The sequence below is a fragment of the Variovorax sp. 01N425 genome, assembly GCF_056399465.1.
The window spans coordinates 1-56,803 of record NZ_JBFTRJ010000018.1 but is presented as its reverse complement, the minus strand read 5'-3'; the positions used below and the strand labels follow the sequence as shown (position 1 = coordinate 56,803).

Here is a 56,803-nt window from a genome sequence, read left to right as displayed (position 1 = left end):
TACGAGGCGCGCGCGGTCTCGGCCAGCGAGTTCGCGGCCTGGAAGTCGAGCTCGGACGACACGCCGTTGTCGAAGCGCATCTTGGTCAGGCGCACCGACTCTTCGCGCGTCACCAAGGTCTGGCGCGTGAGCTCGAGCAGCTCGTCGTCGGCAATCAGCGTGAGCCAGCCGGTGGCCACCGCCGCGATCAGGCTCACTTGCGCGGCCTTGCGCGATTCCTCGGTGGCCAGGTACTGGGCCAGCGCCTGGTCCTTCAGCGCGCGGATGCGACCGAAGAAGTCGATCTCCCAGGCCGTCACGCCCAGGTTCACGCTGTACTGCGACGACACGCTGCCCGCGCTGGGGTCGAAGGCCTGGTAGGGATTGGGGCTCGAGCGCGAACCGCTGCCCGTGAGGCCCAGCGCCGGGAACAGCGCCGCGCGCTCGATCTGGAACTGCGCGCGCGCCTGCTCGATGTTGAGCACCGACACGCGCAGGTCGCGGTTGTTTTCCAGCGCGGTGCGGATCAGCCCGTTCAGCCGCGAATCGGTGAAGAACTCTTCCCAGGGCACCGCGGCCGCAGCCTGGCCGGCCGGCTGCGCCGGGTCGCCCGGGAAGGTGGTGGGCACCGGCGCCGCCGGACGTTCGTAGGTCGGAATCAGCGAGCAGCCGGCCAGCAGCATTGCCGCGGCCAAGGCTGTGGGAATCAGTTTCTTAGTCATGTGCTTTTTCTTCCGTGATGCCGGCTGCTTCCGCGTGCCGCTTGTCGGCTTCATGCTGGCGCGCGCTGCCCTTGAACAGGCTGCGCACCACCACGAAGAACACCGGCACGAAGATCACGGCCAGCGCCGTGCCCGTCACCATGCCGCCGAGCACGCCCGTGCCAATGGCGCGCTGGCTGGCCGAGCCGGCCCCCGAGGCAAGCACCAGCGGCACCACGCCCAGGCCGAAGGCCAGCGAGGTCATGATGATCGGGCGGAACCGCAGGTGCGCCGCGGCCAATGCCGATTCGACGATGCCCTTGCCCTGCGCCTGCAGGTCCTTCGCAAACTCGATGATCAGGATCGCGTTCTTCGCCGACAGGCCGATGATGGTGATCAGCCCCACCTGGAAGTACACGTCGTTCGAGTAGGCGCGCAGCATGGTCGCCAGCAGCACCCCCAGCACGCCCAGCGGCACCACCAGGATCACCGACAGCGGAATCGACCAGCTCTCGTACAGCGCGGCCAGGCACAGGAACACCGCCAGAATCGCAAAGCCGTACAGCACGATGGCCTGCGAGCCCGCGAGCTTTTCTTCGCGCGACTGGCCCGTCCATTCAAAGCCAAAGCCCTGCGGCAGCTGCCCGGCGAGCTTTTCCATCTCGGCCATGGCGGCGCCCGTGCTGTAGCCCTGCGCGGCGTCGCCGCTGATGCGGATGGCCGGGTAGCCGTTGTAGCGCACCGTCTGCGTCGCGCCCTTGACCCACTTGGTGGTCGCAAATGCCGACAGCGGCACCGGCTGGCCCTTGGTGTTGCTGGCGTTCAGGCGCAGCAGGTCGTCGGGCTGCATGCGCGCCGGCGCATCGGCCTGCACCACCACGCGCTGCAGGCGGCCGCGGTTCGGAAAGTCGTTGATGTAGCTCGAACCCAGGCCCGTCGACAGCGTGGCGTTGATCGCATCGAAGGTCACGCCCAGCGCGTTGGCCTTGTCGCGGTCGATGTCGATCTGCAGCTGCGGCGCGTCTTCCAGGCCGTCGGGGCGCACCTGCGACAGGATCTTGCTCTGCCCGGCCATGCCCAGCAGCTGGTTGCGCGCGTTGATCAGCGCCTCGTGGCCCGCGCCCGAGCGGTCCTGCAGCCGGAAGCTGAAGCCGCTCGCATTGCCCAGTTCAGGAATGGGCGGCGGGCTCAGCGGGTAGATGAACGCATCGCGGATGCCCGAGAGCGCACCAAAGGCACGGCCCGCCAGCGCGCTGGCCGAATGGGCCGGGTCCTTGCGCTCTTCCCAGTCCTTCAGCGTCACGAAGGCAAGGCCCGCGTTCTGCCCCTGGCCCGAGAAGCTGAAGCCCATCACGCCCACGATGCTCTGCACTTCGGGCTGCTTCAGGATGAAGCCTTCGACCTGCTGCATGACCGACAGCGCACGCTCCTGCGTGGCACCCGGGGGCAGCTGCACGTTCACGATGATGTTGCCCTGGTCTTCCGCCGGCAGGAACGAGCTCGGCAGCCGCAGGTAGGTGAACACCACCGCGCCGATGATCGCCACGTAGATGACCAGGTAGCGCGCGGCGCGCCGCAGGATGCGCGCGACCACGCTTTCATAGCCCTTGGCCGTGCGCGTGAAGCCGCGATTGAACCAGCCGAAGAAGCCGGTCTTCTCGTGGTGGTGGCCCGCTTCCACCGGCTTGAGCAGCGTGGCGCACAAGGCCGGCGTGAGCGACAGCGCCATGAAGGCCGAGAAGGCGATCGAGGTCACCATCACCGCCGAGAACTGGCGGTAGATGTTGCCCGTGGAGCCCGCAAAGAACGCTAGCGGCACGAACACCGAGATCAGCACCACCGTCACGCCGATGATGGCGCCCGAGATCTGCTTCATGGCCTTGCGCGTGGCTTCGAGCGGCGACAGCCCCTCCTCGCTCATGATGCGCTCGACGTTCTCCACCACCACGATGGCGTCGTCCACCACGATGCCGATCACCAGCACCATGCCGAACATGGTCAGCACGTTGATCGAGAAGCCCATGGCCAGCAGCATGGCAAAGGTGCCCAGCAATGCAATTGGCACCACGATGGTCGGGATGATCGTGTAGCGCCAGTTCTGCAGGAACAGGAACATCACGATGAACACCAGCGCAATGGCTTCCAGCAGCGTCTTGACCACTTCGGTGATGGAAATCTGCACGAAGCGCGAGCTGTCGTACGGAATGTTCCACTTCACGCCCTGCGGGAAAAAGCGTTCCAGCTCCGCCATCTTGGCGCGGATCGCCTTGGCCGACTGCAGCGCGTTGCCGTTGGGCGTGGGCTGCACGCCAATGCCCACCGCGGGCACGCCGTTCAGGCGCGCCGAGGTGGCATACGACTGGCCGCCCAGCTCCACGCGCGCCACGTCCTTCAGCCGCACGGTCGAGCCGTCGGTGTTGGCGCGCAGCACGATGTCCTTGAACTGATCGACGTTGGCCAGCTGGCCGTTCACCACCACCGTGGCCGCAATGGCCTGGCCCGGGATGTTGGGCAGGTCGCCGATGGTGCCCGAGGACACCTGCGCGTTCTGCGCGCGGATCGCGTTGTTCACGTCCGTGGCCGACAGGTTGTAGCCCTGCAGCTTGTTCGGATCGATCCAGATGCGCATCGCGTTCTCGGAGCCGAACAGCTGGGCCTGGCCCACGCCGACCACGCGCTGCAGTTCCGGCACCACGTTGCGCGCGGCATAGTCGCCGAGCGCCACCGGGTCGAAGTTCGGGTTGTCCGAAGACAGCATCACGAACATCAGGAAGTTGTTGCGCGACTTGTCCACGCGCACACCCTGCTGCGTGACCGCGGCCGGCAGGCGCGGCGTGGCGCGGGAGAGCCGGTTCTGCACGTCCACCTGCGCGAGGTCGGGGTTGGTGCCGGCCTCGAAGCTGATGGTGATGGTGCCCGTGCCGTCGGCCTGGGCCACCGATTCCATGTAGATCAGGCCCGGCGAGCCGTTCATCTCGCGCTCGATCACGGACAGCACGCTGTCCTCCAGCGTCTGGGCCGAGGCGCCGGGGTAGGCAACGTTGATCACGATGGCCGGCGGAGCCACCGGCGGGTACTGCGAGATCGGCAGCTGGGTAATGGCGACACTGCCGCCCACCAGGATGAACAGCGCGATCACCCAGGCGAAGATCGGTCGGTCGATAAAGAATTTGGCCATGCGGGCGCGCTCCTGATTACTTCTTCTCGGCCGGTGCGGCCGCGGGGGCGGCACCAGGAGCGGGTGCCGCGGGCGCCGGCGCCGCACTCGGGTCCGGCTTCTTCCATGGCACCGCCTTCACCGGCGTGCCGGGCGGCATCATCTGCAGCTTCTGGAAGCCGTCGACCATCACCTGCTCGCCGGCCTTCAGGCCATCGAGCACCACCCACTGGTTGTCCTTGGCGGCGCTGATCTTCACCGTGCGCTGGCTGATCTTGCCGTCCGCGCTCACCACCGACACCGTGTCGCCCTGCTGCGTGCGCGTGACCGCCTGCTGGGGAATCGTGATTGCGTTGGTGGCCTGCGCCTGCTCCAGCCGCACGCGCACATACAGGCCGGGCAGCAGCTCGCCCTTCGGGTTGGGCACCTCGGCGCGCAGCGTGACCTGGCCGGTGGTCGAATCCACCGTCAGGTCGGAGAACAGCAGCTTGCCGGGCAGGGCGTAGTCGGTGCCGTCTTCCAGCACCACGTTCACGCTGGCCGCCTCTTCGCCGCTCGCGCGCTTGTACTGGCCGGCGGCCAGTGCGCGGCGCAGCTTCAGCACGTCGGACGCCGACTGCGTAAAGTTCACGTACATCGGGTTGATCTGCTGCACCACGGCCAGCTCGGTGGCGTCGCCCTGGCCCACCAGTGCGCCTTCGGTCACCAGCGCGCGGCCGATGCGGCCGGCAATGGGCGAGGTCACGTCGGCATAGCCCAGGTTGATCTTGGCCGTCTGCACCGCGGCGCGGCCCGCGGCCACGTCGGCCTCGGCCGTCTTTTGCGAGGCCACGGCCGTCGCGTATTCCTGCTTGCTCACCGCGTTGGCCTCGACCAGCGGCTTGTAGCGGTCGGCCAATGCCTTGGCCTGCACGGCATTGGCCTCAGCGCGGGCCAGCGTGGCCTGCGCGTTTTGCGCGGCGGCCACCAGCGGTGCCGGGTCGATGCGGAACAGCAGCTGGCCGGCCTTCACGTCGCTGCCTTCGCGGAACTCGCGCTTCAGCAGGATGCCCGAGGCGCGGGCGCGAACCTGTGCCACGCGCGAGGCCTCGAGCCGGCCCGGCAGCTCGGTCACCAGGCCCACGTCGGTTGGCGCGGCAACCACCACGCCCACCTCAGGGGCAGGGCGGGCACCGCCGCCGCCGGCACCGCCACCCGGGCCGGCCGGCGCATCGCCCTTGGAACAGGCCGCGAGCGCCAACACCACAGCAGCGGCCACGATCGCGAGGCGCGGCGAGAACGACGATTGACGCGAAACATGCAGGAGAGGCATGCGAATCCTTTGAAGCAAAGACGGGAGATGGCGCGTTCGCGAAGCGAACAGAAAGCCAGCATAAACAGCCGGGCCATCGGGGAAGCCCGCTAGTTTACATACATTCATGGATGTATAGTGACAACATCGAATGGCCCTACGCATACGGAAGGGCTTGGCTTTACAAATTGGGAGACTTGGTGGCACGTCGTACGAAGGAAGAGGCACTGGCCACGCGGAATCGCTTGCTCGATGCCGCGGAGCTGCTGTTTCAGGCGCAAGGCGTCTCGCAGACCTCGCTGCAGCAGATTGCGCAGCAGGCCGGGGCCACGCGCGGCGCCATCTATTGGCACTTCAAGGACAAGGCCGCCCTCTTCAACGCGATGATGGAGCGCGTCATCCTCCCGCTGGAGGCCGGCCCCCGCGCCGCTGCCGCGGCCGCGGGCCCCGACGACGACCCGCTGGCCGAAATAGAAGAGGGCATGGTGCACGCCCTCACCCTCATGACCACCGACCCCCAGGTGCGCCGCGTGTTCGACGTGGCCACCCACAAGGTCGAATACACCCACGACATGGCCTCGGTGCAGCAGCGCCACCTGGACGCCCGCAACGCCTGCGTGGGCGATTTCGAAAAAGCCCTGCGCCTGGCCGCGCGGCGAGACCGCATCAAGCTGCCCGTGCCCGGCCCCGCCGCCGCCCAGGGCCTGCACGCGCTGATCAGCGGGCTCATCCAGAACTGGCTGCTCGACCCCACCGCCTTCGACCTGGTGCCCACCGGCCGGCGCACCTTCCGCGTCTACCTGGCCGGCCTGGGCTTTGTGCGGAACTCCCCGGCGGGCATCGGAAACGAAGCAGGTGAAGAAGAAATCGCCGCCTGATGGGCGATAATGCGAGGCTCCGGTTCTGCCGGAGCCCAGATTCCTCGCTGTATTTCAACGGATAGAATTCGGCCCTCCGAAGGCTGAGATCCAGGTTCGATTCCTGGCGGCGGGACCAGATACCAAGCCGGACACTTTCAAAGGTGTCCGGCTTTTTTGTTTTCTTGTCTGTGGAGTGCTGTTCTGTCGCCCGATTGGTACCAGGGACGTATGCCTGAGTCCGTTGGCAACTTGAGGGGAACTGCCGGGGGTATGAAATCGACTGGGTGGGGGACAAGCAGTTCGGCGGCCCACCCCAGTTTTGGCGGAGCGCCGGATGCTGGTCGCCAAGACGCGCCTCGAGTTCGCCACTCAGAGATGCAACGATGGCCAAGGAATCGGACAAGCGGGCTGGGCAATGCTTGCTAAAGTCAGCCACGAATTTAATTCCACTCACAGTTTCAGACTGGGTGCGGTCCTTCGAGGCAACTGAGATCTGGAACCGCTTTGGGGTAGCTTTTGCGGTCCTTCCGATGCTTCAAGCGCAACATCTGGTGGCTTTCGGATGAATCGCTGGAGAAGAAGTTGAGGAACAAACTAAATATCGACACCGTAGGAAAGCTAATCGGACCGGTTTGGTTGCCGTTGGCTGGGCTCTATACATACTGCATGTTCATTCACCCGTGGTTAGGGTGGCAAGGCAGTTGGGAGTACGTCCAGAACGTCTGGGATCGGTGGCAGACCTTCAACGCAGCGGCGCTCGCCTTCGCTGCCAGCGTGATTGCCTTGCAGGTCGCCCGCTACCAAGCTGAGAAACAGCGAGGGCGCGATTTCAGAGCGGCCAAGGCCTTTCTACCTACGGCCTTCAGTGAACTGAGCACCTACTTTAAGGGCTGCGCACAAACGCTTCACGAAGCGTGGTCCTTGCAAGGCCAATCCCAACACATCAAAGCACCCGCGGCGCCCATCCTTTACAAGGACGCTTTCAAGGAGTGCATCAGACACGCCACGCCGCAGATCGGCGACTATCTCGCGAACGTGCTCGCAGACCTTCAGGTCCACGAAGCGCGCATTGGAGAGCTCCACAAGGGCGAATACGGCAAGGACACTCTGCTCTACTATCTGCGTAGTCTGGGCTACCTTCAGGTTCGGCTGAACAAGCAATTCGACTTCGCGAGAAGCGAGAAAGAGTTCGACAACACGCCGCTTGAATGGGGCGATTTCAAGAACGCATATTCAATCTTCGGAATTGGATCGACCAGTATTGGGAACTTCCATGACGACTTAGGAAATTCCCTAGAGAGCGTGACGAAGAAGTTGATCGAAAAGATGGATAAACAGGCCCAATGAGTTGTCTATCTACGCACTCAAGAACACTCGTAAACCCAGGACCACGAACAGTAGGAGGGGTATGAAGATTCAATGCATTGAGCGCGACATTCGCCAGATGTTGGAGTCAGGGGGCTACTTGATTCCTCGCTTCCAGCTAGCCTTCTCGTGGGGCGCCTTCGATGTCGTCTGAGCCATCAAATAGGCGGTTGCTGGAGATTTTGTGAGCCTGAACCCTGATCAAATCGAAGCGGCCTCAGTTGGTAGCGTCTTTGCGCGCGAAGTGGCAAGAATAGAGCAGGAGCGGGCTTCTTGGCGCGAAGCTTTTGTCCATAGTGTCAATGCCGTGCAGCAGTTCAAAGAGCTTACGCAGGTAGGTTCTGCCTACTCGCAGATCGCCATGGAGCTCACTGAATCTCGTTCAACCGCGGCCCTGATTGGACAGCGGTACAAGGATCTCTTGGCGGTTACATCACCCGCAGTTGAGGCCGTCAAGGCTTGGCAAGAGTCCCAACGCGATCAGCAAGAGCACATCCGAAAGATGCTCGAACCTCTGGCCGATATCCGTAAAAGCTTCGTGCGGGATGAAGCCATGGGGCGGCTCGCCAAGGAGGCCGCCTTGGGCACCACGATCCGCGATCAGTTCAAGGACGTGCTCTCTGGCCTTTCAGGTGTTGGGTCAGTGGCCAAGATGTGGGCTCAACAGATGGAAGAAACGCGGGCTCAGACCCGCAGCGCCTTTGAGGGTGTGCGGCTTGGTAGTGCCATAGGCCCATATTTCAAAGACTTCGAGCAGATCAACAAGCAGTGGAGGGTGCCCCCTGAGCTACTGGACGTCGTGGGCTCGCTCCAAGCGCTTCGAGGTCAGCTCGGCAAGGTGGCCTTACCCACCATCGATTGGAGCTCTGCTGCGGCCCTGGCAAAGCTTATGGGAAAAGGGGGCCTAGAAGAACAACTGGCCCACCTTGGCATCAAGCCAGATGGCTCCTTGCAGGAGCAACGCGAGGCGCCGGAAAAGGGGCTGTTGAGCCGCAAGCAGTCTGATGCTGTGGCCCTGGTGGGTTTGTTGCTGGCGATCATTGGCATTTGGATGACGATCCAAATTTTCTTCTATCAAGAGAACGCCGGAGGAGCACAGCAGGCCAAGCACGACGAGCAAGCAGCTAAGCAACTGCGCCAACTCGAAAGCCTCAATCGCCTTGTTGAGAAAGCCCTGGAGCAAGCTGCCAAAGCGCAGGAGGAGCGTTTTGTCGTGCGCGAGCGCACGGCCACCGTTCGCTCAGAACCTGAGCACGGGTCGGCCGTAGAGGGGAAGCTCATGCCCAATGAAGTGGTGCGAGCCATCGACCGCAAAGGCCGCTGGGTAGAGGTCGAGTATTACCACTGGCTGCACGAGGAGTACCGCACAGGGTGGGTCTTGAAACACTACTTGGAGCGGGTGCCTGCCAACTATTCCGAGGCCAAGCCGTAGGGCCAATTGGGACCGAGGGCCACCGCGACTACACGAGGCTCACAGCCGCCAGCCACGCCGCACGATGACCGACCACCAGGGTAAGTCGCGTCGATCGACCGCTCCCGCTGCGTAGCCGTCCTTCAGGTATGCCCGCTCCGGACTGGGGCAGCCACTCAGTTTTGATCGCCAATGACCGCGGGCTCAGAAAGCAGCCGGTCGAGATCTCTCGCCATCTGCGACCCAACGGCTCAGGCTTTTGCAACATAATGTTGCCTTGCGTTACATCACTGGCATTGGAGATGTTCTCAACGCGACAGAGCGGCCGAGCAAAGGGGGCTTCTGTTTCCAGTTGATGGTCACGACGACATCCATGCCTCTTCCAGCGCTTTAGAGGGAACTAGTAATGGTGGTTGAGCTAGAACCTGGTGTCAAAGGGAAGCTGCTCGTCCGACGGGAACTGCAACCCCTGCTATCTAATTTTATTGATGCCTCCAACTGCACAGTCGGCTCCTGACGAGACCGTGGTGGCCGTGATTGAAGCCGTCGCTTCACCCCACGTCGCCAAGCCGGCCTATCTCCAGTACCTCAAGCAGGCGGACGCGTTGACGCTAGGGGCCGCCGTCGAATGCGAAGTTTGGGAACTCGATGTTCCTGCCGATGCAGCATGTCTAAGTGAATGGGCCAACAGATTTCGCCAGACCTACTGCCCTGACAGCGAACTCGACATCCTGCGCGAAGGCACAGGCAAGTCACGAGCCGAGTACCTGTTGGAGCTGGTTTTCCCGGACAAAAGCGCGCCGCCTGGGCCAGCCGTCCGCTCAGGCGATTTTGCGGAGTTGCTGGTCTCGGACTACGTCGAGTTCGTTCTCGGCTACTGGGTCCCGCGCGGCAAGTACGCAGAGAAGGGGAGTCGGGACGAGTCCGTCAAGGGGGTGGACATCGTCGGTTTTCGGTGTCCTGACCCAGGGCAGCCGAAGCCAACCGACGAGATGTTGGCCTTTGAGGCAAAGGCTCAACTCGGCGGCGGCAAGTACAAGGACCGACTGCAGGTCGCGGTCAATGATTCGGGCAAAGACTATCTGCGAGCCGGCCAGACGCTGGCTGCGATGAAACGGCGTATGCACGTCGCCGGCGAGCATGCTCCGATGTTGGTTGTCCAGCGATTTCAGGACGCTGTCGACCGACCCTACCGGCTTCTCTCAGGCGCAGCCGCCATCCTTTCCGACGCGGCGTTCGATACAGACGGCATCAAGGGAACCACCATCGCCGGACACAACAACGCTGGCAACCTGAAGCTGATTGCCATCAAGGGCAAGGACCTGATGACGCTTGCTCACGCCCTGTACCAGCGAGCAGCCGATGAAGCCTGAATTCAACAGCCGTCGGTACTTCGGCATCACTCGCTCTAAAGGGAAGATGTATGAATTGGGACTGCCTGAAGAGTCCCACATCGCCTTACCGGAGGGGGTCGAACCCGCCGCATTGTTCCCGTTGTCCATCGGGACGCTGGTGGATGCTTCGGCAGCGCTGAATGACGCCGCCGATGTTGAGGGTGGATTGGCCGAAGCCCTGCGGGACGACATCGGCTTTGCAGCGAGTTTCTTCGATGCATACCTGGGCTCCCGGTTCAACACCGATGTGTCGCGGGAAGTCACGCTGCTCGCATCTGCCAGCTATTTCTTGGGCCAGCGTCCTGGAAGCAGCCTCGTGCTTGCCCGGCGACTCCGGCCAGAAGGTGTCAATGCCATTGAGCACTTGACGGTCTGGGCATTACAAGCTGACTGGCGTCATCCTCCCGATCTGGCTGCGCACTGGTTGAATGGGCTGCTCTACGAGCTCTCCTTTCACTTGATGGGCCACTTCAATGACGGCATCCCGCCCGAGCAAGTCGTCGAGTTGCTGAGCGAACTTCGTCGCTTGACCTACGCCAGCGGCACATCACGAGAAGTCGTTCTCGTTGAAGTCGCGTCCGCCGTAGTCAAGCTGCGCCTGGCGAGTTCGGCTTGGACTCTTTTGCCCGGCTTTAGCGGCTTGGACAGTGCAGCTTGGACTGAGGCAATCCGTCGTCCCGGCTTCCCCAAGGAACTCTGGCCATCCCAGAAGCTGCTCGGTAAGGCCGAGCTTTTCGCCGGGAGGTCGGGTGTTGTCCAAATGCCCACGAGCGCGGGCAAGACTCGGTCCATCGAACTCATTCTCCGCAGCGCATTCCTGGCTGACCGGACGCGAGTCGCGGTTCTCGTCGCGCCGTTCCGCGCCTTGTGTCATGAGATTGCCACTTCTCTGCGCCACGCGTTCAAGGGCGAAGACGTCAAGGTCAACGAACTTTCCGATGCCCTTCAACTGGACTTCGTTGACCAGTTGGCCGAGCTGTTCGGCCAGGCGACTCCCACTACGCGCCACCTGATGGTGTTGACGCCGGAGAAACTACTGTATGTGCTTAGGCAGGTACCGAGCTTGGTTGCGCACATCGGGATGGTGGTCTATGACGAGGGACACCAGTTCGACACCGGACCACGCGGCATTACTTATGAATTGCTGCTAACGGAAATCAAAGGGCTGCTTCCAGCTTCGGCGCAGACGGTGCTTATCTCTGCTGTCATCAAGAACGCCGTGGCGGTCGGCACGTGGCTCATCGGCACTGAACCAAACGTCGTCGATGGTACGGGACTGTTGTCGACGGCGCGGTCGGTCGCGTTTGCGACATGGAGCGAGCGACTCGGGCAATTGCTGTTCTTTGAGTCAGACAGCTATGCGCGCCCGGACTACTTCGTACCGAGGAGTATCGAAGCTCAAGAACTCCAACTGCGCGGGAGGGAGCGGAAGGCCCGACTATTTCCGCAGAAGGGCGACGATGCTTGGAAAGACGTTTCGCTTTACCTCGGGATTCGCTTGGCCCCGAGTGGTGCCGTGGCCGTGTTCTGCGGCAGGAAAGACACTGCAAGTGGTCTAGCAGAACGCGCGGTTGAGGTATATGAGCGAGGATTCAGCCTACCGCCCCCTGCCGCAGCATCTGACGCCAATGAAATTCAATGCTTGACCCATCTGGCCACACAGCACTTTGGCGCAGACTCCATGGTGACGAAGGCGGCGGCGCTCGGCGTTTTTGTCCACCACGGAACGACGCCACAAGGATTACGGCTGGCCATTGAGCATGCGATGCAAGGCGAGCTCATCAAGCTTGTGATTTGCACTTCGACCCTAGCTCAAGGCGTCAATCTGCCGATTCGATATCTCATCGTCTCCGGGGTAAATCAAGGCGCTGAGCGCATTAAGACGCGGGACTTCCAGAACTTGATTGGCCGCGCCGGTCGCGCGGGCATGCACACCGAGGGCCTTGTCATTTTTGCTGACCCTAAGGTCATTGATAACAATCAAAGGGAGCGGTGGCGTCTGCAGGCGGCGGTTGGCCTATTGAAGCCAGAGAATTCCGAGGAAACATCGAGCTCGCTCCTCGAGCTGCTGGAGCCAATTTTGTCACCTGTTGGCAGGAACACTCTGCCGGTCCCCACAGCTGACGTGCTGCGGGCCTACTTCAAACGCGGCAACGAGTTGCAGGGTTGGGCCACTGAGATGGCCGATGCCTACCAGCAACTTGGATTCGAACAACGGTCGCTGACCAAGGAGATTCTGAGAAAGCAGAAGCTGCTGTCCGCCCTCGAAAGCTACTTGATGGCCAACCGCGGCGTCGAGAACTTCGAGAACATGTTGTCCAACGTACGCAACCTAGCGGCCTCGACGCTGGCCTATTCCCTGTCCGACGAAGCCACGAAGGCGTCACTTGTGCAGCTTTTTGAGTTGTCGGCAACGCACATTGAGCAGATGGCCCCCGGACCCGCTCGACAGGCGGCGTACGCAAAGACACTGTTGGGCGCATTCGATGCGAGAGAGGTCGAAACCTGGGCTCAAGAACGTGCAGATGCACTGCGGTCTCTCGCGACACCTGCTGCATGGCTGCAAGCAGTGTGGCCGCTTTTCAATGCTGTGGTCGACGACAAGTTACTGACGGGTATGGAGCCCGCTGGCATGTCGATGCAACTCGCACAGGGATGGATGCTCGGGGCTTCATATCGAGAGCTGATTGCAATGGCGATGGATGCCGGGGCTTCTAAGCCGTGGGGAGAGGCTGACCGACGTAAGCTCAACGAGGCTGACGTACTTCAGTTCTTGGAGGGCTGTCTCGGCTTTGACTGCCCGCTGGTCGTTGCCGCCGTTGGCCAGTTCCTTTTCGGAATGACTGGGCTCAATGGTGAGGAGGCTGGCACGCTAAATGAGTTCCAGAAGTCTCTAACGTACGGCTTGCCGAGCAAACTTGCAGTGTCGACTTATGAGTCTGGTTTGGCTGACCGTCACATCGCGCAAGACGTCGCGACTGAAACTTGGTTGGCTGGATACGAAGGGTTCCATTTCCGCGCCGCTCTGCCCGAGTACCGCGAGGTGGTCGCCGGTGTACTGGCTGCCTATCCGTCTTACTTTGGCGCGGTGCTCGATAGTCTTTGATTCATAGGGCTACTGAATCCAAAACAACCGCTGCAATGGCCGGTCAGTTCACTGAGTCGCAGATCCGAGGAAATCGCGCGCGACAAGCGCGCCTCAGAAATCTCCTGGCCGAACGTCGGACTCGTGGGCGCAGCTTCTGGCAGCGCTTCTATAACAAGGTCAAATCACTTTTCTTGAAGAGCTAGGCGTAGTTGCGTCGGCCGGGAGCCGGATGCTCGCCGATCGCTCAGAAACAAGTAAAGCGACACCGCTTGAATCAAGAGAGCGACTCAACAAGGTCTCGATGTAGGTGCTTGTGCGCTCAGTTGGGACACCTGGGCTGAGGTGTCGATCGACGGTGCGCCTGCGCAGTAGATTGCGCCGTATGCAATAACGCCCCTGGGCGACGCCATGTATTTCGCTTGAGAGTTCGACTGAAGATGTAAGTGCGGATCTGGGACTGGATGGCTTGAAGGCCTTTGAACGGCCGCTTTGGTCTGCTGAGTGACGACGGTCTGCTGAGCTCTATTGGCGCCTTCCGCTGCATAACGGTCGGTTGCTAGAGAAGATTGATCGACAAACGAAAGAACCCATGTCTAACTTGCCAGACACCAATGACTTGATGCAACGCATCTTCGACCATGTCGAAAATGGCGCTGTGGATAAGGCTGTCCGTGCGGCGCTGCGCTTGTCTCGGCGTATTGGCGATCACATGGGCACGGCCATGTTCCTGCGGGAACTCTACGCAAATTCCACCGAGTTTGCGCAGGTGATCTACGACGACACGAGTCACTTGAAGGACGAGGCCCGAAAGTATCTGCGTGAACAGTCACTAGAGCGTTGGCTGAGGATGCGTACGATGCCAGATCTACCCTTTGTAATGAATTCTGGATCGGGTGACGACAAGCGCAACGTGTTCGTCGTTTCGGCTGCCGATCTGGACGCAGACATTGAGCAGTGCGAGAGGTCGATTGCTGACATGACCATTCCGCCCAGCATGGGTGAGTTCGATACGGCTGCATTCACGGATCGATTTCTCAGTAGTAAGGGGCTGCTGAGGCAAAGAATTCGAACTCTCCAGACGACGAAGACGATAGTTCTCGACCATTGTCAGAATTTCGCAATCAAGGTTGAGCGCCAACTAGCCGCACAGGTCAAGACGATGAGTTTTTTGGCTGAAGCGCAAAACCAAGTTCAGAACTACTTCAAGGCCAGATCGGCAGACGTTTACGACAAGCTCTTGAAGGCCAATCAATTGTTGGATTCCACGTCCAATGAAGATCAGGCCTTGTTGCTCACTGAAGTTCGACGTGCAATCAAGGCCGTCGCTGATCATTTCTATGCCCCAAGGCCTGGAATCCATCGTTGCCAAGATGGCGTTGAGAGGAAGCTCGGCGAAGAGCAGTACGCCAATCGACTCTATGAGTTCGTACATTCCGAGTTCAAGCGTTCGACCTCTACCGAATTGCTGCGAGTCGAGACGAAGCATTTGCTGGCATTCGCCGAGAGATTGAATGATCTCGCATCAAAGGGCGTACACGCTGATGTTACGGCCTCGGAGGCGAAGCAAGGCCTGCTTGGCCTTTACATGTTTCTTTTCAACTTGTGCCAACGTCTTGAAGTGAAAGACGACGGCAGCAACAACGCATAGACGGACCCCGTTGTCCACAGGCTGATGACGACTGGCGTCTTGTGGCCCCTCACTCTTGAGGCGGCTCTGCGACGCTAACGCGGGTGTCGCCTCATATCGATGTCTGTGCGTAAAACTCAGCCTGAAGCCGAAGCTCCTATCTGCACAGATGATGGCTTCACGGCCGACTGTGCCATCGAGCGATCGACTGGCGATGATCGCTATCGCTGCATACGAGTCACTGCCCCACCGTGGCCTCGGCGGAGCGATGTACCGAAACTTCTTCCAGGCAACCGCCGGACTGCTCTCGGGGATCGGATCGGGGACTGCTAGTTCTGCCTCCCTATTAATTTGTCCAAAGTCTTTCCTGCCTTGACCCCGCAGGCCGAACACCACCGAGCAAACAGCAGCACGTGGACGAAGTTCTCGCCACGCTCAAGCTTGGAGACGTAGGACTGACCCACGCCCAGGACTTCGGCCATCTGCACCTGCGTTAGTCCGGCCTTCACCCGAACGCTGCGCATCAGGTTGCGCAGCGCCTCGTATTCGGCGTGATAGAGGGAAACGGACATGCGCGGAGTCGATAGAGGGGCCGAACCAGTCGGCAGATTCAAGGTAAGTTGGCTGGACGCGTACAGGAGGTCAGCTCCTGCGTGAGGATTTGCGCGCAGGCTTTATCGACTTGTTTAGAACTGCCTGGTTCCTTCTTCGCAGCAAACCGCCCTCCGATGTTGGCGCGTTTGTAGCAACGATTCCCTCGAAAAGCACAGGCAATGTCGTGCTCAAGCTGTAGCACAGCGTCGCCAAAGTCATCAAAGAGGGATTGATGTAGCCCCCTTCGAGCTTGGATATCCGCGACCGTTCGACTTCTGCGTCGTAGGCCAGGGCCACCTGGGTCTTGCCTGCGGCAAGTCGGAGCTTCTTGAGGTTTTTCCCTAGCGCCAGGGTTACCGCGTTCGGCAGTGTCCCGATCGCTGGTTCTGGGGGAGGAGGCGCTTTTCGACTGGCATTTCTCATTGCCGTCGAGGGTCAAGAAGTGCGCACCTCAGGGAAACGTCTTAAAGGACATATGCGAAAAAACGTGTTCTACATACGATCCGGCAAGCAACGGCGAAGACCGGAGCAAAAAAATCAGACAGGGACGGATAGAAATGAAAAACGAGATGTTTCTCGTGGGCGCAGCCTTTGTGCTGTCAGCTCGCAATGGGGGCGGCGGAGTCGATGGGGTGGGGGAGGGCATCGGCCTTCCTGTCACCGGGCTTTCCGCCACGCCTGCGGAGGCTGGACCCACACCAGTGGCTCCGAGTCCGCCAGCCACTGAACCTACCGCCATCGCCAACAATTCGCCGACCTGCTGAGGCCCGTTGCCATGAAACGGACTGAAGGCAGGCTCAAGCGGCGCTCTTGCTTCTCTCCAGATACGCCGTTCGACAGGGCTTTCATGGAATGCAAGACCTTGGCGCAGTTGGCGGACTGGTATGACCGCCGCATGGCGTCTGGTCGCCGAATGTCAGGTGATGAGTTCGGTTTTCTTGTCGAGCACGTCTCGGGCCTCAGGGCCACGGAGAAGATGGCGCGCAGCGAACGCGCCGTGGAGAAGCAGGCCGACGAATTCGCCGAATTTTTCTATGGCCAGGACCATTGCGACTTCGGTGAAATTCGCGCCAGGCAGATCGTGCTTGAAGAGGCTCAGTTCGACGAGGTCCCGCGTCACACGGTGTGGACGCTCGGCTCCAGGCTTTGGTGTCTGCGGGTGCCGAAGGAAAGTACCGCAACCGCATCGAGCCATGCGCTGAAGCTCATGGAGCTTGGCGGAAAACTAATCCGCGGCAGCCTGGGAAATGCCGAGCACGCGGAGCCGCTCATCTCCGCATTCGTGCAAGGCGTGGCCCTGGGGCTCTACCGGCTGGCGAAGATCGACATCTCCACCACGTTGGAGGGCGTGGGTTTCTGGCGACGCTGCGAGTTGGCCAGCATCCACCAGGTAGGCGTTGACCGCGGGCAGCGGATTCGTGCGCAGGGTGATCGGAGCCTGAGCGGGTAGCTTGAAACTCGAAGGCCGTGCTGAGCGGAATCGCTGAGTTAACCCTTTCCTTGCGACATGAATCCCGATCGTGCTCGCGCTGGCGTAACTCCGAGGACTTGGCGGAACACCAGTGTGAAGTGCGATTGGTTTGAAAGTCCTACTTTTTGCGCGATCTGCGCCAGTGAATCCGGTCCTTTCAAAAGTTCAAGAGCGCGCTCACACCGCTTCTTTTGCAGATACTGGTACGGCGACAGGCCGACTGTCGTCTTGAACAGTCGAGAGAACTGCGAACTGCTGAGGGTCAGCAGCGAGGCGAGATCCCCGATGCCGACGTCCCGCCCCAGATTTGCGTCCACGTACGCGACTACTTCAGAAAGGTCCCTCTGCGACAGCTTGCCCAACGTGCGAAAAGAGGCTGAGTCACCGTAACGGCTTCCTAAATATCCTATTAGCGCCAACGACAAGCCTTGAGCAAACAAGCGACCCGAGCTGCAGTCCCGTCTCAATTCTTCATGCATCGTCATGATGAGAGCCGACAGTGTCTCGTCCTCGGTTGGCATCTGCGTTCGAAGAGAAAGCGTTTCGTTCTCCGCGTACATCAACTCTGAGAGCGTGTCGGGGGGAATTTGTATGGCGATGAACTCTGCCGAGCCCTGCCATTCGCAGCGGCTCACCTCGAAGCCGGACTGACTGATTGCAAGCGTCCCCGGCCGAAACGGCAGTCGGATCGTAGACCTACCAACACGAGCATCGTTGTGTCCATGGCCGGCAACACAAAGTGCGATCGACGGAAACGCTGAATGCACCGGGCCGATTTCACCTCGACCGGTCAAAGAACGAATTTCGATCGGCACACCTTGCCAGACCGAGCAGGCTGATTCAAGTGATGTCTCGCCTTCAACGGTTGCGGGGCGTCCGTCTGGACGCAGGATCTGAAGTGCACGGGCCATCGAGACTCCTTCGCCGGCAATGAAATGCAATTAAGCCTCAACTTGCACGCAGTTTAATGCCGGCACCTTGCAATAGCCGGACAGCGCTTGACCGCCGGTCAAGGGAAACTCCCAAAGAAAAACGCGCGCATCACGATATTCAGTGCGCGAAATGCGATAGACCGCGATCCGTCCCGTCGGCAGACTTCCATCTCGGCACACAGGCAGTTTAGTGCATGCCTTGTGAGCGAAGACATACCCAACAGGAGACTACGATGAGACTAAATCGAAATGCACAGGGGCCACACGATCGTGCACCGCACCATTCGCTGAGGTCGAAAGCGGCCCTGCTGATCGCGTTGGTCACCGCCATGGTTGCCGGGTGCGGCGGTGGCGGTGGCGGTGGCTTCAATTGGCCGGCAAGTCCAGGCAACCCGCCGCCAGTCGCAGCGACTCCTCCGGCACCCGTCGCTTTGACTTGCGACGACAGCATCCAGGCCGGATTCAAGCCAGACGCCAGCACTTCAGTGCTCTTGGTCAAGGCCTTCAAGAAGGGGGAACCTTTGATGCTTGGCGGGACGGCCACTCCCACTACGGAGGTCGCTGCCAACGACGTTTGCCTTGTCAAATTGCTGGTAGGACCGGGGAACCCGGGGCCAGTCGGTGCGCCGTCTACCTCTGCCGGCATTGGCATAGAGGTGTGGCTGCCAGCCAAAACCGCCTGGAACAGCCGGGTTCATGCGGTCGGTGGTGGCGGTTGGGCCGGGGGCAGCGCGGGTTCGATCAGCACCATTGACAGCCTCCAGGCAGCCGGGATCGCAGGCACGGAGGGAGCGGTCTCCTCATCCACTGACACGGGGCATGGGAGCACTTTCCTGGACGGCTCCTTCGGCATGAACCCAGACGGCACAATCAACAAGACGCTCTGGACGGACTTCGCTTCTCGGGGCATCCACGAGCAGGCCGTGAAGACCAAGGCTCTGGCGACGGCGTACTACGGCATCGCCCCGAAGTACTCCTATTGGGAGGGTGGCTCGACGGGCGGCCGGCAGGGCTTGAACCTCGCCCAGAACAATCCAGACGATTTCGACGGGATCATCGCAAACGCCCCCGCAATCAACTGGTCTCGTTTCCTCACCGCGGAGATGTGGCCGCAGATCGTCTATCAGCGGGACCTCGGTGGGGTTCCGTTGACCACTGCGCAACTGGACCTGGCCTCGAATGCTGCCATTAGCGCCTGTGATGTAGTCGGCGGTCAGCACCTTGGCTACATACTGGACCCGAGCGCGTGCAACTATGACCCCACAAGCGACCCGAAGGTGCTTTGTTCCGCTTCAGGTGGGACGAACTCGACCCCGGCTTGTTTGACGACGGTTCAGGCGACGGCAGTCAACAAGATCTGGTATGGGATGACCGCTGACGGTAGTGTTGCGTCGCCTCTCGCAGATAACGGTTGGACAGGAGCGTCGTCACCCGTGCTGCTCGGTTCGGGGACCCACCGCTGGTACGGCTTGACGCGAGGCACGTCGCTCTACTTGGCAGCACAGGCCGGCTTGGTCAATGGGCTTGCGAGCCCGGTGGCACCCTTTCAGGTAGCGGATGATCAGATCGCCCTTGAGCTGCAAGACCCTGGGTTCGCGGACGCCGGCTTCGTAAATGCCACGGGCAATGGCCAGTCCCTCTGGAAGTCATTGACCTACGCTCAAGTCAACAATGCCTTTGATCGGGGTATTGCTCTGCAGTCGTCGTTCGGCAACATCGACACCAACAATCCGGACCTCACTGCCTTCAAGGCAAAGGGCGGCAAGATGTTGGCGTGGCACGGCCTCAACGACGAGTTGATCTTTCCTCAAGGGACGATCAACTACTACAACACGGTTGCGAACAAGATGGGCGGCCTGCCGAATGTGCAGGACTTCTACAAGTTGTACCTTGTACCGGGCATGGGTCACGGCACGCCAAACGGAACGTCGAACCCTGCCGCAGTGGTGCCCGTGGTTGGACCCACACAGTTCTATGACCTCCTGACGGCATGGGTCGAGAAGGGAGCGGCACCCGATGCGATCACCCTGGCGCATTCTTCCGGGGCGACCCGCCCAGTTTGCGTCTACCCAAAGAAGGTCACGTACACGAGTGGAGACCTCAAAGTGGCAGCGAGCTATACATGCTCTTGACCAGGTAGCGCACTCTCCGGCCCGAACACTGCACCTCGCCATCCTCGGCCTGCACGGCCAGTGTCAGGTCGCGGTGGTGATGAAGGCTCTGCTCCGGTTCCTGCGGGGTGTAGATGTAGAACGGGCGCTTGATGATGTCCGAGGACGAGATTCACGTCGTTCTTGTGGAGAACGCTGCTCGCCTTTATCACTTCACTTCCGATCGGGCGGGCTGCGGCCATCGAAAGAGGGCTCAAGGACTTCGAGTGATTGAGTGCGGGGGGCTGCCTGGCGTCGCCATCCGCCGCACTCCGCGGTGGCCGAAAACTACTCCCGCAGCGTGAAAACAATCGACATGTAGCTCACCGGCCTTTCGCGGATCAATTCCACGCCATGCAGCGCCCTGGCCTCGAACAGCAAGGAGTCGCCGGGCTTGAGTTCCATGGTGCGGCTGCCGTACCTGTACTTCACGCGTCCTGAGACGATGTGGATGAACTTGATGCCCGGGTGCTGAAAGGTCGAATAGGGCTGCGCGTCCTCGGACAGCATGATGAGGTAGGGCTCGACGAACGCGTTGCCCGACAGCAGGTGTCCGAGCAATTCGTAGCGATAGCCGGCCACTGCCCCCCCCCCTTTCCACGATCACGCCTTTGCCGGCCGGCACAAAGGAGCAGTCCGTCCGGTCCACCTGATCGCCGAAGAAGCGCGACAGCGGCACGTCCAGGCCCACCGCGATGCGGTCGAGAACTTCGATCGACGGAGAAACCAGGCCGCTTTCGATGCGGGACAGCATGGACCGGGAGACGCCCGCGGTACTCGCCAGCGCACCGGCCGAGAGGTCCGCGGCCAGGCGCAGCGCGCGAATCTGCTGGCCGACCTTGGCCGAGGTCGCGCTCCGCTTCGGCGAAGACTTCGTGCTTGCCAGTGGTGCAAGGCGCACGACCGGCTTGCGGGCCGTCGGAAACGGAGATGCAGGTTGCCTCTTGCTCATGGTGCGCGCACCCTCCTGAAACGCATCGAGTCCACCCGTTCTGCAAACAGCGAAAGCCGGAAGCCGGCAGTTAGCCAGACGCCCCGCTCATCAGCCGAAATATCGCGGTCGCGGGGCTGGACGAGCATGCCACGAGGCCGCCGCCCGAGACTCTCTGGCGGCCGTAGACGATCCATGCGTCGTCGACACTTCCGATGCGTTCGCTGATGCAGAACCGGTCCGGATGATCATCGGCCAACGACGCATAGGTCAGGCCCGCGTCGTAGCGGCCCTCCAGCAGGCCCAGTTCGACCGCGGCAACCGTCTCCGTTGGAATGATCTCCTGCCATTTCGACAGGTCCGCGTAGCGCAGGGTCGGTTGCATCACGGCGATGGAGCGGGACTGCGGCTTGGCGCGGTTGTGGACGATTGCGAGATCGCGGCTCGGCGAGATGAAGGTGTCGACCACGTACAAGCCGTCGAAGTACCGCGCCACCGTGTCGGCCGTCGAAGGATGGACGGCGCACTGAACGAGGAAGTCGGCGCCTCCATCGAGGACGCTGGCAGCGCCCGCGGAAAAGTCGGAGTGCAGGCTGATCGTGGCGCAATCGTTGAGGCCGTGAAAGGCAAGGTAGCGCTCCACGACAAATTGATGGTTGCTCCCCGCAGGGCCGAGCGTGGCGAACCTGATCATCGTGCTGCCGCGCTTCCGATGATCTGGTCTTCGAGCCTGCAGGTCTCCGCGATGATGAGGTCGTACAGCGCCTTCAGGAACGAAGCGCTCACACCGTGGCTGGCTGCGAATTCGGCGGCTCGGCGCTGCACCACGCCGATGCGATGCGGCTGCATCATCGGCACGCCATGCTGCTTCTTGTGGTGCCCAATGCGTTCGCAGCACTGGAGCCGGGCGTGGATCGTTTGGAGAAGGCGAGCGTCGATGGCATCCAGATCGCAGCGCAGGGCTTCGAGGACCTCGTCCGCATGAGACGTCGAGGTCGGCTGAACTGATGTGCTGTTGGTGTTCATGGCACTCTATTCGTGGCGGATGCCTTGGGCGGCGATGATGCGGCTCAACTGGCCGTAGTCTGCCTTGACTCGGCGCGCCAATCCATCGGCATCGACGCCGACACCGTTGTAGCCGAGCTGCGCGAGCTGGCGGCGCACTTCCTCCGAGCGCGCGATGGTGCTGATCAGCGACGACAGCTTCGCGATGATCTCAGGGTCCATCGAAGCCGGAGCCGCCACGGCAGTCCAGATCTCCAGTTCGAAGCCGGGAAGTCCCGCCTCCGCAAGACTCGGGTACTCGGGCGCCAACGGGCTTCGCGTCGCGGAGGTCACCCCAATCGGCTTGAGCTTGCCTGCCGCAATCTGAGAATCTGAGGCGCGGCGGCGCCCAGCTGCACCATCGAAAGCTGTATCTCGCCAGCAATCATTGCCGCGACCACGCGCTGGTAGGAAGGGTAGGGGACATGCACGGGGCTGATGTTCGCCTTGCTCTTGAGCAGTTCCATCGCAAGGTGTCCGACAGTGCCGACGCCGGGAGACCCGTAGCTCCACTTCGTGCCTGCGGCACGGGCCGCCTGCAGAAACTCAAGGATGTTGCCGCCAGGTGCCCCGGCAGGCGCTGCGAGCAGCAGCGGGGCGGTGCAGACCAAATTCACGGGTTTCAGATCCTTGAGAGGATCGTAGTGGGTCGCCGGATTCAGCAACTTGGCGATGGTCATGTTGCCGTTGATCATGACTCCCAGCGTGTGGTTGTCGACCGCTTGCGCGACGAGCGTCGCAGCGATGTTGCCGCTCGCGCCGGGGCGGTTGTCGACGATCACGGGCTGACCGAGCGCCCTGGACATCGGCTCGGCAAGCGCACGCGCGACGAGATCGGGCGACGAGCCGGCAGGGAAGCCGACGAGCAGTCGTACGGGCTGGGATGGCCATGCACTTGCGAGTGGCCTGGCGGCGGTTTGTGCTGTTGCTGCGGCCGCTGTGAATACGAGCGAGGCCGTCATCAGCCAAAGAAAGCGCCTGCATCGGTGGGGCGAGAACATGAGGGCCATTGCGTGCTGCTCCGGGGTGGTGGGGGTGGTGAATCATTCAGTGATACCCCTTCCACTTCAACGCTTGCATGGCGCGCAAAAAGCACCCGTCAATCCTGAGGCGCTCATATTGAACTGCCACGAGGCTCCGCGCCTCGTCGGAGGAAGGGCGAAGGTTTTCTGACGTGCAAATGCGACTTGGGACTGGCTGATACGATGGACGTAGTGCCGATCCCAGGCTACCCAGACCAGCCCGCCTACCCCTTGCCCGACTTGCGCCGCATGGGCCTTGAACGCCCAGGCCCCTCATCCACGATGAGCTGCGACGCCTCCACGTCCTTCCACAGCTGGTCGCGCCGCGCCAGCACCTGCGGCACCGCTTCGTGCCGCAGCTGGGCCACGGCCGACACCAGCGCATTGCAGACAAAGAACGCCGCGGTGTAGGAGTCGAACGGCGATGCGTTCGACGTGCGCACTTGCACCCGGTGGTGCGCCAGCGCGGCGAGCGGCGCGGTGGCGCTGTCGGTGATGGCCAGCACCTGTGCGCCCGCTTCGCGAAAGCGCTGCGCCACGTTCACCGGGCCGCTGGAATAGCGGCGGATGCTGAAGGCGAGCAGGGCGTCTTCGGGCTGGATCCACAGCAGCTGGTCGGTGGCGGTGACCGCCCCCGCGCCCAGTTCGTGCACGCCGGGGCGGCACATGTTGAGGTGCAGGGCTAGCCAGGCGGCCACGGGCGCGCTGTTGATCTGCGCCAGCACGAAGAGGCGGCCCTTGCCCTTGGCGATGCGCGTGGCCATGGCCTCGAACGCTGCCATGTCCAGGCCGTCGCGCGTGGCGGTGATGTTGTGCTGGTCGTGCAGCAGGGTGTCGTCCACGCACTGCTGCAGGCTGCGCCGGGTGCCGATGGTCACGGGGGCGCGCTGCCCGGCGGTCTGCAGCAGTGCGGTCACTTCCCCGCGCGCTTCGCGCTGCGCCTCGGCATAGCTCGCGTAGCCCAGCTTGGCGAACAGCCGCACCACGGTGGAGGCGCTGGTGCCGTTGTGCGCGGCCAGGGCGGTGGCGGATTCGAGCAAGGCGTGCGGATAGTCGCGCCCCAGGGCCTCGGCCAGGGCGCGTTCGCTGGCCGTGAGCTCGCCGCCCTGGCGGGCCAGGCGCTCGGTGAGCAGGCCGGCCGGTTTTTTCTCTTGCAACGATGATTTCATTGATGCCTTTTTTATGAATGAAGCATTGCAAACAATGCCAGCGCGTGCAACACTTCGGCCCAAATTTCACCCGCCGCCGCGGGGTTCATTGAAGGACGAAGATGCAGGATACCCTTGAAGAGAGCCGTTCGCAGCTGCGCGCGCGCATCCTGGACTGGCTGGCCGGCCAGGCGCAGGCGATGCAAGATCTGTTGCAGAAAGTGGTCGACATCGACAGCGGTAGCCGCAACGAAGCGGGCGTGACCGCCGTGGCCACGGCGCTGCGAGAGCACCTCGAAGCCGCCGGCGTGGCGGTGCAGTTCGAGCCGGTGCCGGGCTATGGCGTGCTGCTGCATGCCCAGGTGCCCGGGACCGCCGAGGGCGCGCCCATCCTGCTCATGGGGCACATGGACACGGTGTACCCGGCGGGCACCGCGGCGCGCCGGCCCTTCCGCGTGGAAGACGGGCGCGCCTACGGCCCCGGCGTGGCCGACATGAAGTCAGGCCTGGTGATGAACGTGTTCGTGGCCGAGGCCTTTGCGCGCTGCGGCGGGCTGAAGGCACCGCTGCAGCTGTTCTTCTCGTGCGACGAAGAAATCGGCTCGGCCGCCACGCGCGACCGCATCATGGCCAAGGCGCGCGGCGCGCGCGCGGTGCTCAATGCCGAACCGGGCCGTGTCAGCGGCAACCTCGTGACCAGCCGCAAGGGCTCGATGGTGGTGGAGTTCGAGGTCGAGGGCGTGGCCGCGCATGCGGGCATCAACCACGCGGCCGGCGCCAGCGCGATCGAGGCACTGGCCCGCAAGACGCTCGCGCTGCATGCGCTGACCGACCCGGCCACGGGCGTGACCGCCAACGTGGGCGTGGTGCATGGCGGCATCGTGCCCAACATGGTGGCGCCGCATGCCAAGGCCGAGCTGGACATGCGCTTCACCTCGGACACCGATCCGGACCAACTGCTTGCCAAGGTGCGCGCCATCGTCGAGGAAGAGTCCGTGCCGCGCACCAAGGGCCGCGTGACCGGATCGCGCCGCACCATGCCCATGAAGCCCACGCCCGACGAACTGCTGGCGCTCTACCAGCGCGGCGCCAAGGCGCTGGGCTTCGAGGTGCAGGGAGAGTTCACGGGCGGCGCGGCCGACAGCGGCCTGACCGCCTCGGTGGGCGCGCCCACGCTATGCGGCACCGGCCCGGTGGGCGGGCATGCCCACACAGAGCGCGAGTACTGCGAGCTTTCCACCTTCGTGCCGCGCGCCCAGGCCGTGGCGCTGGCCATCCTCGACCACCCCTGATCTTTTGCCTTCGAGAGCAGATTCCATGCACCCCACACAACCCACTCGCCGCCACATCCTCAACGCCGGCCTGGGGCTCGGCCTTGCGGGCCTGGCTCCGTTGGCGGCGCACGCTGCCGAAGACAAGTACCCCTCGCGCCCCATCACGCTGGTGGTGCCGTTCCCTCCGGGCGGGTCGGTGGACATCATGGCGCGCCAGTATTCGGAGCCGCTGTCGAGCGTGCTGGGCGTGCCGATCGTGGTGGAGAACCGCGCCGGCGCGGGCGGCTCGGTGGCCTCGCAGATGGTGGCGCGCGCCAAGCCCGACGGCTACACGCTGGTGGTGTCGTCGCAGAGCAGCCATCTGGCCAACCCGCTCACGCAGCCCAAGGTGGGCTACGACCCCGTCAAGGATTTCGAGAACATCGCCATCCTGGGCCGCCAGCCCAATGCGCTGGTGGTGCATTCGAGCCTGCCCATCAAGAGCTTCAAGGAGTTCATCGACTACGCGAAGAAGAACCCCGGCAAGCTCAACTACGGCAGCGGCGGCGTGGGCAGCATGGGCCAGCTCAACGTGGAGATGCTCAAGGCCGCCACGGGCGTGTTCACCACGCACATTCCCTACCGCGGCGGCTCGCCGCTGATCACGGCGGTGCTGTCCAACGAGGTGCAGTTCATCCTCGACAACCTGGTCATCATGCTGCCGCACGTGCAGGCCGGCAAGGTGCGCGCCCTGGCCGTGGCGGCCGACCAGCGCCTGCCGCAGCTGCCCGACGTGCCCACCATGGCCGAGGTGGGCTACCCGCAGCTCAACCTCACTTCGTGGACCGGCCTTGCTGCCCCCGGCGGCACGCCGGACGCCATCGTGCAGACGCTGTACAAGGCCGTGCGCCAGGCGGCCGCGTCGCCGGCCATGCAGGCCAGCCTCAAGGAGCGCGGCGTGATCGCGCCCGAGGAAATGACGCCCGCCGCCTTCGAGAAGATGATGTCCGAGCGCCTCGTGAAGTTTGGCGAGGTGGTGCGCAAGGCGGGGATCACGGCCGAGTAGCCCGCGAGCCGGGGGCGCAGCGCTACGCGTCGAGCGCTCCCGCATGCGCCCCGCGCCACCTGAAGCAGGCCTCGCGCACCTCGTCGACCAGCGCTGCCAGCGGCTCCGGCGCGGTGCTCCCCTCGGCGTGCTGGATCACGAATCGCGCGGGCGGCAGCGGCGGCAGGAAGCTGCCCGGCGGAATGGAGCGCAACAAGGGCGGCATGCCCGAGGGCGTCAGAACGGTGATTGCCAGGCCGGCCGCCGCGGCGGCCACCAGCGTGCCCGAGCTTTGCGCGGTCAGCACGATCTGCCAGTTGGTCGTTCCATGCCCGGCCAGCGAGGCGAGTGCGGCTTCGCGGAACGGGCAGGGCTCCGACAAAAACGCGAGCGGGGCGGGCGCATCGGGGTCGAGCAGCGCCCTTGCTGAAAAGGCCCAGACCAGCGGCTCTATCCAGAGCGTTTCGGTGTCGCTGCCGGCGTCGCAGACCGTGCCGACCATCAGGTCGAGCGAGTGCTGCCGCACCTGCTTGGCCAGCATCGTGCTGATGCCGCAGCTGATTTCCACATGCACGTCGGGCCTGCGCTGGCGAAAGCCCGCGAGCGCGCCGAACAGCCATTCGCTGGGAAAGCCCTCCGAGCATCCGAGGCGCAGCGTGGCCGGCGCGTGGCGCGGCGCCGCAAGCCGCGAGACCGCCTGCTGCTGCAGCTTGAGGATGCTTCTCGCATAGCTCAGCAGCACGCTGCCCTGGGCCGTGAGCTGCAGCGAACGGGTGGTGCGGTCGAAGACGCGGCAGCCCAGCTGCTCTTCGAGCCGCCGGATCTGCGCGCTCACGGCTGATTGCGTCAGGTGCATGGCGTCGGCCGCGCGCGTCACGCTGCCGTGGTCGGCCACCGAGACAAAGGCGCGCAGCTGTTGGGAGTCGAGCATGGGTTTCAGTGAAATTCGTTCTGAATGGCTGCAAATTATGTTGCTTGTGTGCTGGGTCCGTGCTGCCTAGCCTCGGCGTTCCGAACCACTCACCCTTGCACGCCATGAAAGAACTGCTCTACATCGAGACCTCGCCCAGGAAGACGCGCTCCGCCAGCATCGAGGTGGCCGGCGCCTTCATCGACGAAGTGACGCGCATCCACCCGGCCTGCCATGTCACCACCCTGAACCCCTGGACCATGCAACTGCCCGAGCTGTCGCAGGACATGCTCGACGCCAAGTACGCCGGCATCAACGGCGTGCCGCTGAGCGACGCCCAGCAAGTGGCCTGGGACGAGGTCCGGCGCATTGCCGTGCCTTTCCACGCCGCGGACCACATCGTGCTGGCGATGCCGCTGTGGAACTTTGGCATTCCCTACAAGCTGAAGCACCTGATCGACGTGGTGTCGCACAAGGACGTGCTGTTCCGCTTCGACGCCTCGGGCCTGTCGGGCATGCTGCAGACCCGGCGCGCGACGGTGGTGTGCGCAAGGGGCCTGGACTACCCGCTGGGCAAGGACGGCTCCGCACATGCGCTCGACTTCCAGCTGCCCTACATCGAGACCTGGCTGCGCTTCATCGGCGTGCGCGAGGTGCGCTCCGTGGTGGTCGAGAAAACGCTGATGGGGCCGGAGGTCGATGCCGGCGCCAGGGCCGAGGCCAGGCGCCGCGCGGTGGAGCTTGCCGAGGGGCTCTGAGGGCCCAAGGGCGCGGCGGTTGCAGGGGCATGCGGAGCCTGACACCATGGCTCCATGACCACCTATCAACTCCACTACTGGCCCACCATCCAGGGCCGCGGGGAATTCGTGCGGCTCGCGCTCGAGGCGGCCGGTGCGGACTATGTCGACGTGGCGCGCCTGCCTGAATCGAAGGGCGGCGGCGGGTCCGCATTGGGCGACCGGCTCGACGACCCCGACATCGTCCGCCCTTCGTTCGCGCCGCCGTTCCTGATCGACGGCGACATCGTCGTCGGGCAGACCGCGGCCATCCTGCTGTACCTGGGACCGCGGCTCGGCCTTTCGGGCGTCGGCGAATCCGACGGCCTCTGGACGCACCAGCTGCAGCTCACCATTGCCGACGTGGTGGCCGAGGCGCACGACACGCACCACCCGATCTCCACCGGCGCCTACTACGAGGACCAGCGCGACGCGGCGGTGCAGCGCGCGCGGGCCTTCCGCGAAGAGCGGATACCCAAGTACCTGAACTGGTTCGAGCGCGTGCTGCAGCGCAACCCCGCGGGGCCGTCGCACCTCGTGGGCGATGTGCTGACCTATGCCGACCTGTCGCTGTTCCAGCTGGTGGACGGCCTGCGCTATGCCTTCCCGAAAGCCGCGGCCAGGGCGCTGGCCGCCACGCCCGCGGTCGAGAAGCTGCACGACAACGTCCGGCGCCGCCAGCGCGTGCACGACTACCTGCAAAGCCCGCGCCGCATCGCGTTCAACGAGGATGGGATCTTCAGGCGGTATGCGGAGCTGGATGGTTGAGGCTATTCGGCGTCCGCTGCACCCGCGTCGTTGCGAATCCGCAGCGCCGCGTCATACAGCGCATTGCGCGGCGCCCCGCTGATCTCGGCCGCAAGCCGCACCGCGGTCTTCACGGGCAGCTCGGCCAGCAGCAGGCGCAGCACGCGTTCGCCTTCGGCACCATCGTCGGTGGCCGCGGCCACCGGGTGCAGCACCAGCGCGAATTCGCCGCGCGTGCGGTCGCGGCCGGCTGCGAACCAGCCCGGCAGCTCGGTGGCGGCGACGGTCGCGATCTCCTCGAACTGCTTGGTGAGCTCGCGGCCGACGGTGATGCGGCGCTCGCCCAGCGTCGCCAGCGCGCGGGCCACGGCCTCGATGCGGTGCGGCGCTTCCAGCAGCACCACCGCGCGCCGCTCCTGCGCGAGCGCCTGCACGGCCGCGTCGCGCTCGCCGGCCTTGGTCGGCAGGAAGCCCGCGAACACGAAGGCGCTGCTCTCGTCGCCGGCTGCCACGAGCCCGGCGGCGCCGACCAGCGTGGTGACGCTGCTCGCGCCCGGCAGCGGCAGCACGCGCTGCCCGGCGCCGCGCACGGCCGCGACCAGCCGCGCGCCCGGGTCGCTCACGCCGGGCGTGCCGGCGTCGCTCACGTAGGCGATGCGCTCGCCCTGCGCGAGCCGCGCGACCACGGCCTGCGCGGCCTCGGCCTCGTTGTGCTGGTGCACGGCCAGGAGCTGGGCATTCGGCCGGTCGATGCCGTAGGCGCGCAGCAGGCTCTGCGTGTGGCGCGTGTCCTCGCAGGCAACGGCATCGACCAGCTGCAGCACATGCAGCGCGCGCAGCGTGATGTCGGCCAGGTTGCCGATGGGCGTGGCCACCACGTAGAGCGTGCCCTGCGGATAATGCTGTGCACCCGAGGCATCGCGCGCGGCCGAAAGGGCGGCGCCGAAGGAAGCGGGTGCTAGTGAAGCCAAGGGGTTTCTCCGTAGGAACAAAAAAGAAGCGGGCAGGGAGCCAGCATGAAGACCATCACGACCAAGCATCGCGGCGATGCGGCGGAAGACGCCGCGCTCGACCATCTCCAATGCGCCGGCCTGGCGCTGGTAGCGCGCAATTATCGAACGCCCGGGCGCGGCGGCGGCGAGATCGACCTGATCATGCGCGATCCGCGCGACGCCACGCTGGTGTTCGTGGAGGTGCGCCAGCGCAGCAGCGGCACGCACGGCGGCGCCGGCGGCAGCATCACGGGGCTCAAGCAGCGGCGCATCGTGTTTGCGGCGCGGCACTACCTGAACGGGCTGCGCACGCTGCCGCCCTGCCGCTTCGACGTGGTGCTGGTCGAGGAGCGCATCACCTGGCTGCAGGGCGCGTTCGACGCGGGCGGGAACTGAAAGCGCGCCGCGGGCTCCACCCACACATTCATCCTCCCATCCATCGCAAACGTCTTGTTTCAACGCCCCCCGGTATCATCGCGCCCCATGCTCGAGCAACGGATTCAGCAACACTTCATCGACAGCGCCGACCTCAAGTACCAGGCCGGCCCCATCCTCAGCAAACCCATTTCGCAGGCCATGCAGGCGATCCTGGCCTGCGTGACCAGTGGCGGCAAGGTGCTGGCCTGCGGCGCGGGCGTCTCGGGCCTGCTGGCGGCGCAGTTCGCGGCGCAGTTCGTCGGCCGCTTCGAGCGCGAGCGCCCCGAGCTCGGCGCCATCGCGCTGCCCGGCGATCCCACCGATCCGTCGGCCGACAGCGCCGCTGCCGTCGACGCCGACCGTTTCGCCCGCCAGGTGCGCGCGCTCGGCCAGGCCGGCGACGTGCTGCTGGCGCTGAGCGCGAGCGGCCAGTCGGCGGCCGTGCTGGCCGCGGTGCTGGCTGCGCACGAGCGCGACATGACGGTGGTGGCGCTGCTGGGCAATGCCAGCGCGGGCCAGCCGGCCTCGCCCGGCGCGGGCAGCAGCGGAACCGGTGGCGCCATCGGCCGCGCGCTGCGCGAAACGGACGTCCAGATCGGCGTGTCGCACGAACGTGCGGCGCGTATCCACGAAATCCACCTGCTCGCACTGCATTGCCTGTGCGACGGCGTGGATGCCCAGCTACTCGGAGAACAGGAAGCTTCCACATGACGACAACGACACCGTTCCAGCGCTTCGCCATTGCACTTGCCTCGGGAACCGTCCTGGTTGCCGGGCTTTCGGCCTGCGTGCCGCTCGTGGTCGGAGGGGCCGCGGCGGTGGGCGTGGGCATGGTGGCCACCGACCGCCGCAGCTCCGGCGCCCAGCTCGACGACCAGGGCATCGAGCTGCGCGCGGCGGCCCGCGTGCGCGAGATCGCCAACGACAACATGTACGTGAGCGTCACCAGCTTCAACCGCCAGGTGCTGCTGACCGGCGCCGTGGGCAGCGACGCCGACCGCCGCCGCGTCGAGGACCTGGTGCAGCGCGTGGACAACGTGCGCTCGGTGGTCAACGAGCTCACCGTCGGCCCGCCCAGCACCTTCCAGGACCGCTCGAACGACCTGTTCATCAGCGGCAAGGTCAAGGCCTCGCTGCTCGACGCCAAGGACATCTTCGCCAATTCGTTCAAGGTGGTGACCGAGCGCGGCGTGGTCTACCTGATGGGCATTGCGACGCGCCGCGAAACCGACCGCGCGACCGAAATCGCACGCGGCATCTCGGGCGTGCAGAAGGTGGTGCGCGTGGTCGAGGTGGTGAGCGAAGCCGAACTGGCCAGCCAGGCGCAGCAGGCGCAGCGGGGCGGCACCGGATCGCCTGCACCGGCACCGTCTTCGGCGCCCGGAGCTTCTTCGTCATCGCGCGTGCCGCTGCCGCCGATGGAGCCGCTGCCGCCGGCCCAGCCCGGCGGCGCCACGGCCACGCCGGTGCGCTGATCCCGCAAAAAACAAAGCCCGCTTCGCGCGGGCTTTGTTTTTTTTTACTTGAGCCGGATGATCAGGCTCGACGTGTCCCAGCGCCGCCCGCCGGCCTGCTGCACGTCGGCATAGAACTGGTCGACCAGCGCCGTCACGGGCACGCGCGCGCCGTTGCGCTTGGCCTCGTCGAGCACCAGGCCCAGGTCCTTGCGCATCCAGTCGACCGCAAAGCCGTAGTCGAACTTGCCGTCGATCATGGTCTTGCCGCGGTTGTCCATCTGCCAGCTCTGGGCGGCGCCCTTGCCGATCACCTCGAGCACCAGCTTCATGTCCAAGCCCGCGCGCTGGCCGAAGGCAATGGCTTCGGACAGGCCCTGCACCAGGCCCGCGATGGCGATCTGGTTCACCATCTTGGCGAGCTGGCCGGCGCCGCTCGCGCCCAGCAGCGTGACGGCGCGCGCAAAGGCCTCCATCACCGGCTTGACGCGCTCGAAGCTCGCCTTGTCGCCGCCGCACATCACGGTGAGCGCGCCGTTCTGCGCACCGGCCTGGCCGCCGGACACCGGCGCGTCGATGAACTGCAGGCCGGCTGCCGCCGCCGCATTCGCGAGCTCGCGCGCCACGTCGGCCGAGGCGGTGGTGTGGTCGACCAGCACGCTGCCTTTCTTCATGCCGGCAAAGGCGCCGTTCGGGCCCAGCACCACGGCGCGCAGGTCGTCGTCGTTGCCCACGCAGCTGAAGACGATGTCGGCGCCTGCGGCCGCTTCGCGCGGGGTGGCGGCATGGCGGCCGGGCGCGCCGAATTCGGCGACCCAGGCCTCGGCCTTGGCCGGCGTGCGGTTGTAGACCGTGACCTTGTGGCCGGCCTTGGCCAGGTGCCCGGCCATCGGCCCGCCCATGACGCCAAGGCCCAGGAAGGCCACCGTCTGGGAGGGGGTAGATTCGTAGGTTCGGGGATTGATGCTGCTCATGGGCGAGAGCTTAAAGCCAACGCGAAGCCCCCGTCACCTGCGTCTAAACGATCGCGAAGTGCTCGGTGCCGGCCGAGAGGTCGGTGCTGCGCGCGCGCTGGCTGTTGAGCTTGATCTGCAGCCGCAGGTCATTGGCCGAATCGGCGTTGCGGATGGCGTCCTCGAAGGTGATCGAGTGGCTCTCGAACAGGTCGAACAGCGCCTGGTCGAAGGTCTGCATGCCCAGGTTGCGGCTCTTCCTCATGATCTCCTTGATCTCGCCCACCTCGCCCTTGAAGATCAGGTCGGAAATGAGCGGCGTGTTCAGCAGCACTTCCACCGCCGCCACGCGGCCCTGGCCGTCCTCGGTGGGCACCAGGCGCTGGGAGATCAGCGAGCGCAGGTTCAGCGACAGGTCCATCAACAGTTGCGCGCGGCGCTCTTCGGGGAAGAAGTTGATGATCCGGTCCAGCGCCTGGTTGGCGCTGTTGGCGTGCAGCGTGGCCATGCACAGGTGGCCGGTCTCGGCAAAGGCCACCGCGTGCTCCATGGTCTCGCGGTCGCGGATTTCGCCCATCAAGATCACGTCGGGCGCCTGGCGCAGCGTGTTCTTGAGCGCGGCTTCCCAGCTGTCGGTGTCGATGCCCACTTCGCGCTGCGTGACCACGCAGTTCTTGTGCGGATGCACGAATTCGACCGGGTCCTCCACCGTCACGATGTGGCCGTAGGAATTTTCGTTGCGCCAGTCGATCATGGCCGCCAGCGTGGTCGACTTGCCCGAGCCCGTGGCGCCCACCAGGATGGTGAGGCCGCGCTTGGTCATCGACACGTCCTTGAGCACCTGCGGCATGCCCAGGCCGTCGATGGTCGGCAGCTTGGCCGGGATGGTCCGCAGCACCATGCCGACCTTGCCCTGCTGCACGAAGGCGTTCACGCGGAAGCGGCCGATGCCGGTCGGCGAGATCGCGAAGTTGCATTCCTTGGTGCGCTCGAACTCCGCCGTCTGGCGGTCGTTCATGACCGAGCGCGTGAGCGCCAGCGTGTGCTGCGCCCCCAGCGCCTGCTGCGACACCTTGGTGACCTTGCCGTCGACCTTGATCGCGGGCGGAAAGTCCGCGGTGATGAACAAGTCGCTGCCGTTGCGGCTCACCATGAGCTTGAGCAGGTCGTTGATGAACTGGCTGGCTTGATCGCGTTCCATGATGTGTCGGTGCTCCGAAGGGCTGGGATCAGCCTGGGAAATTCTCGGGGATCTTGGCCTTGCCGCGCGCTTCCGCCGCCGAAATGGCATTGCGGCGCACGAGGTCGGTCAGGTTCTGGTCCAGCGTCTGCATGCCCGCGCCCTGGCCGGTCTGGATGGCCGAATACATCTGCGCCACCTTGGCCTCGCGGATCAGGTTGCGGATCGCCGGCGTGCCCAGCATGATCTCGTGCGCCGCCACGCGGCCCTGGCCGTCCTTGGTCTTGCACAGCGTCTGCGAGATCACGGCCTGCAAGGATTCGGACAGCATGGCGCGGATCATTTCCTTTTCCTCGCCCGGGAACACGTCGATGATCCGGTCGATGGTCTTGGCGGCCGACGAGGTGTGCAGCGTGCCGAACACCAGGTGGCCCGTTTCGGCCGCGGTCATGGCCAGGCGAATGGTTTCCAGGTCGCGCAGCTCGCCCACCAGGATGGCGTCCGGGTCTTCGCGCAGCGCCGAGCGCAGCGCGTTGGAGAACGACAGCGTCATCGGCCCGACCTCGCGCTGGTTGATCAGGCACTTCTTGGATTCGTGCACGAATTCGATCGGGTCTTCCACCGTGAGGATGTGGCCATACTCGTTTTCGTTCAGGTAGTTGACCATCGCGGCCAAGGTGGTCGACTTGCCCGAGCCGGTGGGCCCGGTCACCAGCACCAGCCCGCGCGGCTTGAGCGCCAGTTCCGCGAAAATCTTGGGCGCGTTGAGCTGCTCCAGCGTGAGGATCTTCGAGGGAATGGTCCGGAACACCGCCGCCGCGCCGCGCGCCTGGTTGAAGGCATTCACGCGGAAGCGCGCGAGGCCGTCGATCTCGAACGAGAAGTCGACCTCCAGGAATTCTTCATAGTGCTTGCGGTGCGTGTCGCTCATGATGTCGTACACCATGGCGTGCACCGACTTGTGGTCGAGCGCATCGACGTTGATGCGCCGCACGTCGCCGTGGACGCGGATCATCGGCGGCAGGCCGGCCGACAAGTGCAGGTCGGAGGCTTTGTTCTTGACGCTGAATGCCAGCAGCTGGGTAATGTCCACGGGGGTCCTCGGCTCGAGTTCGGTGACGTTTTGATACGATTTTGGAAGATTATGACGATGATTGGCGACGACCTCCAGCAAGTAAAGAACCGGATCGCAAAGGCCTGCGCCGAACATGGGCGCAACCCGGCCGAAGTCCGGCTGCTGGCGGTGTCCAAGACCTTCGGGCCCGAGGCCGTGCGCGAGGCCCATGCGGCGGGCCAGCGGGCCTTCGGCGAGAACTATGTGCAGGAGGGGCTGGACAAGATCGCCGCGCTGTCGGACCTGCGCGCAGAACTCGAATGGCACTGCATCGGCCCTCTGCAGAGCAACAAGACGCGGCCCGTGGCCGAGCATTTCGACTGGGTGCACGGCATCGACCGGCTCAAGATCGCCGAGCGCCTTTCGGCGCAGCGGCCGGCGCATCTGCCGCCGCTCCAGGTGTGCCTGCAGGTCAATGTGGACGGCGGCGCCAACAAGTCCGGCGTGCCGCCCGAAGAGGCGCTGCCGCTCGCGCGTGCTGTGGCGGCATTGCCACATTTGCGGCTGCGGGGGCTCATGGCCATTCCCGAACCGGCGCCGGATTTCGCCGCGCAGCGCGAACTGTGCCTGCGCGCGCGCGCCGTGTACGACGCGATCCGCGCTGCTGGCATCGAACTCGACACCCTCTCGCTCGGCATGAGCGCCGACCTCGAAGCGGCGGTCAGCGCCGGCAGCACGATGGTGCGCATCGGCACGGCGATCTTCGGCGGCCGGCCCAAGGCCGCCTGACGGGCGCTAGACGGCCAGCGGCAGCCGCGCGCTGCTCTTGATTTCTTCCATCACCGCGTAGGTCCGCGTCTCCCGCACGCCCGGCAGTTGCCACAGCACCGTGCCCGCGAATTCGCGGTAGGCCGCCATGTCGGCCATGCGGGTCTTGAGCAGATAGTCGAAGCCGCCCGCAACCATGTGGCATTCCATGATCTCGTCGCGCACCTGCACCGCGGCCTTGAACTGCTCGAACACGTTGGGCGTGGTGCGGTCGAGCAGGATCTCGACGAACACCGTGAGCCCGCGCCCGAGCTTGTGCGGATCGAGCCGCGCCTCGTAGCCCTGGATGAAACCCTCGCGCGTGAGCCGCTGCACCCGCGCCAGCACGGCGGTGGGCGAGAGCGCCACCAACTCGGCCAGCTTGAGGTTGGTGATGCGGCCGTCTTCCTGAAGAATCTTCAGCAGCCGAAGGTCGATGCGATCCAGATCCAGGTCGAGCATTGGTGAATTATCCGGCCGGCCCCGTATTTTTTGGCAAAAGATTCGGTCTATATCCAAAGACCATAGGGGATAGAACCAAGGAACTGCCATGCACCTGCCCATCCCTTACCGCCCTGAAGCCGATGTCGTCTCGCACCGGCTCGCCTCGCTCGAAGGCGCGCTCGACTGGCGCGCCGCGGCCGCCGCCGCCACGCCCTGGGTGGAGGCGGTGCGCCGACACCCGCCGCCGTTCTGGGCCATGGAAAGCCTGCTGCGCGAGTACCCGATCTCCAGCGCCGAGGGCCTTGCGCTGATGCGCCTGGCCGAGGCGCTGCTTCGCGTGCCCGACGCCGCCACGGCCATCGCGCTCACGGCCGACCAATTGGGCCGGGCTGATTTCGAGGGCACGGCCGATTCCACGCTGTCGCGGCTGTCGTCCGCCGCCATCGCGATGTCGAAGAAATTCCTGCCCGAAGGCGACCATCCGCCCGGCCTCATGGCCAAGCTCGGCTCCCGCACGGTGGTGGCCGCCACGCTGCGCGCGGTGCAATTGCTGGGGCGCCAGTTCGTGCTCGGACAGACCATCGCCGAGGCCATGGACGAGGCCCGCTCGGCGCATCGCCGGCAGGGCGCGCTGCGCTTCAGCTACGACATGCTCGGCGAGGGCGCGCGCACCGATGCCGATGCGCTGCGCTACCTCGAGAGCTACACGCAAGCCATCGGCGCCATTGCGGCCGGTGCCGATGCGGCGCGCGGGCCCGAGCACAACGACGGCATCTCCATCAAGCTCAGCGCACTGCATCCGCGCTACGAGGACGCGCAGCGCGAGCGCGTGATGCGCGAGCTGGTGCCGCGCGTGTGGCAGCTGTGCGAACTGGCGGCCGATGCCGGCCTCAACCTCACCATCGATGCCGAAGAGGTCGACCGGCTCGAGCTGTCGCTCGACGTGTTCGAGGCGCTGGCCGCGCGCGTGGCCGCCGAACGGCCGCAATGGCGCGGCTTCGGCCTGGCGCTGCAGGCCTACCAGACGCGCGCGCTCGAACTGATTGCGCACGTCACGGCGGTGGCGCGCCGGCACAAGCTGCGGCTGATGTGCCGCCTCGTGAAGGGCGCCTACTGGGACGCCGAGATCAAGCGGGCCCAGGAGCTCGGCCTGCCGCACTACCCGGTCTTCACGCACAAGCACCACAGCGACGTGAGCTACCTGGCCTGCGCGCGTGCGCTGCTGTCTGCGCCCGATGCGGTCTATCCGCAGTTCGCCACCCACAACGCGGGCACCATCGCGGCCATCCTGCAGATGGCCGAGGTGGCCGGCGCGCCCTTCGAGCTGCAGCGCCTGCATGGCATGGGCGAGGGCGTCTACCGCGAAGTGATGAAGAGCACCGACGCGCCGGTGCGCGTGTACGCCCCGGTGGGCCAGCACAAGGACCTGCTCGCCTACCTCGTGCGGCGGCTCTTGGAAAACGGCGCCAACTCGTCCTTCGTGAACCAGCTCGGCGACGAGCAGGTCGACATCGGCGAGCTGCTGATGTCGCCGCTCTGGCTCGAGGAGGCGAACCCCGCCTTGCCGCTGCCGCCCGCGCTCTACGGCCCGCCGCCGGCGCGGCGCAACAGCGAAGGCGTCGACCTTGCCGTCGAGCCGATGCGCGCGCCCTTGCTCGCGGCGCTGGAGACCACCGCGGTGCCCCATGTCGAACTGTTCGATGCCGCCAGCGCGCCCAAGGCCGTGGCCGCCAGCGCCGCCGCTTTCCGCAGCTGGCGCAAGGTGCCGGTCGAGGCGCGCGCCGCCATGCTGCGCCAGGCCGCCGACGCGCTGCAGCGCGAGCTGCCGCGCTTCTGCGCGCTGCTGGTCAAGGAGGCCTTCAAGACCTGGGGCGACGCGGTGGCCGAAGTGCGCGAGGCTGTCGACTTCCTGCGCTACTACGCCGACGAGGCCGAACGCATCATGCAGCCCGTGGCGCTGCCCGGCCCGACGGGCGAGAGCAACGAACTGCGGCTCACGGCGCGCGGCCCCTGGGTGTGCATCAGCCCGTGGAATTTTCCGCTCGCGATCTTCGCGGGCCAGGTGGCGGCCGCGCTTGCCACCGGCAACACGGTGCTCGCCAAGCCGGCCGAGCAGACGCCGGCCATCGCGCTCGAAGCCGTGAAGCTGCTGCACGCCGCGGGCGTGCCGGCCGATGCGCTGCAGCTGCTGCACGGGCCCGGCGAAACCGTGGGCGCGGCGCTGGTGGCGGCGCCGGGCGTGGCGGGCGTGGTGTTCACCGGTTCGACCCAGGTGGCGCGCATCATCCACCGCGCGCTCGCCGCCAAGGACGGCCCGATCGTGCCGCTGATCGCCGAGACCGGCGGCATCAACGCGATGCTGGTCGATTCGAGCGCGCTGCCCGAGCAGGTGGTCGACGCCGTGGTGCAGAGCGCGTTCCGTTCGGCCGGCCAGCGCTGCTCGGCCTTGCGCCTGCTGGTGCTGCACGAGGGCATCGCCGACGCGGTGATCGAGATGATCCGCGGCGCGGCCGGCGAACTGGCCGCGGGCGACCCGGCGCTGCTCGCGACCGATGTGGGACCGGTGATCGACGCCGAGGCGGCCGACAACATCCGGCGCCACCTGAAGCGGCTGGATTCGGAAGCCAAGCGCCTGCTCGCGCCGGCTGCCTCTTCTTCAACCGAGGGCAACCTGATCGCGCCGCAGGCCTACGAGGTGCCCTCGATCGACAGCGTGACCAGCGAGATCTTCGGGCCGGTGCTGCAGATCGCGCGCTGGGGCTCGGGCGCGCTGCGCGATCCCGCCGAGGTGATCGATCGCATCAACGCGCTCGGCTACGGCCTCACGCTCGGCATCCAGACCCGCATCGACTCGCGCGCGCAGGCGCTCGCGGCGCGGGCGCAGGTGGGCAACATCTACGTCAACCGCAACATCATCGGCGCGGTGGTCGGCGTGCAGCCCTTCGGCGGCGAGGGGCTGAGCGGCACCGGCCCCAAGGCCGGCGGGCCGCACTACCTTTACCGCTTCTGTGCCGAGCAGACGGTCACGGTCAACACCACGGCGGCCGGCGGCAACGCGGCGCTGCTGAGCGCGGTGGCCTGAGGCCGCCGTTCGTCTTCAGCGCAAGGGATTGCCGTCTTCTTCGGCGCGTGCGGACGATGACCGGCTGTTGAACTGGTCGATCAGCGCGCCGTAGGCCGGGCTGGTGCGCAGCCGCGCATATTCGGCGGCCGCCTGCCGGTAGGCGGGGCTCGACGGATCGGCGCCCGCTTCGCCGTTCTGCCGCGCGGCCAGGCCCGAGCGGATCCACAGCCGCGTGTCCGCCGCCACGGCCGCGCGGCTGTTCGCCGACACCCGCGGCTCGGGCTGCGGCGAGCCTTCGGCATAGCCTTGCGTGGGCGCGGTAGCGAGCCACTGCCGCGCGTCGGCCGAGACGGCGGCGCGCGTGGTGGAGGAGGCGAACGGCACGGGCCGCGGATCGCCCTCCGCATAGTTGCCGGCAAGGCTCGGTGCGGCGGCCAGGCCCAGCAGCGACGAGACGGCGGCCGTGGCCAGGAGGCGGGTGCAAGAGCGGGTCATGGAATCGGTCCTTTCGATCAGTGGTTGGCAGCCCCCACTCTAGGAACCGCAGCTCGGGCGCCGATGACCCGGCGATGACCGTTTTGTCATGTTCGGCCAAACCTCTCTTGCATAACCGCCATCGCGGCGCGCATAAGACATGGCGCGGCGGGCGCGAGAGGTCTATCGTTGCGGCCATCCATTCCAACCAAGGGATCTCCCATGAGTGAAAAGCTCTCCTTCGTCAATCCGACCGCCAACAGCCCCTGGGGCACCTACCTTTCGCAGGTCGACCGCGTGGTGCCCTACCTCGGCCCGCTGGCCCGCTGGGTCGAGACGCTCAAGCGCCCCAAGCGCGCGCTGATCGTGGACGTGCCGATCGAGATGGACGACGGCACCATCGCCCACTTCGAGGGCTACCGCGTGCAGCACAACATGAGCCGCGGCCCGGGCAAGGGCGGCGTGCGCTTCCACCCTGACGTCACGCTGGAAGAAGTGATGGCGCTGTCGGCCTGGATGACCATCAAGACCGCCGCCGTCAACCTGCCGTACGGCGGCGCCAAGGGCGGCATCCGCGTCGACCCGAAGAAGCTCTCGCTGCAGGAGCTGGAGAAGGTCACGCGCCGCTACACCAGCGAGATCGGCATCATCATCGGCCCGCACACCGACATTCCCGCGCCCGACGTCAACACCAACGCGCAGATCATGGCGTGGATGATGGACACCTACTCGATGAACGTCGGCGGCACCGCCACCGGCGTGGTCACGGGCAAGCCGCTGCACCTGGGCGGCTCGCTGGGCCGCGTCAAGGCCACCGGCCGCGGCGTGTTCGTCACCGGCCGCGAAGCGGCGCGCCGCCTGGGGCTGGACCTGCGCGGCGCGCGCATCGCGGTGCAGGGCTTCGGCAACGTGGGTTCGGTCGCGGCCGAGCTCTTTGCGGAAGCGGGCGCCAAGATCGTCGCGGTGCAGGACCACACCGGCACCATCGTCAACCCGAACGGCCTCGACCTCACGAAGCTGGTGCCCATTTCGCGCACCGACGGCGTGGTCGGCTTCAGTGCCGGCGGCGACATCGTGCCGAACGAAGACTTCTGGAACGTGGCCTGCGACATCCTGATCCCGGCCGCACTCGAAGGCCAGATCACCGCCGAGCGCGCGCACAAGACCACCGCCAAGCTGGTGCTCGAAGGCGCCAACGGCCCGACGGTGCCGACGGCCGACGACATCCTTGCCGAGCGCGGCGTGCTGGTGGTGCCCGACGTGATCTGCAACGCCGGCGGCGTGACGGTCTCGTACTTCGAATGGGTGCAGGACTTCTCGTCCTTCTTCTGGGACGAGGACGAGATCAACGTGCGCCTCGACCGCATCATGATGAACGCGCTCAACCACATCTGGGACACGGCCGACAAGCACAAGATCTCGCTGCGCACGGCCACGTATGCGGTGGCTTGCGAACGCATTCTCATGGCACGCCAGGAACGGGGCTTGTACCCCTGATCCGCTGAAGCCAAGGTTGTACGCTCGGGGGATGAGTACCCCTCCCGAGCAACAACTTCCGTCCATTCCCGAAGACGCTCTCGCCCGCCTGCAGGCCCTGATGGCCGGCGGGCGGCGCAAGCTGCTGGGCCTGGTCGGCGCACCCGGAGCGGGCAAGTCCACGCTCGCGCTCGCGCTGCTGCAGGCCGTGGGCGCCGAGCGCGCGCAGATCGTGCCGATGGACGGTTTTCATCTGGCCAATGTCGAGCTGCAACGGCTCGGCCGCGCCGGCCGCAAGGGCGCCCCGGACACCTTCGACAGCGCCGGCTATGTGGCGCTGCTGCAGCGGCTTCGCACGCAGGGGCCGGACGACCCCATCGTCTACGCCCCCGAATTCCGCCGCGAGATCGAGGAGCCGATCGCCGGCGCCATCGCGGTGCTGCCTTCGACGCAATTGGTCATCACCGAGGGCAACTACCTGCTGCACGACGCCGGCCCCTGGGCCGGTGCGGCGGCGATGCTCGACGAGGTCTGGTACGTCGACATCGACGATGCGGTGCGCGAAGAGCGTTTGCTGAAGCGCCACCAGCAGTTCGGCCGCAGCGCCGAGGCCGCGCGCGACTGGGTGGCCGGCACCGATGCGCCCAACGCACGCCTGATTGCCGCGACGCGCGCGCGTGCGCATCACGTGCTGCGCTGGTCCTGAAAATTTGCGGCGCCGGGGAACACCGGCGCCCGGGCATGCTCGAAGCTTCGCCGGCGGACACGCCGGTTAGGATTCGCCGCTCCATGACCCTGCCTCCCCCTTCTTCTTCCGCCTTTTCCGTCCTTCTTCGCGCGCCGGTACTGGTCCTGCTGTCCATGCTGGTGCTCGCCGGCTGCGCGGGCAGCCCGCGCCGCGTGTCGTACGAGACCGAGGAGTTCGATTCCACCACCACCCACACGCGCACCTACACCGCCACGGAAGCCCAGACCTGCGAAGCTGCGCGCCGCGCCCTGCTGAGCCAGGGCTACATGATCAGCGCGGCCAACCCCGACCTGGTGACCGGGCGCAAGAGCTTCCAGCCGGCGTCCGAGGTGCATGTGGAGGTCGAGTTCCGCGTGGTGTGCGCGCGCGAGGGCGGCAAGGCCGGCAAGCGGAGCACCGTGGCCTTCGCGACCGCGCTGCAGGACCGCTACGGCATCAAGAAGGTCAACAACTCGGCGAGCGTGGGGGTGGGCGCCTTCGGCTCGCTCTCGCTGCCCTTTGCCGGCAGCGACGACGCGATGGTCAAGGTGGCGAGCGAAACGCTCACCGACGAGCTGTTCTACGACCGCTTCTTCGCGCTGCTCGATCGCTTTCTCGAAGGCCAGGGCGGCGAAGAACCTGAAGTTCCGAGCGTGGCGCCCGAAGCGCCGCGGCCCTCTGCGCCACCGGCGCCCGCGGCGCCAGCCCTCACCTTTCCCGTGAAGCCGGTGCCGAACCCGGGCTGAACGGCCCGCGGCCGTCTCGCCAGATAGCAAGATGCGTCTTACAATCTGGCATGGCTTCCAACCTCGACTCCGCCGACGCGCTGCAGTGCGCCGCGCGCCTGCGCACCGCGGTGTCGCAGTTCTCGCGCCAGCTGCGCAGCGGCCCGGCCGCCCCCGACGGCCCGAGCGTGGCCAAGCTCAGCGTGCTGGGCCAGCTGCACCGGCACGGGCCGTGCACGCCCACCGCGCTCGCGGCGCATGAACGCGTCAAGCTCCAGTCGCTGACCCGGCTGCTGGCCGAACTGGAAGCCGAAGGCTGGATCGGCCGCGCGCCGCATGCCACCGACGGGCGCCAGTGGCTGCTGTCGCTCACGCCCGAGGGCCTGCGCCGGCTCAAGGCGCTGATGCGCTCGCGCGAGGCCGCCCTGGCCCGCGCCATCGGCGCCACGCTGGGCGCCGAACAGCGCGCGCTGCTGCTGCAGGCCTGCGGGCTGCTCGACCGCATTGCCGGTGCGCTCGAAGAGGGCGGCGAGCCCTCGACGGGCGCGGCGCGGCCGCGATGACGCCGATGGCACCGGCCCTGCAGCGCATCGGCGGCTTCTGGCGCGAGGGCCGCTGGCGCGCGGGCGCGCAGTTGGCGGCCGCGGTGGCGCTGGCATGGCTGGTGGCCGTGGCGATGCGGCTGCCCGAAAGCTTCTGGGCCGTGATGAGCGTGCTGATCGTCATGCGGCCGAGCGCCGGCGGCACGCTCGGCGCGGGCTGGGAGCGACTGCGCGGCACGGCCGCCGGCGCGCTCTGCGGACTCGCAGGGGTCTACCTGCAGCACCTGGGCGCGCCGATGCTCGCGACCACGCTGGCCACCGTGATGCTGCTGGCCTTTGCCGGCGCCGCGCTGCCGGGTTTTCGCAGCGCGCCCGTGGCCGCGCTGCTCATTCTTTCGGCCGGCGCCATCCCCGGCCACTCGGCGCTCGACGTGGCGCTGCTGCGCATGCTGCAGATCGGCATCGGGGTGGGCGTGGCGCTGGCGGTGGCGCTCGTCGCGTCGGAGTACCGCGCGGGTCCGCGCTTCGATGCGGGTTGTGCCGCGTTGCTGCGCGGCATGGCGAAGCGCCTGGCCACGCTGGCCGCACTCGGCCCGGGCGGCGCTGCCGGGCTGCCTGCCGAGTCCGAGGCCGAACGCGCCAATGCCGCCGCGCGCGCGGCGCTCGCCCGGCTGGCGCTGCTCGCGGGCAGTGCCGACCTGGAAGCCCGCTGGTGGCGCCGCGGCGCTGCCGTGCCGGCGGCGCAGTCCTGCCGCAGCAAGGCGCGGCTCGCGGCGCGCATCTTCCAGGACGCCACCGTGCTCGAACGCATGCTGCGCCGTACACCGGCTGGCGGTGCCGCGTGGCAGGACACAGCCCGGGCCGCGGCCGCCGCGCTCGCCGCCATGGCCGATGCGCTCGATGGCCGGGGCACGCCCGATCTTGCCAAGCTTGCGCAGCTCGCACGCCGGCATGAGTCGCCGGGCGCCTCGTCCGCCTTGCTGCTGCTGGCGGCGCCGGTGTGCCTGCTGCTCGAAGACCTGCAGCGCATGCAGCGCTGCGTGGCGGCAGCGGCATCCGCGGCGTCCGCAGGCTGAAGCCGCTCAGCGCACCAGCGTCGACTTTCCGAACAGGCTCTCGATCAGCTCCACCGCCACTTCGGCGGTCTGGTTGCGCACGTCGAGCGCGGGGTTCAGCTCCACCACGTCGACCGAGCCGAGGCGGCGGGTGTCGGCGACCATTTCCATGCACAGCTGCATCTCGCGGTAGGTCGGGCCGCCGCGCACGCCGGTGCCCACGCCGGGCGCGATGTTCGGGTCGAGGCAGTCGAGGTCGAAGCTCACGTGCAGGTGGGTGTCCTCGTCCACGTCCTGCAGCGCCTCGGTCATGGTGGTGCGCATGCCATGCTCGTCGATGTGGCGCATGTCGAACACATGCAGGCCGAGCGTGCGGATGGCGTCCTTCTCGTCGGTGTCGACGCTGCGGATGCCGATGAAGCGGATGGCATCGTGCTCCAGCGCCGCGCGCTCGCCGCTCCAGCCGGTGAGCGCCGCGGGCCCGTGGCCCAGCAGGCAGGACACGGGCATGCCGTGCAGGTTGCCGCTCGGGCTGGTGGTTTCGGTGTTGACGTCGGAATGCGCATCGAGCCACAGCACGCGCAGCTTCTTGCCGCGCTTGCGCACATGCCAGGCCACGGCGCTGATCGAGCCGATGGCCAGGCAGTGGTCGCCGCCCATCATGAGCGGCACGTGGCCGGTGCCCAGGGCGGTGTCGACGGCGGCGTAGACGGAGCGGTTCCAGGCAATCACCTCGTCGAGGTGGCGCAGGCCGTTGGCCGGCGCGGTCCACGGCGTGGCGGGGCCCGCGAGGTTGCCGCGGTCGATCACCGTGAAGCCCTGCCGCGCGAGCGCCTCCGGCAGCCCGGCCACGCGCAGCGCATCGGGGCCCATGCCGGCGCCGCGCACGCTGGCACCGACGTCGGTGGGCGCGCCGATCAGTTCGAGGGTGGTGCCGTTGTCGTTGCTCATGCGGATGTCCGTCCGATGTGCTCCCACAGGTAGGCGTAGCCCAGGGCGTCCATGAAGGCGGCCTCCTTGTTGTCGGTGGCCGCGCTGTGGCCGCCTTCGATGTTCTCGTAGAAGCTGGAGTCGTAGCCCATGGCGGCCAGCTTCGCATGCATCTTGCGCGCATGCACCGGGCCCACGCGGTCGTCGCGCGTCGATGTGGTGAAGAGCGCCGGCGGATAGGGCTGGCCGGGCTTCGCGTTCTCGTAGGGCGAGAAGGCCTGGATCCAGGCCCATTCTTCCGGATCGTCCGGGTCGCCGTATTCGGCAATCCACGAGGCGCCGGCCGACAGATGCGTGTAGCGCTTCATGTCGAGCAGCGCCACCTCGCTCACGATGGCGCCGTAGAGCGTGGGATACAGCGTGAGCATGTTGCCCATCAGCAGCCCGCCGTTGCTGCCGCCCATGGCACCCAGGTGTCGCGGCGAGGTGATGTTGCGCGCGACGAGGTGCTCCGAAACCGCGGCGAAGTCCTCGCAGGTGCGCAGGCGGTCGCGCTGCAGCGCGGCCTGGTGCCAGCGCGGCCCGTACTCGCCGCCGCCGCGGATGTTGGCCACCACGTAGACGCCGCCCCGCTCGAGCCATGCGCGGCCGATGGCGCCGCTGTAGCTGGGCTGCAGCGAGATCTCGAAGCCGCCGTAGGCGTACTGCAGCGTGGGGTTCCTGCCGTCGGCCTGCAGGTTCCTGGGCGCGATCTCGAAGTAGGGCACGCGCGTGCCGTCCTTCGAGGTGGCGAAATGCTGGCTCACGCGATAGCCGGAGGCATCGAAGAAGGCGGGGCTGTCCTTCAGCGGCTCGGGCTCGCCCCGGCCGATGGTGCCGATGTAGAGCGTGGTCGGCTGCAGGAAGCCGCTCACGGTCAGGAAGTAGTCGTCGTTCTCGTCCTCGTCGACACCACCGGCCGCGATGGTCGAGAGCTCGGGCGCGCCGCCCAGGCTCTCGCGCTTCCATGCCCTGGAGTCGGCCTGCGGCGTGAGCACTTCGAGCCGGTTCACCACGTCGTGCATCACGTTGAGGATCAGGTGGTGGCGGGTCCACGAATAGTCGTCGAGCGCGGTCGTGTCGTCGGGCTCGAACAGCACGGTGATCTCGCGCCGGCCGGCCATGTAGTCGTCGAAGCGCATTGCCAGCAGCGAGCCCGGCTTGTAGGTGGTGCCGCCCACGGTCCAGGGGCTGCGCGGCTCGACCAGCATCCACTCGCGCGTGACCTCGGTGCTGGCGTCGTCGGGCACGTCGATCTTCACCAGGCGGCCGTCGCCCGTGCGCAGCCAGGTCTCGCTGTCGTAGAAGTCCATCTGGCGCGAGACGAAGTCGCGCTCGAAGCCCGGCGTGTTGTCGCGCCAGGCGCTGACCGTCATGTCGTCCTCGCCGCCCTCGTAGACCGTGGCCGCGCTCTCAAGCGGCGTGCCGCGCTTCCATTCCTTGACGATGCGCGGGTAGCTCGAACTGGTCATCGAGCCGGGGCCGAAGTCGGTGGCCACGTAGAGGTGGTCGATGTCTTTCCACGCCACGTTGCTCTTGGCTTCGGGCAGCGTGAAGCCGCTCGCGACGAACTGCTTGAGCTCGAGGTCGAACTCGCGCACCACGTTCGCATCGGCGCCGCCGCGCGAGAGCGAGACGAGGCAGCGCTTGTAGCCGGGCTGCAGGCAATCGGCACCGTGCCAGACCCAGTTTTCCTTGTCGGCCTCGGCCAGCGCGTCGAGGTCGAGCACGGTTTCCCAGTCGGGCTGGGGCTTGCGGTATTCGGCCAGCGTGGTGCGCCGCCACAGGCCCTTGGGGTTCTTCTTGTCGCGCCAGAAGTTGTAGAAGAGCGGACCGATCTTGCGCACCATCGGAATGCGGGCCTCGGAGTCGAGCACTTCGAGGATGCCCTGCTCCATCCGCTCGAAGGCGGGCGACAGCGCGTAGCGCTGCACGGTCTTCGCGTTGTGCTGGCGCGCCCATTCGAGCTGTTCGGCGCCGTCGATGTCTTCGAGCCACTGGTGCTCGTCGGTCTGCGTGGAAGCGGTGGATGTCATGGGCGCAGTGTACGAATCCGCCGTGAAGAAAGGCATGCCTGCCGTCAGGGTCGGCCGAAGCTACTGAATTCATAGCGCACCGCGCGCCGGCCTAGTGACAAACCCGCGATCGGCCGTTTGGCCTCGATGCGCGGGGCTCCCACGGGTATCCTGCCGGACGGCGCCTGCGCACACAAGGAGACACGACACATGAAACACCTGAGCGGTCTTGATGCCACCTTCCTGCACCTGGAAACCCCCGAGATGCCGATGCACGTGGGCTCGCTCAACGTGCTCGACCTGCCCAAGGGCTACAAGGGCGATTTCTACGAGGATGCCAAGCAGTTCATGGCCAGCCGCATCCACCTGGCCGACGTGTTCACGCGCAAGCTCGCACTGATGCCCTTCGACATGACCAACCCGGTGTGGGTGGCCGACGAGGACATCGACCTCGACTACCACGTGCGCCACATCACGCTGCCCAGGCCCGGCACCAACCGCCAGCTGCAGCAGTACGTGGCGCGGCTGCATTCCACCTTGCTCGACCGCAGCCGCCCGATGTGGGAGTTCTTCATCATCGACGGCCTGAAGAGCGGCCAGGTGGCGCTCTACACCAAGGTGCACCATGCGGGCATCGACGGCCAGGCCGGCGTGGCGCTCGGCAAAGCCATCTTCGACCTCGAGCCCACGGGCCGCGTGGTCAAGCCGCCGCGCGCCCGCGCGCGCAGCAGCGGCTACCAGCTGGGCATGGCCGAGCTTGCGACCGCGGCGCTGCGCAACACGGCGCAGCAGTACGTCAAGCTGTTCAAGATGGCGCCGGCCATCGCGCGCGCGCTCGGCGGCCTCGCCAAGCCCGACGAGAAGGCGGCCGAGAAGGACGCCGCCACCGCGCCCAAGAAGTTCAACCTGTTTGCGCCGCGCACCTCGCTGAACGTGTCGATCACCAACCAGCGCACCTTTGCCGGCCGCACCATCTCGCTGGCCGAGACCAAGCACATCGCCAGGCACTTCGGCGTGTCGCTCAACGACGTGGTGATGGCCACCGTGGCCGGCGCGCTGCGCCACTACCTGGCCGACAACAACGAGCTGCCCGCCAAGCCGCTGGTGGCCGGCGTGCCCGTGAGCCTGCGCGAAGCGGGCGACGACACGGCCAACAACCAGGCCAGCATGATCCTCGTGAGCCTGGCCACCGACATCACCGACCCGGTGCAGCGGCTGAAGGCGATCAATGCGTCGTCGACCAGCTCGAAGTCGACCATGAACCGCTTCAAGGCGGTGATCCTCGACGACTTCCCGACCTTTGCCGCGCCCTGGCTGGTGTCGGGCATCGCCTCGATGGTGGGCCGCTCGGGCCTCGTGAACCTGCTGCCGCCGGCCGCCAACGTGGCCATCTCCAACGTGGCGGGCGCGCCGTTCCCGATGTACTTTGCGGGCGCGCTGGTCACCAGCTACTACCCGGTGTCGATCGCGAGCCACGGCACGGCCCTCAATGTCACGGTGCAGAGCTACAACGGACGCATGGACTACGGCCTCATCGCCTGCCGCCGCGCGGTGCCCGACATCACCGAGATCGGCGACTACATGCTGGCCGAGCACCAGCTGCTGCTGGGCCTGACGCAGACGCACCCGGCAGCGGCGGGCGCGGCGCCCGCGAAGACAGCGGCGGCTCCCGAGCCGGCACCCGCCGTGAAGGCGGCGCCGAGGCCGGTTGCAAAAAAGGCTGCAGCGAAGAAGCCGCCGGCAGCCAAAGCCGCCGCGGCCAAGGCGCCGGCCGCCAAGACCGCCGCGAAGAAAACACCGGCCAAGGCGGCCGCACCCAAGGCCGCGCCGCGCAAGCCCGCGGCGCCCGCCAAACGCGCCAGGGTGGCCACTGCGGCATGATCGCCAGGCACGAGGGCCGGAAAATTGGGGCAGTTGGACTAGTTTTCCGACCGTTCTAGCTTTCCAGGCCTAGGCACTCTGGAAGAAGATCACTTCATCGCGAATCCAGCGACCGATCAACTTCCAGGAAATCCACATGACCACCACGCAAGCCTCCTTCTCTTCCGCCGCCATCCACGTCATCGGCCAGTACAACGACGCCGGCAAGACCCTGGTGGGCGCCTACCGCGCCGGCGTTCATCGCCTGCTCGGCGGCGCTGCTTCGCGCTACAGCGAATTCCTCGGCAGCCGCCAGATTCCGCTGGTGAGCGAGCAGGTCAAGGCCAACCTGATCGGCGCGCAGGAAAAGATCAACGGCTTCCTGGCCAACCGCCTGGACATCGACACCGGCCGCATCGTCTCGGTGATGGACCGCGTCGCCGCGGGCACCACGAGCGGCATCGAAACCGTGGCCGGCCGCGTGGCGCGCGTCGAATCGCCGGTCGTCAGCTCGGTGGTCAAGACGCTGAATGCGCTGAACCAGCCGATTGCCAACGTGTCGGTGCAGATCGCCGACAAGGTGGCTGCCGGTGCCAAGCAGATCGAAGTGCGCGTGAGCGGCACCGAAGAAGCCAAGCCCGTGCGCAGCGTGAAGGCCAAGGCCGCCGCTGCCAAGAAGCCGGTTCGCCGCACCGCCGCCCGCAAGGCGGCCTGACCCTGGAGCAACAACGCATGGCGACCCGCCCCGATCCGACGGACGATTCCAGGAAGAAGAGGGCGGCGGCGCCTGCGAAGCCCGCCAGGAAGGCGCCTGCGGCCCGGAAGATGCCCGCAGCCGGGAAGAAGGCCGCGGCACCTAAGAAGAAGGCGGCTGCTGCCGCATCGGACACCGGGCCGGGCAAGAAGGCCGTCGGTGCCGAGGGCCTGCTGCGCGCCGGCCTCAAGGTGCTCGGCAATGTGCGCGACGACGTCGCCAAGCGCCAGGCCAACGTGATCGAGGGGCTGCTGGGCATCGGCCAGGCCAGGTTCGATCCGGCGGCGGGTGCCAAGGCCGCGGTTCCCCGCGGCTTTCCGGGCCTCGACAGCTTCGGCCTGCGCAAGTTCGAAGACGTGTTCGACCAGCGCGTGGCCACCGCGCTGCAGCGCCTGGGCATGCCCAGCGCGGAAGAAGTGCAGGCGCTGCGCGAAGAAGTCATTCGGCTGCGCGAACGCCTCGCGCAACTCGAGCCCAGGAACGCCGGCCCGCGCGGCAGCGGCAAGCGCTGAGCGCCAGCCCAGCGAAGCACCGACGCACGCAGCAGCATCAGCCGGTTGTGGCCAGTTCCAACACCACGCGCGACCGCATCCTGCAGGCCAGCCTCGCGCTGTTCAATGCGCAAGGCCTGGCGGCGGTGTCCACGCACAAGATCGCGGCCGAGCTCGGCATCAGCCCGGGCAACCTGCACTACCACTTCAAGGCCAAGCAGCTGATCGTTGAGTGGCTGTTCCGGCGCTTCGAGCAGCGGCTCGAAGTGCTCGACGGCTCCGCGGGTTCGATCACCGCCATCGACGACCTCTGGCTCGCGCTGCACCTGCGCTTCGAGGCCATCGACCAGTACCGCTTCATCTACCGCGACATGGCCTTCCTGGCCGGCGAATACCCCGCGCTCGGCCAGCGCGCGCAAGCGCTTACCGCGCAGAACCTGCTGGCGGCCCAGGCGCTGTGCGAAGGGCTGGTGGCCTCGGGCGTGATCGAGACCAGCGCCGAGCAGGCCCGCATCCTCGCCCTGCAGATGGTCTTCACCACCACCTGCTGGCTTTCGTTCGAACGCCTGGTGCCGGGGCGCGACGCGCTCGCGCAGGCCGACCCGGGATTGGCGGCCTTCTACACGCTCACCCTGATTTCCCCGTATGTTTCCAGCGAATCGAGGGCTTACCTTGATTACCTGCGGGGCAAATACCTCGGATAAAGATCGCTGTTGTCCGACGGGGCGGTGAAACTTTGGTTCGCCATGCTCGTCCCACAGAACAAAGAACAGAAAGGAAAGCCGCCCTCATGACCACCGCCACCCGAGACCCCATCGCGCCGCCGTCCGGCCTGCTGCTGCTGGCCGAGGCGCGCGCGCTCTGGGAAACGGGCGCCGGCATCGCGATGTGGCCGCTGCTGCAGCTCGCGCCGCGCGGCGACGGGCATCCGGTGCTCGTGCTGCCCGGCCTCGTGGCGGGCGACGGCTCCACGCTGGTGCTGCGCCGCTACCTGTGCAGCCGCGGCTACGACGCGCACGGCTGGGGCCAGGGCCGCAACTTCGGCCCGCGCGAAGGCGTGGAAGACGGCATGCTCGCGCTCTTGAAATCGCTCGCTGAAAAGAGCGGCCAGAAGGTCAGCGTGATCGGCTGGAGCCTGGGCGGCGTCTATGCGCGGCTGCTGGCATCGGCGCAGCCGGCGCTGGTGCGCAACGTCATCACCCTGGGCAGCCCGTTCTCCGGCAGCCCGCGCGCCACCAATGCATGGCGCGTGTACGAGGGCGTGAGCGGCCAGAGTTCGCACGACCCGCGCCGCATGAAGTTCGTGCAGCCCACGCCGCCGGTGCCCACGACCTCGATCTTCAGCCGCACCGACGGCGTCGTCGCCTGGCGCTGCAGCCTCGAGAAGCCGGGGCCGCAGGCGGAAAACATCGAGGTGGTGGCGAGCCACCTGGGGCTGGGCGCGCATCCGGCGGTGCTCTATGCGCTGGCCGACCGGCTGGCGCAGCCGGAGGGCGAGTGGAAGCCCTTCAACCGCGGCCTGCTCGGGCCGCTGGTCTATCCCGATCCGAGCCGCAAGGCCTGACTGAACTGCGGCGGGGCTACGCTCCCGCCCAGACGTCCAGCACATAGCGCTGGTCGGCAATCATCTGGTCCATCCACGCCGCGCCGTCGTGGCCGTGCCCCCGCGCCAGGTCGGCCAGCGTGCGCCGCACGTCGGGTTCCATGCGCGAACCGTCGCCGCACACGTAGATCACGCCGCCCGCTTCGAGCAGCTTCCACACGGCCGCGCCCTGCTCGCGGATCAGGTCCTGCACATAGACCTTGCGCTCGCCCGCGCGCGAGAACGCGGTGTGTAGCTTCATCAGGCCGCGGTGCGACCAGGCTTCGAGCTCCTCGGCGTAGATGAAATCCTGTTCGGGATGGCGGCAGCCGAAGAACAGCATCGCCTCGCCCAGTGCCTGGCCGCGCTCGGCCTGCGCCGCGCGTTCCTGCAGGAAGCCGCGGAACGGTGCAAGGCCGGTGCCGGGGCCGATCATGACGAGCGGCCGCTGCGCATCCTCGGGCAGGCGGAAGCCTTCGGCCGTGGTTTCGCGGATCACGCCGTGCACCGTGTCGCCCGCTTCGGCGCGCGCCAGGTAGTTGGAGCACACGCCCTCGAAGGTGCCGTTGCCCGACAGCGCCGGTGCGCTCACCACGCCCACGGTGACGCTGCAGCGCCCCGGCGTCATCGTGGGCGAGGAAGAGATCGAGTAGTAGCGCGGCGAGAGCGGCGACAGCATTTCTAGGAACACCGCGAACGGCAGTTGGCAGGCGCGGTGCTCCTCGAGCAGGTCGAGCAGCGACCTGCGCCTGTGCAGCACCTGGGCCTTGTAGGCAGCCTGCGAGGCGTCGTCGCTGCCCGAGAGCGCGGCGAGCTTCGGCCGGGTGGCCGGGCACTCGGTGTATGCCGCGAGCGTGGCGATCTGCTTGCGCGTGGCCACGTCCTGCAGTTCGACATAGTCGCCGAGCAGCCGGTCGACCGCGATCACCTGGTCGACCGGCAGCGCGGTCTTGCGGCCCGAGTCGGCATGCAGCCGCACATGCGCGGCGCGGTCGAATCCGAAGCGCGCCATCGCGCGTTCCACCTGCGCCGGGCTGTTGCGCGGCACCACGCTCAGGTGGTCGCCAGCGCGGTAGTCCACGCCCTCGGGCAGCATCAGCTCGACGTGGCGCGTGGAGCGGCCCGCTTCGCCGGCGCCGCCGGGATCTTTCTGCAACTCGCGGTTCTCGATCACGCGCAGCGCCACCGCGCCCAGCGCATCGACGAGCGCGTTCTTCTGCGGCGGCGGCAGTTCCTCGAGCGTGTAAAGCGGCTCGGCTTCGGCGGGCGTGTCGGCGCCGGACTGGATGCCGAAGGCCTTCACCAGTTCGGGCCAGAGCGCGTCGCTCCAGTCCTGGAAGGCGCCGTCCATGTCCTCGCGCGCATCGCCCTCGCCGCGCGGATGCACCCGCGTGGCGCCGAGCGCCGCCAGCCGCTCGTCGATGCGCCGCGGCACCGCCTGGTAGGTGGCGGCCCAGTCGGTGTTGCCGCAGCCGAAGACGCTGAAGCGCACGCCGTTCAGCGAATCGTCGGCCTTGTCGAGCCAGCGGTGGAACTCGGCCGCGTTGTCGGGCGCCACGCCGTTGTACGAGGCGCAGACGATGGCGACGGCGCCATTGGCGGGCAGCCGCTCGGCGTAGTCGTCGAGCGAGGCCACCTGTGTCGAGAAGCCGCGCAGCTCGCCGGCCTCGGCCAACTGGCGCGCCAGATCTTCGGCCGTGCCGAGGTTGGAGCCCTGCAGCACCAGCAGCGAGGTGCCGTGCCGCGCGGCCTGCGGCTTGCGCGCGGCGGCCTGCCTGGGCTGCACCGGCGCGGCGGCCGCATCGGCGGTGTTGCCGCGCGGCCGCGTGGCCGGGTCGCGCAGCAGCGCCTTGATCTTCAGGCCTTCCGGCTTGATCGTGAGCGCCTCCTTGATGCGGAGCTTGTAGCCCGTGTGATCGACGAGGTCGAAGCGCTGCAGGATCATGCCCAGCGTGAGCACCGCTTCCTGCAGTGCGAACTGGCGCCCGATGCAGGCGCGCTGCCCGTTGCCGAAGGGCTTGAAGGCATTCACCGGCCGCTCGCGCTCGGCCTCGCGGCTGAAGTGGTCGGGGTTGAATTCGTCGGCGTCCTCGCCCCAGATGCCCTTGTCGCGATGCAGCGCCAGCGCATGCATGATGACCATGTTCTTCTTCTTGATCGTGTACTGGCCGCCGATGGTCGTGTCTTCCTTCGCGCGCATCGCGATGGCGGGGGCGGTCGGGTACAGGCGCAGCGCCTCTTTCAGCACCTGCATCACGTACTGCAGCCGGTTGACCTGCGCATAGGTCGGCTTCTGCGAGGTGTCGGGACCGAACACGTTGTCGACCTCGGCCTGCGCCTTGGCCAGCGCCCCGGGGTTCTTCAGCAGGAAGTAGATCGCGAACGAGAGCAGGCCGCTGGTGGTCTCGTGCCCCGCGATGAGGAATTCGATGCACTCGTCGCGGATCATCTTGTCGGTGAGTTTTTCACCGCTCTTCTTGTCGACGCCCGCGATCATGTAGCTCAGCAGGTCGGGCTTGGTGGCAATGTCGGCCCCGCCCGCGCGGCGCTCCTCGATAATGTCCTCCACCATCTTGTGCATGAAGCGGATGTCCTTGCGCTGCTGCGCGAGCTCCTTCTTGAGCATGAACTCCTCGAGCGGCAGGCCGCGGCGGTTCTGCACGGTCTCCAGCGTGCGCACCATCGCATCGACAAAAGGATGGAAGCCCTCGCGGTAGAACGAATTGAAGCGGTAGCCGAAGCCGCACAGGCCGATGGTGTCGAGCGTGAGCGCGGTCATGTCGCGCACCACGTCCACCTCTTCGTCGAAGTTCAGGCGCTCCCACTTGGTGACCAGCTGGCCCGCGATGTCCAGCATCATCGGGTGGTAGGCCTGCATCGCGCGCTGGCTGAAGTTGGCCAAGAGGATGTTGTGCGGCTTCGACCAGGTTTCCTCGTGCGTGTCGGAGGTGAAGAGGCCGTGCGACGCTGCGCGAAGCCGCCGCAGCGCGCCGCGCGTGCTCTTGTCGAAGCGCGCCTCTTCGCACAGCTCGTCGACCAGCGCGGGCGAGGACACCACGATCACCGGCATGCCCGGCATGTCGAGCCAGTAGATGCCGCCGAGGTCCTGCGCGATCTTCCACATGTCGAGCACGGGGGAGTCGGAGCCGATCGACAGCAGGTTGCCGACGAAGGGCTTCTTGGCGGGATGCGGGATCGGATGGAGCGAGTTTTTGCCTGCCATGGGTGTCGTGCCTTTGGAGTGGACCCGCTTCGGAGATTCCGGCGTGTGACTCCGGAGTATCCCGAGGGCACCGGTGGGGGGCAGGACGGGGTTTCCCTTAGGCTGGTTCAGTGCCTTTGCCTTTGTTTGTTTAGTGGCCGCAGCGAAATGAATGCGAAGGGACTTCTCGCTTCCTGGTCACGGCATCGAGTGCCAAGATTGATTTGCGAAGTCAATCTGAAACCTTTGGAAGGAGAAGCCCCATGAACGAGATTACCCGAGTCGGCATCGATCTGGCAAAGCACGTCATTGAGGTTTTTGCGGTCAACGCGGCCGGCGTGCGCGTTACGGGGCGTGCATTGCCGCGCGCTAAATTCCTGGCTTGGTGCGCGCAATTGCCCGCGGGCTGCCTGGTCGCCATGGAGGCCAGCTCCAGTGCGCATTACTGGGCGCGCAAGCTGCTCGCCCTGGGGCTGGATGCCCGCATCATCGCCGCCGCGCACGTCGTGGCCTATCGCCTGCAGGGCAAGAGCGGCAAGAACGACGCCAACGATGCTGCCGCCATCTGCGAGGCCGCCTCGCGCCCGCACATGCACTTCGTGCCGATCAAGAGCGTGGAGCAGCAAAGCATGCTGTGCATTCACCGCCTGCGCGAGGGCGTCAAGGCAGACCGCACCGCCTGCATCAACCGCATTCGGGGCCTGCTGGCGGAGTTCGGGCTGGTGTTCGCCCAAAGCCCCGAGGCGCTGCGCCAGGTTCTTCCCGATGTGATGGAAGACGCTGGCAATGAACTCGGCGGCCTTGCCCGGCTGGCGCTGCACAGAGCGTATGCACAGTGGCAGGAACTCGATGCGCACCTGCGCTGGTGCGACGAGCGCATTGCCGCGCACGGCAAGGCCAGCGAGCAGGTGCGCCAGGCCGAGCAGTTGCTGGGCGTGGGACCGGTCACGGCCTCCGCSGTGGTGGCAACCGTGGGCGACTTCAAGCAATTCAAGAACGGTGCACAGTTCGGCGCCTGGCTGGGCCTGACGCCCCGACAGAACTCCAGCGGGGGCAAGAACAACCTGGGGCGCATCACCAAGCGCGGCGACGCGTACCTGCGCACGCTGCTGATCCAGGGGGCCAAGTCGATAGTGCTGACGGCGCACAGGCGCGACGACCCGATCTCGCGCTGGGTGCAGGCCTTGCGCGAGCGCTGCGGCTGGCAGAAGGCCGTGGTGGCGTTGGCCAACAAGAACGCACGCATTCTGTGGGCCGTGTTCGCACGGGGCCGGCCCTTCGATGCGCACCACGTCAGTACCAAACCRCCAGGCGTCATCGTCGCGGTGATCGCGACGTAGCGCCAGCCGTTCGGATACCCTTTGTTGTTGTTTATTTGCTTGCCAGACGTGAGTTCGAAGATGCAATGAACAGGTCAGACCGGCAGCGGGCAAGCTCGACTCCTCCTTGGTGATGCCGGTTGTAGTGGGCATCACGAGAAATGAATGGAGCCCCGCTGAGCGGTTCGTATCTGGGTCCGCACGGCCACGTGCCAGTGCAACAAGACCGTCGGTAGATGTGCAGTCTGTTCCTCGTTTCGTTGCGCCTCGATCCTCAATGCCTCGCAAGCGATACAGCTTGGTAGAAAAACCAACCCAAACCCGTGCTTGACTGCGCGAGAAGTCCCGGTA

General features: G+C 66.0%; 47 protein-coding genes, 1 tRNA gene and 2 pseudogenes (1 of these 50 cut by a window edge). 29 read left to right on the top strand and 21 right to left on the bottom strand.

Features of this window, described 5'->3' with window-relative positions; all coding sequences use genetic code 11:
• The 3 genes in view from AC1DSC_RS27100 to AC1DSC_RS27090 are tightly spaced (at most 16 nt apart) and all read right to left on the bottom strand, a layout consistent with a single transcriptional unit that may run on beyond the window.
• Positions 1-701 carry the 5' end (the start) of an efflux transporter outer membrane subunit gene (locus AC1DSC_RS27100; RefSeq protein WP_436288133.1) on the bottom strand. Its footprint begins 724 nt before the window's first position, so only the first 701 of its 1,425 coding nucleotides appear in the window; the start codon lies at positions 699-701; its stop codon lies beyond the left edge, outside the window.
• Entirely contained in the window at positions 694-3,858 is a 3,165-nt protein-coding gene (locus AC1DSC_RS27095) for an efflux RND transporter permease subunit (RefSeq protein WP_015867592.1), read from the bottom strand. The genes AC1DSC_RS27100 and AC1DSC_RS27095 overlap by 8 nt, the downstream gene beginning before the upstream one ends.
• Before the next feature lie 16 nt (positions 3,859-3,874).
• Positions 3,875-5,149 (bottom strand): efflux RND transporter periplasmic adaptor subunit, encoded by a 1,275-nt coding sequence (locus AC1DSC_RS27090; RefSeq protein WP_015867591.1) that lies wholly within the window; start codon positions 5,147-5,149, stop codon positions 3,875-3,877.
• 176 nt (positions 5,150-5,325) lie between these two features.
• Here AC1DSC_RS27090 and AC1DSC_RS27085 point away from each other — a divergent pair, with 176 nt between their 5' ends.
• The 7 genes from AC1DSC_RS27085 (at position 5,326) to AC1DSC_RS27055 (ending at position 14,894) form a co-directional block, all read left to right on the top strand.
• Positions 5,326-6,006, top strand: a complete 681-nt coding sequence (locus AC1DSC_RS27085) for a TetR family transcriptional regulator (RefSeq protein ID WP_015867590.1) — start codon at positions 5,326-5,328, stop codon at positions 6,004-6,006.
• Positions 6,007-6,049: 43 nt separating this feature from the next.
• Positions 6,050-6,124: transfer RNA gene (locus AC1DSC_RS27080), tRNA-Arg, on the top strand.
• Positions 6,125-6,654: 530 nt separating this feature from the next.
• On the top strand, positions 6,655-7,335 hold the full coding sequence (locus AC1DSC_RS27075; RefSeq protein WP_436288132.1) for a hypothetical protein: 681 nt from the start codon (positions 6,655-6,657) through the stop codon (positions 7,333-7,335).
• A gap of 202 nt (positions 7,336-7,537) precedes the next feature.
• The gene (locus AC1DSC_RS27070; protein ID WP_436288131.1) at positions 7,538-8,785 is read left to right on the top strand and encodes an SH3 domain-containing protein; all 1,248 of its coding nucleotides are present in this window, start codon (positions 7,538-7,540) and stop codon (positions 8,783-8,785) included.
• Between the two features lie 506 nt (positions 8,786-9,291).
• Entirely contained in the window at positions 9,292-10,137 is an 846-nt protein-coding gene (locus tag AC1DSC_RS27065; protein WP_478131981.1) for a Hachiman antiphage defense system protein HamA, read from the top strand.
• On the top strand, positions 10,127-13,264 hold the full coding sequence (locus AC1DSC_RS27060) for a DEAD/DEAH box helicase (RefSeq protein ID WP_436288129.1): 3,138 nt from the start codon (positions 10,127-10,129) through the stop codon (positions 13,262-13,264). Before AC1DSC_RS27065 ends, AC1DSC_RS27060 begins: the two co-directional genes overlap by 11 nt.
• Positions 13,265-13,865: 601 nt before the next feature.
• Positions 13,866-14,894, top strand: coding sequence for a hypothetical protein (locus AC1DSC_RS27055; protein WP_436288128.1), 1,029 nt, complete (start codon positions 13,866-13,868; stop codon positions 14,892-14,894).
• A 308-nt stretch (positions 14,895-15,202) separates the two neighbouring features.
• On the opposite strand, the gene AC1DSC_RS27050 is transcribed toward AC1DSC_RS27055, so the two are convergent.
• Entirely contained in the window at positions 15,203-15,445 is a 243-nt protein-coding gene (locus AC1DSC_RS27050) for a helix-turn-helix domain-containing protein (RefSeq protein WP_436288127.1), read from the bottom strand.
• 70 nt (positions 15,446-15,515) lie between these two features.
• Positions 15,516-15,890, bottom strand: a complete 375-nt coding sequence (locus AC1DSC_RS27045; RefSeq protein ID WP_436288126.1) for a helix-turn-helix domain-containing protein — start codon at positions 15,888-15,890, stop codon at positions 15,516-15,518.
• A 352-nt stretch (positions 15,891-16,242) separates the two neighbouring features.
• Between AC1DSC_RS27045 and AC1DSC_RS27040 the strand changes: the two genes are divergently transcribed.
• On the top strand, positions 16,243-16,917 hold the full coding sequence (locus tag AC1DSC_RS27040; RefSeq protein WP_436288125.1) for a hypothetical protein: 675 nt from the start codon (positions 16,243-16,245) through the stop codon (positions 16,915-16,917).
• A gap of 38 nt (positions 16,918-16,955) precedes the next feature.
• Here AC1DSC_RS27040 and AC1DSC_RS27035 read toward each other — a convergent pair whose 3' ends face one another.
• A complete protein-coding gene (locus AC1DSC_RS27035; RefSeq protein WP_436288124.1) occupies positions 16,956-17,849 on the bottom strand; it encodes a helix-turn-helix domain-containing protein in 894 nt (297 codons plus the stop codon).
• A 254-nt stretch (positions 17,850-18,103) separates the two neighbouring features.
• Between AC1DSC_RS27035 and AC1DSC_RS27030 the strand changes: the two genes are divergently transcribed.
• A complete protein-coding gene (locus AC1DSC_RS27030; protein WP_478131980.1) occupies positions 18,104-20,002 on the top strand; it encodes a tannase/feruloyl esterase family alpha/beta hydrolase in 1,899 nt (632 codons plus the stop codon).
• A gap of 306 nt (positions 20,003-20,308) precedes the next feature.
• On the opposite strand, the pseudogene AC1DSC_RS27025 reads toward AC1DSC_RS27030, so the two are convergent.
• The 5 genes and pseudogenes from AC1DSC_RS27025 to AC1DSC_RS27005 all read right to left on the bottom strand — a co-directional run bounded on the left by AC1DSC_RS27025 (position 20,309) and on the right by AC1DSC_RS27005 (position 24,186).
• Positions 20,309-20,831, bottom strand: a pseudogene (locus AC1DSC_RS27025) (helix-turn-helix domain-containing protein).
• Between the two features lie 211 nt (positions 20,832-21,042).
• Positions 21,043-21,645 (bottom strand): hypothetical protein, encoded by a 603-nt coding sequence (locus tag AC1DSC_RS27020; protein ID WP_436288122.1) that lies wholly within the window; start codon positions 21,643-21,645, stop codon positions 21,043-21,045.
• Positions 21,642-21,977: a chorismate mutase family protein gene (locus AC1DSC_RS27015; RefSeq protein ID WP_436288121.1), complete on the bottom strand. Its 336-nt coding sequence runs from the start codon at positions 21,975-21,977 to the stop codon at positions 21,642-21,644. Before AC1DSC_RS27015 ends, AC1DSC_RS27020 begins: the two co-directional genes overlap by 4 nt.
• A 6-nt stretch (positions 21,978-21,983) precedes the next feature.
• A pseudogene (locus AC1DSC_RS27010) lies at positions 21,984-22,996 on the bottom strand (Bug family tripartite tricarboxylate transporter substrate binding protein).
• A gap of 245 nt (positions 22,997-23,241) precedes the next feature.
• A complete protein-coding gene (locus AC1DSC_RS27005) occupies positions 23,242-24,186 on the bottom strand; it encodes a MurR/RpiR family transcriptional regulator (RefSeq protein ID WP_436288120.1) in 945 nt (314 codons plus the stop codon).
• Between the two features lie 101 nt (positions 24,187-24,287).
• Between AC1DSC_RS27005 and AC1DSC_RS27000 the strand changes: the two genes are divergently transcribed.
• Both AC1DSC_RS27000 and AC1DSC_RS26995 read left to right on the top strand, forming a co-directional pair.
• Positions 24,288-25,457, top strand: coding sequence for a M20 family metallopeptidase (locus AC1DSC_RS27000; protein WP_436288119.1), 1,170 nt, complete (start codon positions 24,288-24,290; stop codon positions 25,455-25,457).
• A gap of 25 nt (positions 25,458-25,482) precedes the next feature.
• Positions 25,483-26,484 (top strand): Bug family tripartite tricarboxylate transporter substrate binding protein, encoded by a 1,002-nt coding sequence (locus tag AC1DSC_RS26995; RefSeq protein ID WP_436288118.1) that lies wholly within the window; start codon positions 25,483-25,485, stop codon positions 26,482-26,484.
• Positions 26,485-26,506: 22 nt separating this feature from the next.
• Here AC1DSC_RS26995 and AC1DSC_RS26990 read toward each other — a convergent pair whose 3' ends face one another.
• Complete coding sequence (locus AC1DSC_RS26990; protein WP_436288117.1) at positions 26,507-27,394, bottom strand: LysR family transcriptional regulator; 888 nt, start codon at positions 27,392-27,394, stop codon at positions 26,507-26,509.
• A gap of 104 nt (positions 27,395-27,498) precedes the next feature.
• Between AC1DSC_RS26990 and AC1DSC_RS26985 the strand changes: the two genes are divergently transcribed.
• On the top strand, positions 27,499-28,131 hold the full coding sequence (locus AC1DSC_RS26985; RefSeq protein ID WP_436288116.1) for an FMN-dependent NADH-azoreductase: 633 nt from the start codon (positions 27,499-27,501) through the stop codon (positions 28,129-28,131).
• Positions 28,132-28,185: 54 nt separating this feature from the next.
• Positions 28,186-28,917: a glutathione S-transferase gene (locus AC1DSC_RS26980; RefSeq protein WP_015867586.1), complete on the top strand. Its 732-nt coding sequence runs from the start codon at positions 28,186-28,188 to the stop codon at positions 28,915-28,917.
• Between the two features lie 2 nt (positions 28,918-28,919).
• On the opposite strand, the gene rsmI is transcribed toward AC1DSC_RS26980, so the two are convergent.
• A complete protein-coding gene (gene rsmI / locus AC1DSC_RS26975; protein ID WP_436288115.1) occupies positions 28,920-29,867 on the bottom strand; it encodes a 16S rRNA (cytidine(1402)-2'-O)-methyltransferase in 948 nt (315 codons plus the stop codon).
• 45 nt (positions 29,868-29,912) lie between these two features.
• On the opposite strand from rsmI, the gene AC1DSC_RS26970 reads away from it, so the two are divergent.
• From AC1DSC_RS26970 to AC1DSC_RS26960, 3 genes are all read left to right on the top strand, one after another.
• A complete protein-coding gene (locus AC1DSC_RS26970; RefSeq protein WP_015867579.1) occupies positions 29,913-30,284 on the top strand; it encodes a YraN family protein in 372 nt (123 codons plus the stop codon).
• 87 nt (positions 30,285-30,371) lie between these two features.
• A complete protein-coding gene (locus AC1DSC_RS26965) occupies positions 30,372-31,016 on the top strand; it encodes an SIS domain-containing protein (protein WP_436288114.1) in 645 nt (214 codons plus the stop codon).
• Positions 31,013-31,780, top strand: coding sequence for a BON domain-containing protein (locus tag AC1DSC_RS26960; RefSeq protein WP_436288113.1), 768 nt, complete (start codon positions 31,013-31,015; stop codon positions 31,778-31,780). Before AC1DSC_RS26965 ends, AC1DSC_RS26960 begins: the two co-directional genes overlap by 4 nt.
• Positions 31,781-31,824: 44 nt before the next feature.
• On the opposite strand, the gene AC1DSC_RS26955 is transcribed toward AC1DSC_RS26960, so the two are convergent.
• Genes AC1DSC_RS26955 through AC1DSC_RS26945 form a run of 3 tightly spaced genes read right to left on the bottom strand, consistent with a single transcriptional unit; the run spans position 31,825 to position 34,985 of the window.
• Positions 31,825-32,733 carry an NAD(P)-dependent oxidoreductase gene (locus tag AC1DSC_RS26955; protein WP_015867576.1) on the bottom strand — a complete coding sequence of 303 codons (909 nt, stop codon included), beginning with the start codon at positions 32,731-32,733 and terminating at the stop codon, positions 31,825-31,827.
• 43 nt (positions 32,734-32,776) lie between these two features.
• Positions 32,777-33,913, bottom strand: a complete 1,137-nt coding sequence (locus tag AC1DSC_RS26950; RefSeq protein WP_021012686.1) for a PilT/PilU family type 4a pilus ATPase — start codon at positions 33,911-33,913, stop codon at positions 32,777-32,779.
• A 28-nt stretch (positions 33,914-33,941) separates the two neighbouring features.
• Positions 33,942-34,985 (bottom strand): type IV pilus twitching motility protein PilT, encoded by a 1,044-nt coding sequence (locus tag AC1DSC_RS26945; RefSeq protein ID WP_015867574.1) that lies wholly within the window; start codon positions 34,983-34,985, stop codon positions 33,942-33,944.
• Between the two features lie 51 nt (positions 34,986-35,036).
• Here AC1DSC_RS26945 and AC1DSC_RS26940 point away from each other — a divergent pair, with 51 nt between their 5' ends.
• Positions 35,037-35,735, top strand: coding sequence for a YggS family pyridoxal phosphate-dependent enzyme (locus AC1DSC_RS26940; protein WP_436288112.1), 699 nt, complete (start codon positions 35,037-35,039; stop codon positions 35,733-35,735).
• Positions 35,736-35,741: 6 nt separating this feature from the next.
• Here the strand turns inward: AC1DSC_RS26940 and AC1DSC_RS26935 are convergent, their stop codons facing one another.
• The gene (locus AC1DSC_RS26935) at positions 35,742-36,215 is read right to left on the bottom strand and encodes an Lrp/AsnC ligand binding domain-containing protein (protein ID WP_018906595.1); all 474 of its coding nucleotides are present in this window, start codon (positions 36,213-36,215) and stop codon (positions 35,742-35,744) included.
• An 88-nt stretch (positions 36,216-36,303) separates the two neighbouring features.
• On the opposite strand from AC1DSC_RS26935, the gene AC1DSC_RS26930 reads away from it, so the two are divergent.
• Positions 36,304-39,279: an L-glutamate gamma-semialdehyde dehydrogenase gene (locus AC1DSC_RS26930; RefSeq protein WP_436288111.1), complete on the top strand. Its 2,976-nt coding sequence runs from the start codon at positions 36,304-36,306 to the stop codon at positions 39,277-39,279.
• A 15-nt stretch (positions 39,280-39,294) separates the two neighbouring features.
• On the opposite strand, the gene AC1DSC_RS26925 is transcribed toward AC1DSC_RS26930, so the two are convergent.
• The gene (locus AC1DSC_RS26925; RefSeq protein WP_307595571.1) at positions 39,295-39,756 is read right to left on the bottom strand and encodes a hypothetical protein; all 462 of its coding nucleotides are present in this window, start codon (positions 39,754-39,756) and stop codon (positions 39,295-39,297) included.
• 201 nt (positions 39,757-39,957) lie between these two features.
• Here AC1DSC_RS26925 and AC1DSC_RS26920 point away from each other — a divergent pair, with 201 nt between their 5' ends.
• From AC1DSC_RS26920 to AC1DSC_RS26900, 5 genes are all read left to right on the top strand, one after another.
• On the top strand, positions 39,958-41,232 hold the full coding sequence (locus AC1DSC_RS26920) for a Glu/Leu/Phe/Val family dehydrogenase (RefSeq protein WP_436288110.1): 1,275 nt from the start codon (positions 39,958-39,960) through the stop codon (positions 41,230-41,232).
• A 31-nt stretch (positions 41,233-41,263) separates the two neighbouring features.
• Complete coding sequence (locus tag AC1DSC_RS26915) at positions 41,264-41,917, top strand: nucleoside/nucleotide kinase family protein (RefSeq protein WP_436288109.1); 654 nt, start codon at positions 41,264-41,266, stop codon at positions 41,915-41,917.
• An 83-nt stretch (positions 41,918-42,000) separates the two neighbouring features.
• The gene (locus AC1DSC_RS26910) at positions 42,001-42,684 is read left to right on the top strand and encodes a DUF2242 domain-containing protein (RefSeq protein ID WP_436288108.1); all 684 of its coding nucleotides are present in this window, start codon (positions 42,001-42,003) and stop codon (positions 42,682-42,684) included.
• A gap of 50 nt (positions 42,685-42,734) precedes the next feature.
• Positions 42,735-43,226 carry a MarR family winged helix-turn-helix transcriptional regulator gene (locus tag AC1DSC_RS26905; protein ID WP_278880306.1) on the top strand — a complete coding sequence of 164 codons (492 nt, stop codon included), beginning with the start codon at positions 42,735-42,737 and terminating at the stop codon, positions 43,224-43,226.
• On the top strand, positions 43,223-44,281 hold the full coding sequence (locus AC1DSC_RS26900) for an FUSC family protein (protein ID WP_436288107.1): 1,059 nt from the start codon (positions 43,223-43,225) through the stop codon (positions 44,279-44,281). The genes AC1DSC_RS26905 and AC1DSC_RS26900 overlap by 4 nt, the downstream gene beginning before the upstream one ends.
• A gap of 6 nt (positions 44,282-44,287) precedes the next feature.
• On the opposite strand, the gene rocF is transcribed toward AC1DSC_RS26900, so the two are convergent.
• Positions 44,288-45,211 (bottom strand): arginase, encoded by a 924-nt coding sequence (rocF, locus tag AC1DSC_RS26895; protein WP_307595576.1) that lies wholly within the window; start codon positions 45,209-45,211, stop codon positions 44,288-44,290.
• A complete protein-coding gene (locus AC1DSC_RS26890) occupies positions 45,208-47,301 on the bottom strand; it encodes a prolyl oligopeptidase family serine peptidase (RefSeq protein WP_436288106.1) in 2,094 nt (697 codons plus the stop codon). Before AC1DSC_RS26890 ends, rocF begins: the two co-directional genes overlap by 4 nt.
• A 153-nt stretch (positions 47,302-47,454) precedes the next feature.
• Here AC1DSC_RS26890 and AC1DSC_RS26885 point away from each other — a divergent pair, with 153 nt between their 5' ends.
• The 5 genes from AC1DSC_RS26885 (at position 47,455) to AC1DSC_RS26865 (ending at position 51,913) form a co-directional block, all read left to right on the top strand.
• Positions 47,455-49,125 carry a WS/DGAT/MGAT family O-acyltransferase gene (locus tag AC1DSC_RS26885; protein WP_436288105.1) on the top strand — a complete coding sequence of 557 codons (1,671 nt, stop codon included), beginning with the start codon at positions 47,455-47,457 and terminating at the stop codon, positions 49,123-49,125.
• Positions 49,126-49,261: 136 nt separating this feature from the next.
• A complete protein-coding gene (locus AC1DSC_RS26880) occupies positions 49,262-49,819 on the top strand; it encodes a hypothetical protein (RefSeq protein WP_015867561.1) in 558 nt (185 codons plus the stop codon).
• 17 nt (positions 49,820-49,836) lie between these two features.
• On the top strand, positions 49,837-50,370 hold the full coding sequence (locus AC1DSC_RS26875; RefSeq protein ID WP_015867560.1) for a phasin family protein: 534 nt from the start codon (positions 49,837-49,839) through the stop codon (positions 50,368-50,370).
• A gap of 47 nt (positions 50,371-50,417) precedes the next feature.
• The gene (locus AC1DSC_RS26870) at positions 50,418-51,053 is read left to right on the top strand and encodes a TetR/AcrR family transcriptional regulator (protein WP_015867559.1); all 636 of its coding nucleotides are present in this window, start codon (positions 50,418-50,420) and stop codon (positions 51,051-51,053) included.
• An 86-nt stretch (positions 51,054-51,139) separates the two neighbouring features.
• Positions 51,140-51,913, top strand: a complete 774-nt coding sequence (locus tag AC1DSC_RS26865; protein WP_015867558.1) for an esterase/lipase family protein — start codon at positions 51,140-51,142, stop codon at positions 51,911-51,913.
• 16 nt (positions 51,914-51,929) lie between these two features.
• Here AC1DSC_RS26865 and AC1DSC_RS26860 read toward each other — a convergent pair whose 3' ends face one another.
• Positions 51,930-55,154, bottom strand: coding sequence for a bifunctional cytochrome P450/NADPH--P450 reductase (locus tag AC1DSC_RS26860; RefSeq protein WP_436288104.1), 3,225 nt, complete (start codon positions 55,152-55,154; stop codon positions 51,930-51,932).
• A 242-nt stretch (positions 55,155-55,396) separates the two neighbouring features.
• On the opposite strand from AC1DSC_RS26860, the gene AC1DSC_RS26855 reads away from it, so the two are divergent.
• Positions 55,397-56,473, top strand: coding sequence for an IS110 family RNA-guided transposase (locus AC1DSC_RS26855; RefSeq protein ID WP_027730205.1), 1,077 nt, complete (start codon positions 55,397-55,399; stop codon positions 56,471-56,473).
• The last annotated feature ends 330 nt before the right edge of the window (positions 56,474-56,803 follow it).

Coding starts and splice junctions, on each gene's coding strand:
- AC1DSC_RS27050 (WP_436288127.1), bottom strand. CDS start 15,445: ATGTCCGTTTCCCTCTATCACGCCGAATACGAGGCGCTGCGCAACCTG.
- AC1DSC_RS27055 (WP_436288128.1), top strand. CDS start 13,866: ATGCAACGCATCTTCGACCATGTCGAAAATGGCGCTGTGGATAAGGCT.
- AC1DSC_RS26905 (WP_278880306.1), top strand. CDS start 42,735: ATGGCTTCCAACCTCGACTCCGCCGACGCGCTGCAGTGCGCCGCGCGC.
- AC1DSC_RS26930 (WP_436288111.1), top strand. CDS start 36,304: ATGCACCTGCCCATCCCTTACCGCCCTGAAGCCGATGTCGTCTCGCAC.
- AC1DSC_RS26865 (WP_015867558.1), top strand. CDS start 51,140: ATGACCACCGCCACCCGAGACCCCATCGCGCCGCCGTCCGGCCTGCTG.
- AC1DSC_RS27020 (WP_436288122.1), bottom strand. CDS start 21,645: ATGATCAGGTTCGCCACGCTCGGCCCTGCGGGGAGCAACCATCAATTT.
- AC1DSC_RS26915 (WP_436288109.1), top strand. CDS start 41,264: ATGAGTACCCCTCCCGAGCAACAACTTCCGTCCATTCCCGAAGACGCT.
- AC1DSC_RS26875 (WP_015867560.1), top strand. CDS start 49,837: ATGGCGACCCGCCCCGATCCGACGGACGATTCCAGGAAGAAGAGGGCG.
- AC1DSC_RS26955 (WP_015867576.1), bottom strand. CDS start 32,733: ATGAGCAGCATCAATCCCCGAACCTACGAATCTACCCCCTCCCAGACG.
- AC1DSC_RS26940 (WP_436288112.1), top strand. CDS start 35,037: ATGACGATGATTGGCGACGACCTCCAGCAAGTAAAGAACCGGATCGCA.
- AC1DSC_RS26970 (WP_015867579.1), top strand. CDS start 29,913: ATGAAGACCATCACGACCAAGCATCGCGGCGATGCGGCGGAAGACGCC.
- AC1DSC_RS27015 (WP_436288121.1), bottom strand. CDS start 21,977: ATGAACACCAACAGCACATCAGTTCAGCCGACCTCGACGTCTCATGCG.
- AC1DSC_RS26890 (WP_436288106.1), bottom strand. CDS start 47,301: ATGCCTTTCTTCACGGCGGATTCGTACACTGCGCCCATGACATCCACC.
- AC1DSC_RS27035 (WP_436288124.1), bottom strand. CDS start 17,849: ATGGCCCGTGCACTTCAGATCCTGCGTCCAGACGGACGCCCCGCAACC.
- AC1DSC_RS26910 (WP_436288108.1), top strand. CDS start 42,001: ATGACCCTGCCTCCCCCTTCTTCTTCCGCCTTTTCCGTCCTTCTTCGC.
- AC1DSC_RS26885 (WP_436288105.1), top strand. CDS start 47,455: ATGAAACACCTGAGCGGTCTTGATGCCACCTTCCTGCACCTGGAAACC.
- AC1DSC_RS26950 (WP_021012686.1), bottom strand. CDS start 33,913: ATGGAACGCGATCAAGCCAGCCAGTTCATCAACGACCTGCTCAAGCTC.
- AC1DSC_RS26920 (WP_436288110.1), top strand. CDS start 39,958: ATGAGTGAAAAGCTCTCCTTCGTCAATCCGACCGCCAACAGCCCCTGG.
- AC1DSC_RS27000 (WP_436288119.1), top strand. CDS start 24,288: ATGCAGGATACCCTTGAAGAGAGCCGTTCGCAGCTGCGCGCGCGCATC.
- AC1DSC_RS26995 (WP_436288118.1), top strand. CDS start 25,483: ATGCACCCCACACAACCCACTCGCCGCCACATCCTCAACGCCGGCCTG.
- AC1DSC_RS26860 (WP_436288104.1), bottom strand. CDS start 55,154: ATGGCAGGCAAAAACTCGCTCCATCCGATCCCGCATCCCGCCAAGAAG.
- AC1DSC_RS26985 (WP_436288116.1), top strand. CDS start 27,499: ATGAAAGAACTGCTCTACATCGAGACCTCGCCCAGGAAGACGCGCTCC.
- AC1DSC_RS27045 (WP_436288126.1), bottom strand. CDS start 15,890: ATGAGAAATGCCAGTCGAAAAGCGCCTCCTCCCCCAGAACCAGCGATC.
- AC1DSC_RS26960 (WP_436288113.1), top strand. CDS start 31,013: ATGACGACAACGACACCGTTCCAGCGCTTCGCCATTGCACTTGCCTCG.
- AC1DSC_RS27040 (WP_436288125.1), top strand. CDS start 16,243: ATGAAACGGACTGAAGGCAGGCTCAAGCGGCGCTCTTGCTTCTCTCCA.
- AC1DSC_RS27075 (WP_436288132.1), top strand. CDS start 6,655: ATGTTCATTCACCCGTGGTTAGGGTGGCAAGGCAGTTGGGAGTACGTC.
- AC1DSC_RS27030 (WP_478131980.1), top strand. CDS start 18,104: ATGAGACTAAATCGAAATGCACAGGGGCCACACGATCGTGCACCGCAC.
- rocF (WP_307595576.1), bottom strand. CDS start 45,211: ATGAGCAACGACAACGGCACCACCCTCGAACTGATCGGCGCGCCCACC.
- AC1DSC_RS26935 (WP_018906595.1), bottom strand. CDS start 36,215: ATGCTCGACCTGGATCTGGATCGCATCGACCTTCGGCTGCTGAAGATT.
- AC1DSC_RS27060 (WP_436288129.1), top strand. CDS start 10,127: ATGAAGCCTGAATTCAACAGCCGTCGGTACTTCGGCATCACTCGCTCT.
- AC1DSC_RS27090 (WP_015867591.1), bottom strand. CDS start 5,149: ATGCCTCTCCTGCATGTTTCGCGTCAATCGTCGTTCTCGCCGCGCCTC.
- AC1DSC_RS26880 (WP_015867561.1), top strand. CDS start 49,262: ATGACCACCACGCAAGCCTCCTTCTCTTCCGCCGCCATCCACGTCATC.
- AC1DSC_RS26980 (WP_015867586.1), top strand. CDS start 28,186: ATGACCACCTATCAACTCCACTACTGGCCCACCATCCAGGGCCGCGGG.
- AC1DSC_RS26990 (WP_436288117.1), bottom strand. CDS start 27,394: ATGCTCGACTCCCAACAGCTGCGCGCCTTTGTCTCGGTGGCCGACCAC.
- AC1DSC_RS27005 (WP_436288120.1), bottom strand. CDS start 24,186: ATGAAATCATCGTTGCAAGAGAAAAAACCGGCCGGCCTGCTCACCGAG.
- AC1DSC_RS27095 (WP_015867592.1), bottom strand. CDS start 3,858: ATGGCCAAATTCTTTATCGACCGACCGATCTTCGCCTGGGTGATCGCG.
- AC1DSC_RS26925 (WP_307595571.1), bottom strand. CDS start 39,756: ATGACCCGCTCTTGCACCCGCCTCCTGGCCACGGCCGCCGTCTCGTCG.
- AC1DSC_RS26965 (WP_436288114.1), top strand. CDS start 30,372: ATGCTCGAGCAACGGATTCAGCAACACTTCATCGACAGCGCCGACCTC.
- AC1DSC_RS26900 (WP_436288107.1), top strand. CDS start 43,223: ATGACGCCGATGGCACCGGCCCTGCAGCGCATCGGCGGCTTCTGGCGC.